Source organism: Geodermatophilus sp. CPCC 205506 (assembly GCF_051383635.1).
In the GTDB taxonomy this organism is placed as follows: Bacteria; Actinomycetota; Actinomycetes; order Mycobacteriales; family Geodermatophilaceae; genus Geodermatophilus.
Map to the genome: position 1 here is coordinate 115,344 of NZ_JALPKP010000002.1, position 57,671 is coordinate 173,014.

Annotated in this window: 50 protein-coding genes (1 of these 50 only partly in view); 12 read left to right on the plus strand and 38 right to left on the minus strand. The window is 73.5% G+C overall.

What is annotated here, in order from left to right; all coding sequences use genetic code 11:
- Positions 1 to 1,085 carry the 3' portion of an FtsW/RodA/SpoVE family cell cycle protein gene (locus MY520_RS01940; RefSeq protein WP_436689536.1) on the plus strand. Its footprint begins 1,867 nt before the window's first position, so 1,085 of the gene's 2,952 nt are visible here — the last part of the coding sequence; its start codon lies beyond the left edge, outside the window; the stop codon is at positions 1,083 to 1,085.
- A 6-nt stretch (positions 1,086 to 1,091) separates the two neighbouring features.
- Here the strand turns inward: MY520_RS01940 and MY520_RS01945 are convergent, their stop codons facing one another.
- Entirely contained in the window at positions 1,092 to 2,084 is a 993-nt protein-coding gene (locus MY520_RS01945) for a rod shape-determining protein (protein ID WP_436689538.1), read from the minus strand.
- Positions 2,085 to 2,350: 266 nt separating this feature from the next.
- On the opposite strand from MY520_RS01945, the gene MY520_RS01950 reads away from it, so the two are divergent.
- Genes MY520_RS01950 through amrB form a run of 3 tightly spaced genes read left to right on the plus strand, consistent with a single transcriptional unit; the run spans position 2,351 to position 4,836 of the window.
- Positions 2,351 to 2,845 carry a hypothetical protein gene (locus MY520_RS01950; protein WP_436689540.1) on the plus strand — a complete coding sequence of 165 codons (495 nt, stop codon included), beginning with the start codon at positions 2,351 to 2,353 and terminating at the stop codon, positions 2,843 to 2,845.
- Positions 2,846 to 2,880: 35 nt separating this feature from the next.
- Positions 2,881 to 3,981 carry an AmmeMemoRadiSam system radical SAM enzyme gene (amrS, locus tag MY520_RS01955; RefSeq protein ID WP_436689542.1) on the plus strand — a complete coding sequence of 367 codons (1,101 nt, stop codon included), beginning with the start codon at positions 2,881 to 2,883 and terminating at the stop codon, positions 3,979 to 3,981.
- 3 nt (positions 3,982 to 3,984) lie between these two features.
- Positions 3,985 to 4,836: an AmmeMemoRadiSam system protein B gene (gene amrB, locus MY520_RS01960; RefSeq protein ID WP_436689544.1), complete on the plus strand. Its 852-nt coding sequence runs from the start codon at positions 3,985 to 3,987 to the stop codon at positions 4,834 to 4,836.
- Here amrB and MY520_RS01965 read toward each other — a convergent pair.
- The 8 genes from MY520_RS01965 to MY520_RS02000 all read right to left on the minus strand — a co-directional run bounded on the left by MY520_RS01965 (position 4,814) and on the right by MY520_RS02000 (position 14,738).
- Complete coding sequence (locus MY520_RS01965; protein WP_436689546.1) at positions 4,814 to 5,959, minus strand: RNA polymerase sigma factor; 1,146 nt, start codon at positions 5,957 to 5,959, stop codon at positions 4,814 to 4,816. The genes amrB and MY520_RS01965 overlap by 23 nt on opposite strands.
- A 7-nt stretch (positions 5,960 to 5,966) precedes the next feature.
- Positions 5,967 to 6,374, minus strand: coding sequence for a YciI family protein (locus tag MY520_RS01970; protein ID WP_436689548.1), 408 nt, complete (start codon positions 6,372 to 6,374; stop codon positions 5,967 to 5,969).
- A gap of 128 nt (positions 6,375 to 6,502) precedes the next feature.
- Positions 6,503 to 7,267 carry an alpha/beta hydrolase gene (locus MY520_RS01975; RefSeq protein ID WP_436689550.1) on the minus strand — a complete coding sequence of 255 codons (765 nt, stop codon included), beginning with the start codon at positions 7,265 to 7,267 and terminating at the stop codon, positions 6,503 to 6,505.
- Between the two features lie 56 nt (positions 7,268 to 7,323).
- Positions 7,324 to 8,313, minus strand: coding sequence for an NAD-dependent epimerase/dehydratase family protein (locus tag MY520_RS01980; RefSeq protein WP_436689552.1), 990 nt, complete (start codon positions 8,311 to 8,313; stop codon positions 7,324 to 7,326).
- Complete coding sequence (locus MY520_RS01985) at positions 8,310 to 10,853, minus strand: alpha/beta fold hydrolase (RefSeq protein WP_436689554.1); 2,544 nt, start codon at positions 10,851 to 10,853, stop codon at positions 8,310 to 8,312. The genes MY520_RS01980 and MY520_RS01985 overlap by 4 nt, the downstream gene beginning before the upstream one ends.
- Before the next feature lie 62 nt (positions 10,854 to 10,915).
- Positions 10,916 to 11,941 carry a 3-oxoacyl-ACP synthase III gene (locus MY520_RS01990; RefSeq protein WP_436689555.1) on the minus strand — a complete coding sequence of 342 codons (1,026 nt, stop codon included), beginning with the start codon at positions 11,939 to 11,941 and terminating at the stop codon, positions 10,916 to 10,918.
- A gap of 152 nt (positions 11,942 to 12,093) precedes the next feature.
- Positions 12,094 to 13,764, minus strand: a complete 1,671-nt coding sequence (locus MY520_RS01995; RefSeq protein ID WP_436689557.1) for an AMP-binding protein — start codon at positions 13,762 to 13,764, stop codon at positions 12,094 to 12,096.
- A gap of 8 nt (positions 13,765 to 13,772) precedes the next feature.
- Positions 13,773 to 14,738: a cyclase family protein gene (locus MY520_RS02000; RefSeq protein WP_436689559.1), complete on the minus strand. Its 966-nt coding sequence runs from the start codon at positions 14,736 to 14,738 to the stop codon at positions 13,773 to 13,775.
- Between the two features lie 137 nt (positions 14,739 to 14,875).
- On the opposite strand from MY520_RS02000, the gene MY520_RS02005 reads away from it, so the two are divergent.
- Positions 14,876 to 16,165 (plus strand): hydroxyacid-oxoacid transhydrogenase, encoded by a 1,290-nt coding sequence (locus MY520_RS02005; protein ID WP_436689561.1) that lies wholly within the window; start codon positions 14,876 to 14,878, stop codon positions 16,163 to 16,165.
- A gap of 38 nt (positions 16,166 to 16,203) precedes the next feature.
- Here the strand turns inward: MY520_RS02005 and MY520_RS02010 are convergent, their stop codons facing one another.
- Positions 16,204 to 16,692: a single-stranded DNA-binding protein gene (locus MY520_RS02010; protein ID WP_436689563.1), complete on the minus strand. Its 489-nt coding sequence runs from the start codon at positions 16,690 to 16,692 to the stop codon at positions 16,204 to 16,206.
- Positions 16,693 to 16,874: 182 nt separating this feature from the next.
- Here MY520_RS02010 and recD2 point away from each other — a divergent pair, with 182 nt between their 5' ends.
- Positions 16,875 to 19,124 (plus strand): SF1B family DNA helicase RecD2, encoded by a 2,250-nt coding sequence (gene recD2 / locus MY520_RS02015; protein ID WP_436689565.1) that lies wholly within the window; start codon positions 16,875 to 16,877, stop codon positions 19,122 to 19,124.
- Between the two features lie 573 nt (positions 19,125 to 19,697).
- Here recD2 and MY520_RS02020 read toward each other — a convergent pair.
- Entirely contained in the window at positions 19,698 to 19,889 is a 192-nt protein-coding gene (locus MY520_RS02020; protein WP_436689567.1) for a (2Fe-2S)-binding protein, read from the minus strand.
- A 270-nt stretch (positions 19,890 to 20,159) separates the two neighbouring features.
- A complete protein-coding gene (locus MY520_RS02025) occupies positions 20,160 to 21,005 on the minus strand; it encodes a DUF222 domain-containing protein (protein WP_436689569.1) in 846 nt (281 codons plus the stop codon).
- Positions 21,006 to 21,249: 244 nt separating this feature from the next.
- Between MY520_RS02025 and MY520_RS02030 the strand changes: the two genes are divergently transcribed.
- Genes MY520_RS02030 through MY520_RS02040 form a run of 3 tightly spaced genes read left to right on the plus strand, consistent with a single transcriptional unit; the run spans position 21,250 to position 24,022 of the window.
- Positions 21,250 to 22,698, plus strand: a complete 1,449-nt coding sequence (locus tag MY520_RS02030) for a hypothetical protein (protein ID WP_436689571.1) — start codon at positions 21,250 to 21,252, stop codon at positions 22,696 to 22,698.
- A complete protein-coding gene (locus tag MY520_RS02035; protein ID WP_436689573.1) occupies positions 22,695 to 23,741 on the plus strand; it encodes a PD-(D/E)XK nuclease family protein in 1,047 nt (348 codons plus the stop codon). The genes MY520_RS02030 and MY520_RS02035 overlap by 4 nt, the downstream gene beginning before the upstream one ends.
- Before the next feature lie 2 nt (positions 23,742 to 23,743).
- Entirely contained in the window at positions 23,744 to 24,022 is a 279-nt protein-coding gene (locus tag MY520_RS02040; protein ID WP_436689575.1) for a hypothetical protein, read from the plus strand.
- A gap of 14 nt (positions 24,023 to 24,036) precedes the next feature.
- On the opposite strand, the gene MY520_RS02045 is transcribed toward MY520_RS02040, so the two are convergent.
- From MY520_RS02045 to MY520_RS02055, 3 genes are all read right to left on the minus strand, one after another.
- The gene (locus MY520_RS02045; protein ID WP_436689577.1) at positions 24,037 to 24,582 is read right to left on the minus strand and encodes a hypothetical protein; all 546 of its coding nucleotides are present in this window, start codon (positions 24,580 to 24,582) and stop codon (positions 24,037 to 24,039) included.
- A gap of 93 nt (positions 24,583 to 24,675) precedes the next feature.
- Positions 24,676 to 25,968 (minus strand): MFS transporter, encoded by a 1,293-nt coding sequence (locus MY520_RS02050; RefSeq protein ID WP_436689578.1) that lies wholly within the window; start codon positions 25,966 to 25,968, stop codon positions 24,676 to 24,678.
- 140 nt (positions 25,969 to 26,108) lie between these two features.
- A complete protein-coding gene (locus MY520_RS02055) occupies positions 26,109 to 26,594 on the minus strand; it encodes a DUF6653 family protein (protein ID WP_436689580.1) in 486 nt (161 codons plus the stop codon).
- A 169-nt stretch (positions 26,595 to 26,763) separates the two neighbouring features.
- Between MY520_RS02055 and MY520_RS02060 the strand changes: the two genes are divergently transcribed.
- Positions 26,764 to 27,213, plus strand: coding sequence for a hypothetical protein (locus MY520_RS02060; protein WP_436689582.1), 450 nt, complete (start codon positions 26,764 to 26,766; stop codon positions 27,211 to 27,213).
- Between the two features lie 18 nt (positions 27,214 to 27,231).
- On the opposite strand, the gene MY520_RS02065 is transcribed toward MY520_RS02060, so the two are convergent.
- Positions 27,232 to 27,825 (minus strand): hypothetical protein, encoded by a 594-nt coding sequence (locus tag MY520_RS02065; protein WP_436689584.1) that lies wholly within the window; start codon positions 27,823 to 27,825, stop codon positions 27,232 to 27,234.
- 375 nt (positions 27,826 to 28,200) lie between these two features.
- Between MY520_RS02065 and MY520_RS02070 the strand changes: the two genes are divergently transcribed.
- On the plus strand, positions 28,201 to 30,342 hold the full coding sequence (locus tag MY520_RS02070) for a DEAD/DEAH box helicase (protein ID WP_436689586.1): 2,142 nt from the start codon (positions 28,201 to 28,203) through the stop codon (positions 30,340 to 30,342).
- A gap of 62 nt (positions 30,343 to 30,404) precedes the next feature.
- Here MY520_RS02070 and MY520_RS02075 read toward each other — a convergent pair whose 3' ends face one another.
- The 21 genes from MY520_RS02075 to MY520_RS02175 all read right to left on the minus strand — a co-directional run bounded on the left by MY520_RS02075 (position 30,405) and on the right by MY520_RS02175 (position 55,496).
- On the minus strand, positions 30,405 to 30,863 hold the full coding sequence (locus MY520_RS02075; protein ID WP_436689588.1) for a hypothetical protein: 459 nt from the start codon (positions 30,861 to 30,863) through the stop codon (positions 30,405 to 30,407).
- Entirely contained in the window at positions 30,860 to 31,384 is a 525-nt protein-coding gene (locus tag MY520_RS02080; protein WP_436689590.1) for a hypothetical protein, read from the minus strand. Before MY520_RS02080 ends, MY520_RS02075 begins: the two co-directional genes overlap by 4 nt.
- Positions 31,381 to 36,345 carry a hypothetical protein gene (locus tag MY520_RS02085; RefSeq protein WP_436689592.1) on the minus strand — a complete coding sequence of 1,655 codons (4,965 nt, stop codon included), beginning with the start codon at positions 36,343 to 36,345 and terminating at the stop codon, positions 31,381 to 31,383. Before MY520_RS02085 ends, MY520_RS02080 begins: the two co-directional genes overlap by 4 nt.
- A complete protein-coding gene (locus MY520_RS02090) occupies positions 36,342 to 37,670 on the minus strand; it encodes an ATP-binding protein (protein WP_436689594.1) in 1,329 nt (442 codons plus the stop codon). The genes MY520_RS02085 and MY520_RS02090 overlap by 4 nt, the downstream gene beginning before the upstream one ends.
- Positions 37,667 to 38,959, minus strand: a complete 1,293-nt coding sequence (locus MY520_RS02095; RefSeq protein ID WP_436689596.1) for a contractile injection system tape measure protein — start codon at positions 38,957 to 38,959, stop codon at positions 37,667 to 37,669. Before MY520_RS02095 ends, MY520_RS02090 begins: the two co-directional genes overlap by 4 nt.
- On the minus strand, positions 38,956 to 41,010 hold the full coding sequence (locus MY520_RS02100) for a hypothetical protein (protein ID WP_436689598.1): 2,055 nt from the start codon (positions 41,008 to 41,010) through the stop codon (positions 38,956 to 38,958). The genes MY520_RS02095 and MY520_RS02100 overlap by 4 nt, the downstream gene beginning before the upstream one ends.
- A 12-nt stretch (positions 41,011 to 41,022) precedes the next feature.
- Positions 41,023 to 41,853, minus strand: a complete 831-nt coding sequence (locus MY520_RS02105; RefSeq protein WP_436689600.1) for a hypothetical protein — start codon at positions 41,851 to 41,853, stop codon at positions 41,023 to 41,025.
- Entirely contained in the window at positions 41,846 to 43,486 is a 1,641-nt protein-coding gene (locus MY520_RS02110; RefSeq protein WP_436689602.1) for a hypothetical protein, read from the minus strand. The genes MY520_RS02105 and MY520_RS02110 overlap by 8 nt, the downstream gene beginning before the upstream one ends.
- The gene (locus MY520_RS02115; RefSeq protein WP_436689604.1) at positions 43,483 to 46,185 is read right to left on the minus strand and encodes a baseplate J/gp47 family protein; all 2,703 of its coding nucleotides are present in this window, start codon (positions 46,183 to 46,185) and stop codon (positions 43,483 to 43,485) included. Before MY520_RS02115 ends, MY520_RS02110 begins: the two co-directional genes overlap by 4 nt.
- The gene (locus tag MY520_RS02120; RefSeq protein ID WP_436689606.1) at positions 46,182 to 46,601 is read right to left on the minus strand and encodes a GPW/gp25 family protein; all 420 of its coding nucleotides are present in this window, start codon (positions 46,599 to 46,601) and stop codon (positions 46,182 to 46,184) included. The genes MY520_RS02115 and MY520_RS02120 overlap by 4 nt, the downstream gene beginning before the upstream one ends.
- Positions 46,598 to 46,873: a PAAR domain-containing protein gene (locus tag MY520_RS02125; protein ID WP_436689608.1), complete on the minus strand. Its 276-nt coding sequence runs from the start codon at positions 46,871 to 46,873 to the stop codon at positions 46,598 to 46,600. The genes MY520_RS02120 and MY520_RS02125 overlap by 4 nt, the downstream gene beginning before the upstream one ends.
- 26 nt (positions 46,874 to 46,899) lie before the next feature.
- Positions 46,900 to 48,630, minus strand: a complete 1,731-nt coding sequence (locus MY520_RS02130) for a phage baseplate assembly protein V (protein ID WP_436689609.1) — start codon at positions 48,628 to 48,630, stop codon at positions 46,900 to 46,902.
- Positions 48,627 to 49,340 carry a CIS tube protein gene (locus tag MY520_RS02135; RefSeq protein WP_436689611.1) on the minus strand — a complete coding sequence of 238 codons (714 nt, stop codon included), beginning with the start codon at positions 49,338 to 49,340 and terminating at the stop codon, positions 48,627 to 48,629. Before MY520_RS02135 ends, MY520_RS02130 begins: the two co-directional genes overlap by 4 nt.
- On the minus strand, positions 49,328 to 49,525 hold the full coding sequence (locus MY520_RS02140) for a hypothetical protein (RefSeq protein WP_436689613.1): 198 nt from the start codon (positions 49,523 to 49,525) through the stop codon (positions 49,328 to 49,330). The genes MY520_RS02135 and MY520_RS02140 overlap by 13 nt, the downstream gene beginning before the upstream one ends.
- The gene (locus MY520_RS02145; RefSeq protein ID WP_436689615.1) at positions 49,522 to 49,989 is read right to left on the minus strand and encodes a phage tail protein; all 468 of its coding nucleotides are present in this window, start codon (positions 49,987 to 49,989) and stop codon (positions 49,522 to 49,524) included. The genes MY520_RS02140 and MY520_RS02145 overlap by 4 nt, the downstream gene beginning before the upstream one ends.
- Complete coding sequence (locus MY520_RS02150) at positions 49,986 to 50,432, minus strand: phage tail protein (protein ID WP_436689617.1); 447 nt, start codon at positions 50,430 to 50,432, stop codon at positions 49,986 to 49,988. Before MY520_RS02150 ends, MY520_RS02145 begins: the two co-directional genes overlap by 4 nt.
- A gap of 16 nt (positions 50,433 to 50,448) precedes the next feature.
- Complete coding sequence (locus tag MY520_RS02155) at positions 50,449 to 53,007, minus strand: phage tail sheath subtilisin-like domain-containing protein (protein ID WP_436689619.1); 2,559 nt, start codon at positions 53,005 to 53,007, stop codon at positions 50,449 to 50,451.
- 21 nt (positions 53,008 to 53,028) lie between these two features.
- Complete coding sequence (locus MY520_RS02160) at positions 53,029 to 53,592, minus strand: hypothetical protein (RefSeq protein WP_436689621.1); 564 nt, start codon at positions 53,590 to 53,592, stop codon at positions 53,029 to 53,031.
- Positions 53,589 to 54,128: a Pvc16 family protein gene (locus MY520_RS02165; RefSeq protein WP_436689623.1), complete on the minus strand. Its 540-nt coding sequence runs from the start codon at positions 54,126 to 54,128 to the stop codon at positions 53,589 to 53,591. The genes MY520_RS02160 and MY520_RS02165 overlap by 4 nt, the downstream gene beginning before the upstream one ends.
- 139 nt (positions 54,129 to 54,267) lie before the next feature.
- Complete coding sequence (locus MY520_RS02170) at positions 54,268 to 54,462, minus strand: hypothetical protein (protein WP_436689625.1); 195 nt, start codon at positions 54,460 to 54,462, stop codon at positions 54,268 to 54,270.
- A 176-nt stretch (positions 54,463 to 54,638) separates the two neighbouring features.
- On the minus strand, positions 54,639 to 55,496 hold the full coding sequence (locus MY520_RS02175; protein WP_436689626.1) for an AfsR/SARP family transcriptional regulator: 858 nt from the start codon (positions 55,494 to 55,496) through the stop codon (positions 54,639 to 54,641).
- Between the two features lie 417 nt (positions 55,497 to 55,913).
- Here MY520_RS02175 and MY520_RS02180 point away from each other — a divergent pair, with 417 nt between their 5' ends.
- A complete protein-coding gene (locus tag MY520_RS02180) occupies positions 55,914 to 56,693 on the plus strand; it encodes an alpha/beta fold hydrolase (protein ID WP_436689628.1) in 780 nt (259 codons plus the stop codon).
- 113 nt (positions 56,694 to 56,806) lie between these two features.
- Here MY520_RS02180 and MY520_RS02185 read toward each other — a convergent pair whose 3' ends face one another.
- On the minus strand, positions 56,807 to 57,526 hold the full coding sequence (locus tag MY520_RS02185; RefSeq protein ID WP_436689630.1) for a hypothetical protein: 720 nt from the start codon (positions 57,524 to 57,526) through the stop codon (positions 56,807 to 56,809).
- Positions 57,527 to 57,671: the final 145 nt, after the last annotated feature.

The window sequence follows — 57,671 nt, forward strand, 5'->3', positions numbered from 1 at the left end:
TGGGCCTCCAGCAGCGGCTGGACGCCGGCCTCGCCGCGGCCGTGCGCGCGCAGCCGCGGCCCCGGAACAGGATCGGCGCCGCCGTCGCGATGGACCCGAGATCGGGGCAGGTCCTCGCCATCGCGAGCACGCCGTCGTTCGACAACAACGTCTACGGACCCCCGATCGACACCGGGGCGCTACAGGCGCTGGCCGAGGCGCCGGGGTCGCCGCTGCTCGAGCACGTGACCCAGGCGGTCGCGCCGCCCGGGTCGACGTTCAAGCTGGTCGTGGCCGCGGCGAACCAGGCCCATCCGGTCTTCGCGCCGCACCGGGCCATCCCCACCGGGGCCAGCTTCACCTACGGTGGCCACACCTTCGGCAACTGGAAGCCGATGGGGCCGATGGACCTGGTGGAGTCGATCGCCATCTCCAACGACGTCTACTTCTACAAGCTCGCCGTCGCGCTCGGGGCCGAGGCGATCATCGACACCGCCCGGGCGCTCGGGGTGGGCGCGCCGACCGGGCTCGACCTGCCCGGCGAGTCCGCCGGCCACCTCGGCACACCGGAGTCCGCCGAGGCGGAGGGGGGCACGTGGTACGGCGGGTCCACCGTCATCCTCGGCATCGGCCAGGGCGACCTGCAGGTCACTCCGCTGCAGAACGCCCGCTGGACCGCCGCCGTCGCCACCGGGAGCACGGTCACCCCCCGGCTCGGCATGGCGATCGGGACGGAGGGAGCCACGTACACCGCGCTGCCGGCGCCGGCCGCGACGCCGGTGCCGTTCGCCGCCGAGCTGGGGCCGGTCCGCGAGGGGATGCGCAGGGCCGTGACGGCCGGTACCGCGACCCGGCTGGCGGACCTGCCCGTGCCCGTCGGTGCGAAGACCGGCACGGCTCAGGACGGCGGCCTCCCCGAGGGGGAGTACGACAACTGGATCTCCGCCGTGGCCCCCATGGACGCTCCCGAGATCGTGCTGACCGCCATGGTGCAGGGCCCGGGAACGGGCGGGAACAGCGCGCGGAACGTGGTGGCCGACGGCCTGCGTCACTACCTCGACCACCGGCCGGAGGTCCTCGGCACGGGGCCGGTGCAGGCGCCCTGACGGTCGTCAGCCGCGGCCGTAGGCCGCCAGCAGCGGACGGTTCCGCAGCGCCCGGGCGGCGCCCTCGGCCACACACGTCGTGGGGTTCTCGGCGAGCTTCACCGGGAGGCCGAGACCCCGTTCCAGCTCCCTGGGGAGGCCGTCGACCCGGGCGGACCCGCCGAACACCAGGACGCCCTCCGCCAGCACGTCGGCGATGGCCTGCGGTGGGAGGTCGTCCAGGCACGCGGTGAGGGTCCGGACGATCTCGTCGGTGATCGGCCGCACGGCGTCGGCCACCTCGGGGGACTGCACGGTGGCCAGCCGCGGCCGCCCGGTGGCGGCGTCGCGGCCCTGCACGACGAGCGGTCCGTTCTCCTCCGCCGACGAGCGGATCTTGAGGTCCTCCGCCTCGAGCTCGCCGACGTGGAGGTGGTGCTGCTCGCGGAGGTAGCGGGACACGGCCAGCGTCATCTCGTCCCCGGCCAGCTTGCTGGTCCGGTGGGCGAGCACCCCGCCGAAACAGAACGCCACCGCCTCGGCGGTCCCACCCCCGACGTCGACGACCATGTGCACCCGCCGCTCCAGCGGGTCGATGCCGCAGCCGACGGCACCGGCGATCGACCCGTCGAGTGCCGTGACCGGGCGGAGGCCCGCCTCGTCCGCGGCTTCGAGGAGCGCACGACGCTCCAGTGCGGTGGAACCGACGGACACACCGATCACCGCGCGGATCGGGAACTCCCAGACCCGCCGTCCCGCCTTGTGCAGGACCGAGCGCAGGTACAACCGGGTGGTCTCCAGGTCCGTGACCACCCCGTCCTCCAGCGGCCGGACCGCGCTGAAACTGGCCGAGGGGGCGCGACCGACCAGATCGGCCGCGTCCTGGCCGACGGCGAGCACCCGTTCCCGGCGGCTCCCGCCCCGGCGCAGCAGCATGACGGACGGTTCGTCGAAGACGATGCCCCGTCGCGCGTCGCTCACGACCGTGGTGGCGGTGCCGAGATCGATGCCGAGTCCCACCGAGTGCCCTCCTGACCGCCGGGCTGCCGCACCAGTCTGGGGGCGGCAGCGGTGCTCGGTCCAGAGCCGCCGTCGCCGTCCGGAGCGAACTGCGCGCGGTCCGCCCCCCTCCGGTCGGGCGCGGAGGCGAGGTCCGGGCACGGGGGCTGACGCTCGGTGCCCTCCCCGGTGAGGAGAGTGATGCCCAGCCGTCCGGTCCGGGCCCGTTCGGCGACACGCACGGGTCGGCACGAGCCCTGCCGTCGGGCCGTGGATCCTCGGTCGCCATGACGGGCAGGCGTGGACTCCTCGACCTCGGGATCCCCATCGTCACCGCGGTGACCCGGCTGGACTTCCTGAGCCGGCGGGACAGCGTGGCGGCGGTCCAGCGGCCCGCCGTCCGGCCCGTGCACTCCTGGACCGACCACCTGCGCGGGCAGGTCGAACCGCTGGAGCTCGAGGAGTCCCTGGAACTGCTCGACCTCGGCGTCGTCGTCGCCCGCCAGGCCTACGACGCGCAGCACCGGGGCATCCGTGCCGCCCTGCGCGCCGGGGCCTCGTGGGAGCGGATCGCCGCGGTGCTCGGGACCACGCCGCTGACCGCGTGGAACGGCCACCAGCGGTGGATCGAGGAGCAGGTCGAGCTCTTCGAGCTCACCGGCCGGGACGGGCTCGACGACATCGGCGCGGTGGAGGCGCTGGAGCTGGCCGGCGCGCGCCCGGTCGGCCTCGGCCACGCCGCGCGAGCCACCGGTCGTGATCGGGCGCCCGGCCCCGGCTGACGTCCGGCACGCCTATCGTGGGTGGGGGAGGCGCCATGGTGGCCGACATCAGTCTCTCCGACCGGTTCACGGTGCCGGGCCGGTACTGGCACCGGCTCGACGACGGTCGCGTGCAGTGCGACGTCTGCCCTCGGGAGTGCCGGCTCCACGAGGGCCAGCGCGGCCTGTGCTTCGTGCGCGGCCGCGTCGACGACCAGGTCGTGCTGACCTCCTACGGCCGGTCGAGCGGCTTCTGCGTGGACCCCGTCGAGAAGAAGCCGCTCAACCACTTCCTGCCGGGCAGCGCGGTGCTGTCGTTCGGGACCGCGGGGTGCGACCTGTCCTGCCGGTTCTGCCAGAACTGGGACATCTCCAAGTCCCGGGAGATCGAGCGGCTCTCCGACGCCGCCGGCCCGGAGGACATCGCCACGGCCGCGGAGCGGCTGGGCTGCCGCAGCGTCGCCATGACGTACAACGACCCGACGATCTTCCTCGAGTACGCAGTGGACGTCGCCGACGCCTGCCGGGCGCGGGGGATCAGGGCCGTCCTGGTCACCGCCGGCTACGTGAACGACGACGCGCGGCGGGAGCTGTACGCGCACGTCGACGCCGCGAACGTCGACCTCAAGGCGTTCACCGACGACTTCTACCGGCGGGTGTCGGCCGCGCGGCTGCAGCCGGTGCTCGACACCCTCGTGTACCTGCGGCACGAGACCGACGTGTGGTTCGAGATCACCACGCTGCTCATCCCGGGGCACAACGACTCCGACGCGGAGATCGGCGCCGAGTGCGCGTGGATCGCCGAGAACCTGGGCCTCGACGTCCCGCTGCACTTCACCGCCTTCCACCCGGACTTCAAGATGCGCGACGTCCCGCCCACCCCGCCGGCCACGCTGTCCCGCGCGCGGGGGATCGCGCAGCAGCACGGGCTGCGCTTCGTTTCCACGGGCAACGTGCACGACGCCGACGGGGGCCGCACCACCTGCCCGGCCTGCGGGGAGGCCGTCGTGGAGCGGGACTGGTACGTCATCGGGCGCTACCGGCTCACGGACGAGGGTCGCTGCGCCTCGTGCGGCGCCGCCGTCCCGGGCCGCTACGACGGGCCGGTCGGCCGGTGGGGAGCGCGGCGGCTGCCGGTGTTCCTGGCCGGGAGCTGACCGGTGCGCGTGCGCCCCGCCGCGGTCGCCGGCCGGTTCTACCCCGCTGATCCGGGGGAGCTGCGCGAGCTGGTGGACCGGCTGCTCGGCGAGGCCCCCGGCCCGACGGGGGCGGTGCGACCCGCTGCCGTGGTCGCGCCGCACGCCGGGTACACGTACTCGGGTGCGGTGGCCGCGACCGCCCACGCGCAGGTCGCCGGCGCAGCGGACGCCGTCACCCGGATCGTGCTGCTGGGGCCGGCGCACGTCTTCCCGCTCGACGGGATGGCGGTGCCGGCCGTCGACGCCTTCGCCACGCCGCTGGGCGCCGCGGCGGTCGACGACGACGCCCGGACGGCGGCCACAGCGCTGCCCGGCGTGGTGGTGGACGACCGGCCGCACGGCGGCGAGCACTCCCTGGAGACGCAGCTGCCGTTCCTCCAGCGGGTCCTCGGTGCCGAGGTGCCGGTGCTGCCGGTGCTGGTCGGCCGGGCGCTGCCGGAGTCCGTGGCGGCGGTCCTGACCGCTCTGCTCGCGGTCGACGGCGCCCTCGCCGTCGTCTCCACCGACCTCAGCCACTTCCTCGACGAGCGCTCGGCCCGCGAGCGGGACCGGCGCACCGCCGGGGCGGTCCTGGCCCGGGACGCCGCAGCCCTGCGACCGGAGGACGCCTGCGGCTACCACCCCCTGCGCGGGCTGCTGCACCACGCCGCGGCGCGCTGCCTGACCGTCGAGCTGCTCCGCCTGGCCACGTCCGCGGACAGCGGAGCGGACCGCGCCCGCGTCGTCGGGTACGGCGCGTTCCTCGTGCACGGGCGGCCGGAGGACGAGGCGCCGGCGGGCCGCCCGTCACTCAACCGCGCAGTTCCGCGTTGAGCCGTGCGGCCTGGCGCGTGAGGTGGTCGCGCTCGGGCAGGTCGGTCGCCTTCCGGGCGGCCTCGGCGTAGAGCCGTGCCGCGGTGACCGGGTCGCCGTTCCGCTCGTGCAGGTAGGCCGCGACGGCGGCGTGGCGGGGCAGCGCGGGGTCGAGCTCCGCCAGGGCGGCCAGGCCGACCCGCGGACCGTCGGCCTCACCGATCGCGACAGCCCGGTTGAGGCGGGCCACCGGACTGTCGGTGAGCCGCACCAGTTCGTCGTACCACTCGACGATCTGCACCCAGTCGGTCTCCTCGGCCGTCCGGGCGTCGGCGTGCAGGGCGGCGATGGCGGCCTGGGCCTGGAACTCGCCCAGCCGGTCGCGGGCCAGTGCTGCCTGGAGCACCTCGACGCCCTCGGCGATCAGCCGGGTGTCCCACAGGCTGCGGTCCTGCTCGGCGAGGGGCACGAGGCTGCCGTCGGGGCGGGTCCGTGCGGGGCGCCGCGCGGAGTGGAGCAGCATGAGGGCGAGCAGACCCGCCACCTCCTCGTGGTCGATCCCGGCCGCGAGCTGGCGGGTCAGCCGGATCGCCTCGGCGGCGAGGTCGACGTCGCCGGAGTAGCCCTCGTTGAAGACCAGGTAGAGCACGCGCAGCACCGTGGCGACGTTCCCGGGCCGGTCGAGACGGACGCCCGAGACGGTCCGCTTGGCGCGGCTGATGCGCTGGGCCATGGTCGCCTCCGGCACGAGGTAGGCCTGCGCGATCTGCCGCGTGGTCAGGCCGCCGACCGCGCGCAGGGTGAGCGCGACGGCCGAGGCCGGGGTCAGGGACGGGTGGGCGCACAGGAAGTACAGCCGGAGCGTGTCGTCCACGTCCTCGGCCGGCCCGGGCTCCGGCTCGACCTCGACCAGCACCTCGCGCCGCCGTCGGGAGGTGTCGGCGCGGGCGGCGTCGAGGAACCTGCGCCACGCGACCGCGACCAGCCAGCCCTTGGGGTCCCGCGGCGGGTCGTCCGGCCACACCCGCACCGCTTCGACGAGGGCGTCCTGGACGGCGTCCTCGGCCGCCGCGAAGTCGGCTCCGCGGCGGCCGAGGATCCCGATGACGGTGGGGGTGAGGGTCCTCAGCAGGGCCTCGTCCACCGGGCCGTCACTCCGTGATGGTCGGCGGCGCGTGCAGGAACGGGCGCAGCTCGAGCCACTCGTGGATCGGCTTCCCGCCCGCGCCGGGAGCCGCGGACAGTTCGCCGGCCAGCTCCACCGCCCGCTCCTGGGTCTCCACGTCGATGACCATCCAGCCGGCGATCAGGTCCTTGGTCTCCGCGAACGGGCCGTCGGTGACCGGTGGCCGCCCCTCGCCGTCGGAGCGGACCCACATGCCGTCCATGGAGACCGCCTGACCGTCGACGAACTCGCCGGTGCCCTCGAGCCGGGCCGCGAAGTCCTGCATGTACTGGATGTGGGCGGTGACCTCCTCCGGCGTCCACTGGTCCATCGGCACGTTGTTGACCGGCGCCGGCGCGCCGCGGTAGTGCTTGAGCAGCAGGTACTTGGCCATCGTGTTCTCCTCGGTGCGGTTCGGCCCAGTGTGGCCGTGGCACTGCGGGGACGGAGCCGCGCCCGGGTTCTCGACATCCTCGGCGGAGTTCTCTCGGCGGACTCCGAGAACTGCGCGCGCTGCCGGTGTCATCGACCGCGGGGGAAGAACGGGCGGAGTGCGAACGGGGGGCGGAACGGCGTCCAGGTGCCCTCGGCCATCCCCAGCCGGTCGGCCAGCAGCCACAGGACCGCCGGGTTGCAGGCGAGGCCGAGATGGCTGCCGCGCACCTCGACGTTCTCCCGCCGAGCGCGGACCTCGTACCGGCACGACGACCAGGGCACGATGCCGTCGGCCCGCGTGTAGACCGACGTCGCGGGCACGCGCAGTGAGCCGCGCTCGGCCCACGGCCGGGGCATCGCCGCCCCACCGGCGAGGAGGCCGGTGGCGCCGTCGACGATCCCCGAGGCCGTGCGGACCCAGGGAGCCCAGCGCACCACCGGCGTGCCGAGGGTGACCAGTCCGCGGACGCTGCCGGGCGCGGCTCGGGCCAGTTCCTGCGCGTAGAGCCCGCCCAGACTCCAGCCGACCAGGCTGACCCGCCGTCCCGAGGTCCGGTGCAGCCGCTCGAGGTGGGCGCGCAACGTGGAGACGACGCGGCCCGTCGGGCCCCGGTTGAGGCCCAGGCTCCACCCGGACACGTTGTGGCCGAGGCCGCGGAGCGCGGTCCGGAGCACCAGGGTGGCGGGGTCGCCGGTCATCAGGCCGGGCAGCACCAGGACCGGGTGGCCGTCACCGCGGCGGGCGGCCGCGAGCACCGGCCAGGTGGCGACGAGGGCGGCGAGGTCCAGTCCCGCGCGCGGCGGCTCGGTGAGCAGCGCGGCCCGTGAGGGGAGGCGCTTGGCGGCAGGCACCCGGACAGCATCCCCGGCGGCGCCCGGCCGCCGCCGGCTGGCCCCCTGAGCAGACCTCAGCCTCCGCCGGGCGGGGCAGGCGAGGCGCGGTACCAGGCGCCGAGGCGGGCGAACCCCTCGTCGAGGGACACGGCCGGCCGCCAGCGCAACGCGGTTCGGGTCCGTCGCTGGTCGAACCAGTGCGCGGTCGCCAGCTGCTCGGCCAGGAAGCGGGTGAGCGGAGGAGTCGTGCGTCGCCGGGTCGCCGCCCAGACTCCCTCGACAGCGGCACCGACGCCGTAGGCCGCCCGGAACGGCACCCGCCCGCGCGGCCCGCGGACCCCGGCCGCGACGCAGAGCCGGGAGAGGACCTCGGCGACCGGGCGCGGCTGCCCGTTCGAGACGACCAGGGCCTCGCCGTGCACCGGTCCGCACGCGTCCACCGCGGCGATCAGGGCCGCTGCGGCGTTGTCGACGTACGTGGTGTCGATGAGGGCCGCGCCCGAGCCGATCACCGGCAGCCGCCCGGCGCGGGCCCGCTCGACGATGCGTGCGACGAGCTGGGTGTCCCCGGGCCCCCACACCAGATGGGGCCGGACGACGAGGACGGCCAGGGCGGGGGAGTCCGCCGCCAGCGCATCCGCCTCGGCCACCGCCTTCGAGCGGGAGTAGCGCCCGCGGGCACGTCCGGCGTCGGCCGGCCCGGCGCCGACCCCGGCCAGCGCCGCCCCGGCGTGCGCCACCGACGGGGACGACACGTGCACCAGCCGGCCGGCGCCCGCAGTCCGGCAGGCGTCGACGACGGTGCGGGTGCCCTCGATGTTGGCGTGCGCGTACTCCGCCCACGCCCCGGTGACGTCGACCTTCGCGGCCAGGTGGAGCACGGCGTCCTGGCCCCGGGCGGCCCACCGCACGACGGCCGGATCGGCGACGTCCCCCAGCACCTCGCGACACGGCAGGCCGGACGGGCGACGCTGCAGCACCGTCACCTCGTCGCCGCGCTCGAGCAGCCCGGTGGCGGTGGCCCGCCCGAGCATCCCGCTGGCGCCGGTGACCAGGACCCTCACGGTCGGCGGAGGCGCCGGGGCGCCCCGGCCAGGACCCGCGCGGCCCGGCGGGCGAGCTCGCCCCGGTCCACCTTCGACTGGTGGCGCACGTCCACCGGCAGCCGCGGCGCGAGCAGCACCGCAGCGACGTCGACGCCGGCGACCGCCCGGACCGCGTCGGCCGTGTCCGTGCCGGCGAGGCGCAGGCGGGTGCCCCGGCCACGGGACCGGACGGGGCTGCCCGGGGTCCCGGACGGGACGACGACGAGGACGACGACCTGCGCCCCGGCCGGCCCGACGGCGACGGCCGCGGCCGCCGAGATGCCGGGCAGCGCCTCCACCCGCTGCTCGATCCCGACGGGGGTCACCGATCCGGCAGCGGTGGAGATGACGTGCGCGAGGCGCCCCTCGATCCAGAGCCGGCCGTCCGCGTCCAGGTGCCCGACGTCGCCGGTCCGGTGCCAGCCGGGGTCCCGGGACGTCGCCCGCTCGAGTGCCCACAGCGCGTCGTAGCGGTCCTTCACGTGCGCGGCCTGCACGCAGACCTCGCCGGGAACGCCCGGCCGGTCGGTGAGCGGGCCTTCGGCGAGCCCCTCGGCCGACAGCGGGCTGATCCGCACGGCGACGCCGGGCAGCGGCCGGCCCACGCAGACGCCCTCGCCGCCGCCGGCCGCCTCGATGCCGGACAGGGAGACGTCGGTGACCGGCAGGACCTCGGTCATCCCGTACGGCGTGTGCGGGTCGGCGGCGGGGAGGACCGCCCGCAGCGACCGCAGCAGGGACGCCGGGACGGGTGCGCCCGCCGACATCAGCAGCCGGATACCGCCCAGCGCCTCGCGCTGCCGCGCCGAGAGGTCCCCGGCCGTCGCCGCGACCCGCCGCAGCGCCGCGGGGGAGGCGAAGACGACGGTCGCGTCGACGGCGGCCGCGGCCGCGGCGAGCGCCGCCGCGGTCAGCGAGCCCGGCTCGGTCACGTCGACGTCCGGGACCGCCGACCCGATCCCCAGTGCCGGGCCGAGGATCGCGAAGGGGGCGAACGCCGCGACCAGCCGGTCCCCGGCGGTGAGGCCGTAGGTGGTCCGGACGAGGTCGAGCTGGGCGGCGGCCTGGCGGTGCGTGTAGACGACGCCCTTGGCCGGGCCGGTGGCCCCGGAGGTGAAGAGGACGGCGCAGTCGGCGTCCACCGGGCACTCGGCGGGTGCGGGTGCGGACCGGCCGAGGGCCGCCAGCTCATCGAGCGTGTGCGCGGCTCCCAGGGCGGCCGGCGTGGCCCGGCCGGTCACCCCGGTCCGGCCGGTCCGCCCGGCGAGGATGCGGGACCCCGGCAGGCCCATCAGGCGTGCCGCCGCCAGGCCCGCACGGCTGCCGACGACGTGGTCGACCGCCGCGCTGCGCAGGGCCCGGCGCATCCCGGCGATCCCCAGCCCCTTGTCCGCGACGACGACGACGGCACCGGCGCGCCACACGGCGTACACGGCGGCGGTGAGGTCGGCCGACGGCTCGACGAGCATCGCGACGCGCTGCCCCGGGCGGATCCCGGACGCGGCGAGCCCGGCGGCCAGGTCCGACACCCGGTCGGCCAACCGGGACCAGGTCACGGTCGCGCCACCGACCTCGACGATCGCCGGTGCGTCGTCGTCGGACCGTTCCTGCAGGGCCGACCAGAGCCGGCGTCCGGCGCCGTCGGTGGTCGCCGTCGCCCGCCGGCCGGCGGGGGCGGCGTCGAGGTCTGCCACCCACTGCACCACGGCGTCGGCGTACTGCGGAGCGTCCTCGGGCAGCAGGTGCGAGGCGCCCTCGTAGCGGTGCAACCGGGCCCGGGGCAGCCGGCTGCGCAGGTCGGTGAGGTACCGCTCGCCGAAGACGGGGTCGCGGGGCCCCCACAGCAGCAGGGCCGGGACGTCCAGCGTGCGGATGCCCTCGGCGACCGCCTCCTGGACCGGGCGGGACGGGTGGTCGGGCGCGAAGGGGATGTCGGCGACGAAGTCACCGACCGACCGGCGGCGCGCCCGCGACCGGTAGGGGGCGGCGAAGGCGCCCCGGACGTCGGCCGGGAGGGCCGGCCGGGACAGGGCCGTCGTCGCCCGGACGAACACCGGGGTGCCGACGGTGACCGCCGCGCGCACGCCGGGTGCGGAGGCCAGCCGGATGAGGGCCGGCCCCAGGTCGCCGTCGGGCATGGCGACGGCGGTGTTGGCCAGCACGACGCCGCGCAGGCTCTTGCGGTGCTGCAGGGCCCAGCCCAGGGAGATGACGCCGCCCCAGTCGTGCCCGACCGTGACCACCGGGCCGGTGACGCCGAGCGCGGCCGTGAGGTCGTCGAGGTCGGCGAGGCGCTGCTGCAGCGACCGCGGCCCGCGCAGCCGGTCGGACCAGCCCATGCCCAGCTGGTCGGGGGCGACGACCCGCCAGCCGGGCGGTGGAGCGGCCAGCAGCCGGCGCCACAGGTAGGACCAGGTGGGGTTGCCGTGGACGCACAGCAGGGTGCCGGTGGGGTCGGGGACGCCGTTGTCGAGGACGTGCCAGGTGTGCTCGACGCCGGTGGAGTCGGCGACGGTCACGAGACGGGACCACGCGGGGTCCAGGCCCGGGAGCGCCGGCGGGAGGCGCGCCGGCCCCGCCGTCACCAGGCGATCTCGAGGCACGAGGCGTTGAGGCCCGAGCCGATGCCCATGAGCAGCACCCGGTCGCCGTCGACCAGCGAGTCCTGCTCGACGGCCAGCGTGAACGGGACCGACGCGGGGCCGAGGTTGCCCCGCGTCGGGAAGGTGGTCGGAACCAGCGACGGGTCGATCGAGAACCGGTCGCACATCGCCTTGGTGTGCACCTTCGACACCTGGTGGACGATGTAGCGGCTCATGCCCCCGGCCCAGTCGAACTCCGACCCGGCGTCGGCCCAGAGGTCGGTGGACAGCGCCAACCCGGCGTCGAGCAGGCCCTTGAGGTCGGTCTGCATCATGTCGTTGTCGCCGACGCACAGCTCGTGGTGCTCGGTCCCGGCCCGGCTCACCGACGCGACCAGCCGGTGTCCCTCCGGGTGCCGGTCGGCGCGGCCCAGCACCATGGCGACGGCGCCGGAGCCGAGGGTCAGGGTCGCGAACTGTGCCAGCACGTCCCCGGACGTGGTCTCCGGTCGGTTCAGCCGGTCGATGGTGCGCTCCTGGACCGGCCGGGAGTCCTCGCCGTTGACGATCAGGGCGTGGTCGACCTGCCCGGACTCGATCATGGCGGCGGCCAGTTCCATCCCGTTCACGAACCCGAGGCAGGCGTTCGTCACGTCGAAGTTCCGGCACGAGCGCGGGAGGCCCAGCGCGTGGTGCACCGCGACCGCGGTCGAGGGTTCGAGGTACTTGCGGCTGACCGAGGTGTTGATCATCACGCCGATCCCGGCCGGGTCGACCCCGCTCTCGCTGATGGCCTTCGCGCCGGCCATGGCGGCGCCGTCGACGAACGTGACGCCCTCGGCCCACCACCGGCGCTGCTGGATGCCGGCGAGGCGCTCGAGCAGTCCCGGCCTCAGCCCCACCCGCCGGTAGGTGTCGACGAGCACGTCGTCGAAGGAGTCGGAGCTGACCACCCTCGTCGCGTCCGCGATCTGCACGGTCAGGACAGCCGTGTTGGTGAACCGGTGGTTGGCGCTGCCGCTCATGTGGAGTCCGTCCTCGAAAGGGCTGACTCCCGCGCCGCCCTGGTCCACCAGGCGTTACCCGACCTGGACACTGCTATTCCACCCGCGTTCGTCTGCTGCCGGCGCGGGCGGTCGGCCGTCATGGTCCCGCGGTGCGTGCGGCTGCCCGTGCGTCACGGCGCCGTCCGGGTGGGCGGTTGCCCGCGGAGCTCACGGCGGAGGATCTTGCCGGTCACCGTCTTGGGCAGCTCGTCGAGCAGCTCGACGCTGCGCGGGTACTTGTAGGCGGCCATGCGCTCCTTGCAGTGCGCGATCAGCTCCTCGGGCGTGGCGCTCGCCCCGGCCTTGAGGCTGACGTACGCCTTCACCGTCTCGCCACGCTTCTCATCGGGGACGCCGACGACGGCGGACTCCCGGACGGCCGGGTGCTCAGCGAGGACGTCCTCGACCTCGCGTGGCCACACCTTGTAGCCCGAGGCGTTGATCATGTCCTTCTTGCGGTCGACGATGAACACCCAGCCCTCGGGGCTCATGAAGCCGACGTCGCCGCTCTTGAGTGCCCCACCGGGGAGGTTGGCTGCCGTCTCCTCCGGCTTGCCCCAGTAGCCGGCGACGACCTGGGGACCCTCCGCGACGATCTCCCCGATCTCGCCCAGCGGCAGGTCCTGGCCGTCGTCGCCCTGGATGCGGACGATCGTGTTCGGGGCCGGTGCGCCCACCGACAGCGCCCCCGACGTCGGGTCGACCGGGGACGGCGAGCCGAACGGCGTCAGCGTCATCGGGGACGTCGTCTCGGTCAGGCCGTAGGCGTTGTGCACCTGCTTGCCGGTCGCCGCCAGGAAGCCCTGTTCGGCGGTCGGGGAGATCGCCGCGCCGCCGGAGTAGAGCGACGTGAACGAGGCGAAGTGGTCCTTGGTGAAGGCCGGTGCGTTCAGCAGCGCGCTGAACGCGGTGATCGCGCCGATCGTGAACGCCGGACGGTGCTCGAGGAAGGCGTCGAGCACCACGTTCGGGTCGAACCGGTAGGCCAGCACCAGCGGCGCGGGCACCAGCATGCTGACCGCGATGTGCCCGATCAGCCCGGTGATGTGGAACAGCGGCGCGATGCCGAAGATCGCGCCGTCGCGTCCGGCGTGCACCCGATCCCGGTAGACCTGCGCCGTGAAGGTCACGTTCCGGTGGGTGTTCATCGCACCCTTGGGCACGCCCGTCGTCCCCGACGTGTAGGTCAGGAAGGCGACGTCGTCGGGCGCGAACCGGGCCGGTGGCGGTGTCTGGCCGCGGTGCTCGGCGATGAACTCGAGCAGGTCCGTGGTGCCCTCGTGCCGCTGCCGGGACATCCCGGCGAACAGCCGCTCGTCGTCGCGGGTCTGGAACTCCAGTTCGCTGGTGGTCAGGACCAGGCGCACGCCGGTGTCGGGCACGACCTGCCGGGCCACCTCGGCGTAGAGCGCCTCCAGCGAGACGAGCACCGTCGCCCCGGAGTCCTCCAGCAGGTACGCCAGCTCCCGCTGCCGGCTCATCGGGTTGATCGACACCATGATCCCGCCGGCCTTCCAGGCGGCGACCATCGCGATCACGAACTGCGGCACGTTCTGGAGGTAGACGGCGAGCCGGTCACCGGCCGTGAACCCGTTCGCGAGCAGGCCGGCGGCCAGCCCGTCGCTGAGCTCGTCGAGCTCCCGCCGGGTCAGGCTGCCGTCGAAGTAGGCGAGTGCGACGCCGTCGGGGTCCCGCTCGACCCCGGCACGGAACATCGCGAGCGCGTCCTCGAACTCGATGTCGATGTCGGCCGGCTGGTCGCCGTAGAGGGCGGTCCAGGGCCGTTCGTCGTAGACGCTCATGCCGCCCACTACTTGAGAACGACGGGGTTGACCGGCGACCCGCTGCCCTTGGCGACCTTGAGCGGCGCGGCGACGTAGAGACCCTCGTACTGGCGGTCCTCGGCGCAGTCGGCGGCCAGGCGCTCGAGGTCGGCGATCTCGGTGAGGGTGACCCCGAGGTTGCGCATCAGCGCGTTGTGCAGGACCAGCGCCACGCCGTTGTTCGGGTCGAAGGTGACCTCGTTGGCGATGGTGTCGGTGACCAGGTTGGGGATCTCCATGTCCTGGAACCACTGCACCAGCTCCGGGCTGTAGACCAGGCCGGGCTCGTTGAAGCCCTCGTAGAACGCCTCGCCCTGCTCGAAGAACAACTGGAGGAAGTTCGTCCGGACCATCAGGACGTCGCGCTTGCGGATCTCCGTGCCCTGGGCCTCGGCGCAGGCGATCAGGTCCTCGTGGGTGAAGGTCTCGCCCTTGTCGAGGTTCGACTTCCCGCGGAAGCGGGCCATGTCCAGCAGCACCCCGCGGCCGACGACGCCGCGCTGGGCGATCGGCTCCACGCTGGCCTTGTCGAGGCCGCCGACGGTGGTGCGAGCGTCGTACCCGTTCCAGATCTTGCCGCCGTACCAGACGTGTCCGAGCCCGTCGTACTGGGTCGAGCCCTGCAGGAACGCGTTGATCTTGTCGTCGGCGTAGTGCAGGCCGCCGGGGTACTGCGGCGCGTCCGCCGAGTCCCAGGTGGACTCGTCGAGGATCTGCGTCCGCTCCGCCGGGGTGCGGCCCGGCCAGACCGGGTCGCCCTTCGGGTCACCGATCAGCCGTTGCAGCGTGAAGACCTTGCCCTGCCGGACCAGTCCGACGGCGGCCAGCACCTGCTCCGGCCCGAGGTAGTTCAGCGAGCCGACCTCGTCGTCGTCCCCCCACTTCCCCCAGTTCGACGGCGAGTCCTTCAGCAGGTCGTCGAGGGAGGGGACGTCGGTGGGGGGAGTGGTCACGGGTGCCTCCAGGGCTGGGAGATGGCTGGCGTGCCGGGTCCCGACGACTATCGCGGCTCTGTGGTGCAGACCACAACCACGTGCGACATTCGGGGCGACCCGCGCGCGTCGCACCGCCCGCCACCGAGAGGGACGCCATGAGCAGCACGTCACCCGCCCCGGCCGAGTCCGTGTTCACCTACGGAGCGCCGCAGCTGAAGTTCGGCAGCGGAGCCTCGGAGGAGATCGGGTTCGACCTGAGCCGGTTGGGTGTGCGCCGCGTGCTCGTGGTCACCGACGCCGGGGTGGCGGCGACCGGCCTGCCGCAGCGGGTGGCCGACCAGATGACGCGGTTCGACATCGAGGCGCGGGTCTACGACGGGGTGCACGTCGAGCCCACCGACGTCAGCCTCGACGCGGCGGTCGAGGAGGCCCGGTCCTCGGGGCCGTGGGACGCCTTCGTCGCCGTGGGGGGCGGCTCGAGCATCGACACCGCCAAGGCGATCAACCTGCTCACCACCAACCCCGGCGAGCTGATGGACTACCTCAACGTGCCGGTCGGCCAGGGGAGGGAGCCGAGCGAGCCGCTCAAGCCGCTGGTCGCCGTCCCGACGACGACCGGCACCGGCGCGGAGAGCACCACGATCTGCGTGCTCGACGTGCTCGCGCTGCGGGTCAAGACGGGCATCAGCTCCCCGCGGCTGCGCCCCACCATGGCGGTCGTCGACCCGGACCTGACGCTCACCCAGCCGCCCGGTGTCACCGCGGCCGCCGGCATGGACATCCTCTGCCACGCCCTCGAGAGCTACACCGCCCGCTGGTACACCACCTACGACCGCAAGAGCCCGGAGCAGCGGGTGCCCTACTGCGGGGCCAACCCGATCTCGGACATGTGGTCGGAGAAGGCCATGACCCTGCTGGCCGGCTCGTTCCGGCGGGCGGTCCGGCACGGCGACGACACCCGTGCGCGGGGCGAGATGGCGATGGCGGCCACGTTCGCCGGGATGGGCTTCGGCAACGCCGGTGTGCACATCCCGCACGCCAACGCCTATCCGATCGCCGGTCAGGTGAAGGACTTCCACCCGAAGGACTACCCGGCCGACGAGCCGATGGTGCCGCACGGGATGTCGGTGGCGCTGACCGCGCCGGAGGCCTTCCGGTTCACCTTCGAGGCGTCTCCCGAGCGGCACGTGCGTGCCGCCCAGCTCCTCGCCCCGAACGCGGGCCGGCCGACCGGCGATGCCGAGTTCCTGCCGATGGTGCTGACCGACCTGATGCGCGACATCGACATGCCCAACGGCATCGCCGCCGTCGGCTTCGCCGAGGGCGACATCCCCGACCTCGTCGAGGGGACGATGAAGCAGCAGCGGCTCCTGGCCACCTGCCCGCGCGAGGTCACCGAGGACGACGTCGCCGGCATCTTCGCCCGGTCGATGACGCTGTGGTGACCCGCGGCCGGTGTGGGCGGCCCGCGTCCGGGTGAGGCTCAGAAGGGCGGCTCCTCGCCGGCGCCCCCGACCGGCGCCGCCCAGGGATCGGGGGAGCTGCTCCGCCCGGCCCCGGTGGGACCGTCGTCGGCCCCGGACCCGCCGCCGGAGCTCCCGCCGGATCGGGCGGTCTTGGTGACCGTCGTCGTCGCGTAGCGGAGCGACGGCCCGATCTCGTCGACCTCCAGCTCGATGACGCTGCGCTTCTCGCCCTCCTTGGTCTCGAAGGAGCGCTGCTTGAGGCGTCCCTGGGCCATCACCCGGGAGCCGCGGGTCAGCGACTCGGCGACGTTCTCCGCCGCCTGCCGCCACACGCTGCACCGCAGGAAGAGCGCGTCGCCGTCCTTCCACTCCTGGGTCTGGCGGTCCAGCGTCCGCGGGGTGGACGCGATGGTGAAGCTGGCGACCGCGGCGCCCGAGGGCGTCCAGCGGAGCTCGGGGTCGCTCGTCAGGTTCCCGATGACGGTGATGACAGTATCGCCGGCCATGATCCGGTCCTCCGTGTTGTCGGTGCTTCGCTCGGGTGAGCACCTGGAGGCTAGGGAGAGCCACTGACGTTTTCCGGCTCGTCCGGGCCGCGGGCGGCCTCCCGGGCGCCGAGGACCGCGGAGTGTCCCCGGGTGGTGTGAGGATCGTTCGTCGGACGGTGCGTCGGCGAGGGGACGGCAGGGTGGGGGAGGCGCGGACCGGGGCGGTTCTGGAGGCCACGCTCGAGCGGATCACGTTCGCCAACGCCCAGACCGGCTACACCGTGGCCCGGGTGGACACCGGCCGGGGCGGTGACCTGGTCACCGTGGTGGGCGCACTGCTGGGTGCCCAGCCGGGGGAGACGCTGCGGCTGCGGGGCCGGTGGGGAGCGCACCCCCAGTACGGCCGGCAGTTCCACGTCGAGGACTACACGACCGTGCTGCCGGCCACCGTGCAGGGCATCCGCCGCTACCTGGGTTCGGGGCTGGTCAAGGGGATCGGCCCGCGGCTGGCCGCGCGGATCGTGGACCACTTCGGCGCCGACGCGCTCCAGGTCATCGAGGAGCGGCCGGAGCGGCTGGCCGAGGTGCCGAACCTGGGCCCCAAGCGCACCAGGCTGATCACCGCGGCCTGGGAGGAGCAGAAGGCCATCAAGGAGGTGATGGTCTTCCTGCAGGGAGTGGGCGTCTCCACCTCGCTGGCCGTGCGGATCTTCCGGCAGTACGGCGGCGCCTCGATCGGCGTGGTCCGCGCCGAGCCCTACCGCCTGGCCGGAGAGGTGTGGGGCATCGGGTTCAAGACGGCCGACACGATCGCCGCCGCCGTGGGGATCCCGCACGACAGCCTGGAGCGGGTCGAGGCGGGGGTGCAGTTCGTGCTCTCCGAGGCGACCGGGCAGGGGCACTGCTTCCTGCCCGAGAGCGACCTGGTGGCCCGGGCGGTCGAGATGCTGCAGGTACCGGGGGCCCTGGTCGGGCACGGTCTCGCCCTGCTGGTCGCCGAACAGGGCGTGATCCGCGAGGAGCTCCCCGGCGCGGACGGGGAGCCCCCGACGGTCGCGTACTACCTCGTCCCCTTCCACCGGGCGGAGGTCTCCCTGGCCGCGGGACTGCGGAGGCTGGCGGCCGCCGACGCCGACCGGCTGCCGGCCTTCGCGAGCGTGGACTGGGACGCCGCGCTGAGCTGGCTGCTCCGGCGCACCGGCGTGGAGCTGGCGGCCGGCCAACAGGAGGCGGTGCGCCTGGCCCTGACCGAGAAGGTCGCCGTCCTCACCGGTGGTCCCGGCTGCGGCAAGAGCTTCACGGTCCGCTCGATCGTCGCCCTCGCGGCGGCCAAGGGCGCCCGCATCGTGCTCGCGGCGCCGACCGGCCGGGCCGCGAAGCGGCTCACCGAGCTGTCCGGGGTCGAGGCGGTGACCGTGCACCGGCTGCTGGAGCTCCGTCCCGGCGGGGACGCCGCCTTCGACCGGGAGCGGCCGCTGCAGGCCGACCTCGTCGTCGTCGACGAGTCCTCGATGCTGGACCTGCTGCTGGCCAACAAGCTGGTGCGGGCCGTTCCGCCCGGTGCGCACCTCCTCCTGGTCGGCGACGTCGACCAGCTGCCCTCGGTCGGCGCCGGCGAGGTGCTGCGCGATCTGCTCGCCGAGGGCACCCCGATCGCGCACGTGCGCCTCACGCAGGTCTTCCGCCAGGCCAGCCGGTCGGGGGTGGTGACCAACGCGCACCGGATCAACGCCGGCAGCCGGCCCCAGGTCCGCGGCCTCGACGACTTCTTCCTGTTCAGCACCGACGACGCCGAGGAGGCCGCCCGCCTCACCGTGGACGTCGTCGTGCGCCGGATCCCGGCCCGCTTCGGCCTCGACCCGCGCCGCGACGTCCAGGTGCTCACTCCCGTGCACCGCGGACCGGCCGGCGCCGCCGCGCTCAACGAGCTGCTCCAGGAGGCGCTGACCCCCGCTCGGCCGGACCGCGCCGAGAAGCGGTTCGGCGGCCGGGTGTTCCGCGTCGGGGACAAGGTCAGCCAGATCCGCAACGACTACGACAAGGGCGCGAACGGGGTCTTCAACGGCACCCAGGGCGTCGTCACCGCCGTCGACGGCGTCGAGCAGACCCTCACCGTCGTCACCGACGAGGGGGAGAGCATCGCCTACGACTCCGGTGAGCTCGACGAGCTGGTGCACGCCTACGCCGTCACCGTGCACCGTTCCCAGGGCAGCGAGTACCCCTGCGTCGTCATCCCGCTGACCACGAGCGCCTGGATGATGCTGCAGCGCAACCTGCTGTACACCGCCGTCACCCGCGCCAAGCAGCTCGTGGTCCTCGTCGGCTCGACCCGGGCCCTCGGCCAGGCCGTGCGCGCCACCGGCTCGGGACGCCGGCACACCGCCCTCGCCTCCCGCCTCCGCGGCCGGCCGAGCGACGACGACCCCGCACCGTTCTCACTCGCCGTCTGACCGGGCGGAACCCAGCTGGCCGGGGCCCGTTCTGCGGATCCGCTGCGCCGACCGTTCACGGCGCCTTGAGTGGCCCGCCAGGGACACCGCAGGCGTACGCCTGGGGCCGTCGTCACTCGGTACGCCCAGGGTCAGCAGTCCCTCTACGCCCAGGGTCAGCAGTCCCTCTGGATCGACGGCCTCGACGAGCTCATCCACCCGGCGGCGCAGGCCCTCCCACCACTCGTGGAGGAGCCCGTCCCGGCTGGGCACCAAGCCGGGTTGTCGGAGAAGGGCCACCGGGTGTCCCTGAGGTCGCACTCTGTCCCTCGGCGGCCCGTTCAGGGACACCACGCCGGCTCCCACCGGAGGTGAGGCGGTGAGGTGGCCACCCCATCGTCGACGGGCTCCCCTTGTCGATGCGACGGTCTCCGCAAGGGTCGAGTCCCCGCAGAAGCTGGCCTGTTCCGGGGACCGAAGGCGATGTGGCAGAGGTTGGCTCCCAAGCACCGGCGCTGGACGCCGGCGGGGCTCGCCACGACTTGGACCACTGAAGCCCTCCTCTCTGTTGAGGGACCCGCGAGGCCGTCTGCGTCAGGCGGCGGCGATCGCCAGCCCGTGCAGCGGCTCGGCGACGCGCAGCCGGTCGCAGATCTGATCCAGGCAGCTGCCGCACCCGGTGCCCGCACCGCAGGCGTCGCCGACCTCCTCCTCCGTGCGTGCCCCGGCGTCGATGGTCTGGGCCAGTTCGGACTCGCTGACGGCGAAGCAGATACAGACGTACACGGCGTGCTCTCCCGGGGTGAGGCCTCCGGCCACTGGGATCCGGCGGGGGACTCTCCACAGCATCCGGCGTGAGCATGCGCCCCGCTGTACCGATCCGGACGCCGTCCGTGACGAATGAGGACGCGCGCCGGCCGGGTCGGACCGCCCGCAGGGCAGGGCTTGATCGCGCGGTGCCGTCGGTCGGCGCGTCCGCCCAGATCGCTTCCGGATCGTGGCAGGAGGGGAGTGCTGCTCAGCCTTCCTGGCTCCGGACCGCCGTGCTCTCGCGTGTCACCGCCGGCACGGGTCTCGGCTCGGCGGCGTGCTGGCGTCCCACGGCCGCCGGATCAGATCGGCCAGCACTGCCGCCCGCAGTTCGCCGATCGGGCGGGGGTCACCGTCGGCCTCGAGCATCGCCGCCAGCCGGTCGACGGCGTCCAGGCACTCCGCCGACACCGGCGTGGGCAGATCCGCGGCCGGCGTGCTCATCCCCTCCAGGTGCGAGGGGTGGGAGCGCACGTCGGCCTGCCGCTGGGCGTCCTCCCGGCGCGCATCCACGGCGTCGGTGTCGAGTTCCAGGAGCAGCGCCAGCGCCCGGCGGCGCAACCGCCCGGTCGGCGGCCGAGTGGCCTCGGGCAGCAGCCGGGCCTCGATCTGCCGGGCGATCTCGGATGAGGCGTGCGCGAGGACGTCGGCGAGCACCTTCGCCCGCGGCTCGTCGAGGACACCGTCGGCCATCGCCGCCCGGGTGGCCGGCAGGTTGGTCCGGAGCACCCACGCCCGGTGGGCCAGGTGGGAGGCGGTGCATCGGCCGCAGTTGAGCACGACGGCCAGTTCGGCGCAGAAGAACTCCGACACCCCGGGGAGCTCGGTGTCCGGGGCCCAGGAACCCCTTCGCGCGCCGGGGTGGCCGGGCGGCGGGTCGAGGGTGTCCGGGGTGTCGTCGGCGAGGGCCATGAGGAGTTCGGCCTCGTAGGCGGCGTCCATCGCCCGCCGGGCCTGCACCCGCTGCAACTCCGCCGCCTTCTGCTCGCTGCTCAGCAGGCCGACGGGCAGCGCGCGGTCGGGCAGTGGCTGGGCCACGGACCAGTCGAACAGGAGCCCCTCGACCGACTCCTGGCCCCCGATCCGCGTCATGAGGCGAACACACGGAGGGGGTCCGACAGTTCCGGGCGCTGAGCAGGGGATTCGCCCGAGGACCGGTGGTGGGTCGATGTCGGCCGGATTACGCCGCGAGCGAACGACGACACGCCGCTCTCCCGGCTGACCTGGGATCTCGTCTCTGACGCCGCGATGTGCTTGCCCAAGACGGCGCAGATGTGTCAGCACCCCCTCATAGCTTTCGGGTCGACATCTTCCCCGTGTCGACAAGGAGCTCACGATGGCCCTCAACGGCCTGAAGACCCGCAAGCCCACCGGCCGCGTCCCGTGGCCGTGCATCCTCCTCGAGGGCGAGGAGAAGGCCGGCAAGTCCTACGCGCTGGCGCAGTTCTCTGCCAGCACCAAGATCGGCGCCCTGTACTGGATCGACCTCAACGAGGGTGCCGCCGACGAGTACGGCGCGATCCCGGGCACCAAGTACCAGGTGGTCGAGCACGACGGCTCCTACGCCCAGGTGCTGGCCGCCGTCCAGGCGGTGAAGGCCGAGGCGCGCCGCGCGGCCGACGCCGGCGAGCCGCCGGTGGTGCTCGGCATCGACACCGGATCGGCGGTCTGGGACGGACTGAAGGACTGGGCCAGCGCCCGCGCGGCCAAGTCCACCCGCAACCGCGAGCTGCTCAAGCGCGACCCCAACGCCGAGATCGTCATCAGCCAGAACCTGTGGAACGACGCGGGTGCCCGCTGGCGCAAGCTGCAGACGGAGCTGCTCACCTTCCCCGGCATCGTGGTGGTGACCGCCCGGGGCAAGGAGGTCACCGAGGTCGACGCCAACGGCCGCCCGATCGAGGGGCAGAAGACCTGGTCGGTGCAGACCCACCGGGAGTTCCCCTACGCGGCCAGTGTCTGGGTGCGCCTGCGTCGCGGGCGCCGCCCGCTGATCGTCGGCGCGCGCAGCGTGCACGTGGGCATCAAGCCGAACGACGACCCCGCCAAGGAGGTCACCGACCCCAGGACGAACGGCCGGCTGCTGGAGTGGCTGGTCTTCGACGCCCTCAGGTGCGACCCGGGCACCGCGCACGTCCGGGACCTCGTCCCCTTCCACGGCGGCGGTCTGCTCGAGCACGAGCGCACCGAGGAGGCCAGGACCGGCCGGACGAGCCAGCGGAGCGAGCCGGACGTCGCCGACCTGGTCGCCCGGATCCGGGACGCCGGGGACGACGACGACCTGCGCGAGGTGTGGGCCGAGGCCAACCGCAGCGCACTGCTGCAGGTCGACGTCCCGACCGCTGACGGTTCGTACACCGTCGGGGAGCTGATCCAGGCCCGGCACGAGGAGTTCCTCGAGGCGTCGGTGCAGGCCCACCCCGCTGGTCGCCGCAGGGGCGAGGCGTCCTCGACGCCGCCCGCGCCGACGACCCCGGCCGCGGTCGTGGCGGCCGCCCGGGCCGCCGCCTCGGCCGCGGCCGCCACCAGTGGGGAGGACGCGCCGGCGAACCCGCTGCTGGAGGCCTCGCCGACGCCGGACGACCCGCGGGATCGCCGGCTCACCGCGGCCCGCCGGGGCGTGCTCGCCAGCCTGGAGTCCCTCGGCATGACCGACGAGCAGATCGGCGAGCGGTTCGGCCGGCCCGTCGAGCACGTGGCCACCAAGCGGCTGACCGCCCTCGTCCGCGAGGTGATCGCCACCCAGCGGGCGGGTCTGGCCGGGCAGCAGGAGATCTCCGCGTGACCGCGGTCCTGCCCGCCCGCCCCAGCGCCGCCGAGCGGCGGGCCGCCCCGAGCCTGGCCGCGGCGGTCCGTGACCTCGACCGCCGCCGGGCCCGCTCCCGGCAGCGGATGATCGGCGCCTCCGAGCTCGGCGAGTGCCGGCGCCGGGCGGCCTACCGGGTCGCCCGGCGCCGGCCCACCAACACCCGCACCGGGCTGCAGGCCTTCCTCGGCACCGAGCTGCACCGCGGGGTGCTGCGCGCGCTGCGCCGCCAGTACGGCGGGCTGACCGAGGTCGCGCTCCAAGGCGAGCAGGTCAAGGGCCGCTGCGACTGGTGGCACGCCCCGGTCGTCGAGGACCTCAAGACCACGTCCCGGTTCGGGTTCGAGCGGATCCTCACCCGTGGGGTGCCCGCCAAGCACTGGTTCCAGGTGGCGGTCTACGCCTGGCTCCTCCGCACCGGGCAGATCCACGACCGGCGGCTCCCGGCCGGCGACGGGCAGGACGTCGAGGGGCTGCGCATCCGCTACCTCTCCCGCGACTCGGGCGAGGACGTCGTCTTCGAGGCCGACCACGACCCGGCGCTGACCGCCGAGGCCCTCCTGTGGCTCACCGAGGTGTACGCCACCGTCGAGGACGAGGGGGAGCAGGCCGCTCCCCGCGACGGGTTCGGGCCCGGAGTCGACACCATGTGCGACTGGTGCCCGTTCCTGGACCTGTGCTGGGGCCCGCCCGTGGACCCGGAGACCGAGGGCGACGGCTCCCGCCAGTCCCGCCTGACGGTCACCGACGAGGACTACGCCGACGCCGTCCACGACTACGACGCCTGGCGCGCCGCGGAGAACGAGGCCAGGCGGCACAAGGAATTCGCGCGGGAGCGGCTGCGGGGCCGGTCCGGGCCGGCGGACGACCTGTACTGCGAGTGGTCCGGGGGCGGCCTGCGCACGCAGGTCGACAAGGACGCCGCGGTCGAGCGGCTGACCGAGCTGGGGGAGGACGTGCCCACCCGGAGGATCCGCACCCCGCAGACGATCCGGGTCACCCGGAACGGCACCGAGAGGTAGTCATGACCACCGTCTCCACGAGCCACCTGGCCGCCGGGGAGCCGGTCCTGACCAGCGACGTCGTCGGCACGGACTTCGGCCTGCCGCTGGTCCGGCCGACCAGGAGCAGACAGGGCAGCCGGGTGCGGGTCGTGCGCTCGCGCTGCCGGGCCCACGGGGGAGTGGTCGTGTGGTTCACCGACGGGACCAAGACCCCGCCGCTGCACGGGCGCACCAGCTGGATCGTGGCCGGGCCCGGGCCGGGCGCACCCGCACCCGCTCCCGCGCGCGTCGTGGTGTGACGCGGAGGCGCCGGTCAGGACGACTCCCGGTGCACCTGCCGCTCGTCGTCGACGGCGGCGCGGAGCCTGTCCACCGTCGCCTGGGCCTCCATCTCGAGCCCGCCGAAGGTCTCCTCGACGAGCTGCAGCCGCTCCCACCAGGCCTGCAGCGCGGCCGGGTCGGCGAGGTCGGAAGGCTCCAGGGCCAGCAGCCCCCGGATCGACGCGTCGGCCGCCTCGAGCACACCGGAGTCGTCGTCCGGAGACCGTGCGCGAGCCGTCCAGAACACCTCCGCCCACAACGCGGCGACGCCGTGGCCACCGGCCGGCGGCACGCTCTGCGGAAAGGCCCGCCGCCGGTCCCCGGCGACCGCCACGAGCCGCAGCGCCAGCAGCTGACGCACCCGCCGCAGGAACTCCGGTGCCACGGCGACCCGCGCCGGCGCCGACCGGGCGCCCGCCATCCGTCCGTACGCGGCGGCCACCCGCTGCCCGCACCGCTGGGTGCGGTCCCACAGCTCGTAGGCCGTCAGCTCCGCGAGGGCGCCGGGTTCGTCGTCCGCGTCGAAGCCGTCGGTCACGCCGCGGACGCTAGAGCCCCCTGCTGACTCTCTCCGGCCGACGCGCCCGGCCGCGTCGGGGGTCGAGTGGCACGCGAGGTCGATGGCCGCCGGTCACCGGTCGTCCCGCCCCGTCCTGACGGCCGGGTCGGCGTGCAGGTCGATCCGCGACGTCTCCGGCGCCAGGAGGACGCAGACCGTGGTGAGGACCAGCACCGCGACCACGTACAGGGACACGGCCAGGGAGGTGTCGTAGCGGTCGAGCAGGGCCACCGAGATGATGGGGGCCAGGGCTCCGCCGAGGATCCCCGCCAGCTGGTAGCCCATCGAGGCGCCGGTGTACCGGACCCTGGTCGGGAACATCTCGGCGATGAACGAGGCCTGCGGGCCGTACATCGCGGCGTGGAAGACGAGCGCGATCACCGTCGCGAGGGCGATCAGCGCGAAGCGGCCGGTGTCCAGCAGGGCGAAGAACACGAAGACCCAGATCGCGGCGCCGACCGCGCCGAAGAGGTAGACCGGCCGGCGTCCGAACCTGTCCGACAGCCCGCCGAACCACGGGATCAGGAACACCTGCACCGCGGCGGCGATCAGGACCGCGTTGAGCGCGTAGCTGCTCGGCAGCTCCAGGTACGTCGCGACGTACGTGGTGATGAACAGGATGAAGGTGTAGAACGCGACGTCGACACCGATCCGCGCGCCGATCGCGAGCAGCACCCGCGACGGGTACCGGCGCAGCACGTCGACGATCGGCGCCTTCACCTTGGCGTCGTGCTCCTCGACCTCGCGGAACAGCGGACTCTCGGCGATCGTCAGCCGGATCCACAGCCCCACGAGCACGAGGACGCCGCTGAGCAGGAACGGGATCCGCCATCCCCAGTCGACGAAGGCCGACTCGGAGGTGACCGCTCCCATCAGCGACAGCACCCCGTTTGCCAGCAGCAACCCGATCGGCACCCCCACCTGCGGCCAGCTGGCGTTGAGCCCGCGCCGGTGCGCGGAGCCGGACTCGAGCGTCATCAGCACCGCGCCGCCCCACTCCCCGCCGAGCCCCAGACCCTGGAGGAAGCGCAGCGCCACCAGCAGCAGCGGGGCCCACACGCCGATCGACTCGTACGTGGGCAGCACGCCGATCAGGAAGGTGGCGACGCCCATGATCAGCAACGTCACCACGAGCACGTTCTTGCGGCCGAGCTTGTCGCCGTAGTGGCCGAACACGATCCCGCCCAGCGGCCGGGCCACGAAGCCGACCGCGTACGTCGTGAACGCGAGCAGGGTCCCGACGAGCGGGTCGAAGCTGGGGAAGAAGATCTGGTTGAACACCAGCGCGGCGGCCGTGCCGTAGATGAAGAAGTCGTACCACTCCAGGGAGGTGCCCACGAGGCTGGCCACGATGACGCGACGCACGGACGAGGCCTGGGCTGTGCTGGCGGTGGGTGGCATCGGGATCTCCCTTGGAACTCGTCCGCGGTCGGAGCAGCCTCAGCACAGACCCGACCCCGGCTGCGCGCAACAAGGGAGATCCGCGCCGTCCCACCGGGTGGTGCTCAGGACCCCGCAGGCGCGACGTCGTCGTAGAGGATGGCCATGCGGTCGATGAACCAGGTCTTGCCGGCCATCTGGACCGCCAGTCCGAACAGGACCATCCAGCCGTCCCGCACGACGAGGCCCCTCGCGATGAACGGCACGCCCAGGGCACTGATGGCGCCGAGGACGTTCGGCGCGACCCGGTGCCGCGGGGGGACCGGGACCTCCTTCCGGTTCCCCCAGTAGGTCTCGCCCAGCACGCCTCTGGACGCCCAGTGGTCCAGCGAGCGCGGTGGCGGGAACGCCCTGGGGTTGATCACGGTCCACGCGCCGACCAGTCCGACCGGCACGAGTGACCACCAGCCGATCCGGTGGCGGCTCCAGATCGCCGCGGCCATCAGTGGCGGGATGGGCATGCGCGTGTAGACGCTCCACGGATTGGCATGGCGCTGCCAGCTGTCCCCCTCGAGCCCGAATGCCTTGGCCATCCTCGTGTCCAGGGACATGTCGATCTCCCCTTGCGTGCACGCCGTCGAGGTCGTGGTCGTCAGGGTCCTCACCCCGGGTGTGCCGGCACAACACCCTGGTGCGCACCGATGAGGTCGTGCGCGCGAGTCGGTCCTCCTCGTGTGGCCTCGCGGACCGTGCCGGGCCCCGTTCGCGCAGGAGCGCACCATGACCAACGACACGACGACCAACGACACGACCACCCGGGCCACCGGTCCCCGGGCCGAGGCGCTGCGCACCCTCGACCGCCTGGTCGGCACCTGGACCGTCTCGGGCCCCGACGGCCTGACCGGCGAGGTCCGCTACGAGTGGATGGACGGCGGGGGCTTCCTGGTCCAGCACGTGGACCTGCACTCGGCCGGCGAGCACACCCGCGGCGTGGAGTACATCGGGTACGACGAGGCCGGCGGCGAGCTGCGGTCCCACTTCTTCGGCGCGGGCGGGGAGATCCTCGAGTACACCTACCGGCTCGAGGGTGACGTCCTCCGCATCTGGTTCGGCGGGACGGACTCCCCGGCCCGCTTCGAGGGGCGGTTCAGCGCCGACGGCACGACCAACTCCGGAGCCTGGCAGTGGCCGGGCGGGGGCTACGCGTCGACGATGACCCGCGCCGCCTGAGCCCTGCGCCCTCGACGGTCACGGCGAGCCGTCCGGGCAGCCCTTCGCGGCGACCACCGTCGCGGCGACGGCGGTCCGGTGGTCTCGCGTCCACGGTGGGCCCCACCTGGCGCGCGGGCCGTCGAGGACTCGGCCGGCGTCGGCCCCGAGGCGCGCGGTGGCCAGGTCGAGGACCTGCTTCGGGTCGTAGAGGTGGACCCGCCAGCCCCTCGCCTCGGCGACCTCGGCGAGGACGTGCCGGTACATGACGGCGTCGGCGCGCGATTCGTACGGTGGGCGGCGCAGTGCGGCGATGTCGGCCGGGAGGCCGGATCGGGAGGCCCGCAGGGAGATCGACAGGATCGGCCCCGCCAGGTCGGCGGCCAGGCAGTCGAGCGACTCCGCCGTCGCGAGGGCGGCCGACGCCCGCACCTGCGCGACCAGCGACGCCAGGGCCGCGTCATCGAGACGCCGCGACGTGTGCTGGGGCCACGCGCCGCCTTCGTGGTGGATCGGCGCGACCGGGAGGCCGGTCCCGACCAGCTCGATCCGCCGACGATCGAGGACCTCGTGGTCGGCCGACGTCGTCACCGTGACGGCCCATCCCAGGTGATCGGCGACGCCCACGTGCACCGGGGCAGTCTTGCAGGCACGCCCCCGTGACCGGCCCGATCTCGTTCGGGCCGGTGTGGGCGGCGGCACCGCTGGAGCGACCGGCCGGGAATGGCGCGCCCTCGCACACGTTGACACGACCGAGGTGCCGACGCCGAGACCGCAGCCGGTCGTCCGACGTCGGCTACCGTGGTCCCTGTCCACGAGCCCACCGCCGGCGGCTCCGGGTCCGCCCTCGGGAGCCTGTCGAGGCCCGCGGCGTCGATCTCCGGAGATCCGCAGGCCGGCTCGGCGTTCGGAGGACCAGGTCCCTCGCTCCGGGGCGTTCCTCGCCCCGCCCGCGGGACCGTACGGCATGCCGAGGCCACCGTGGCCGGCATTCCAGAGGAGGAGTCTGTGGCTCGACCAGGCCAGCGCCAGGCGGGCGGTCGCCGGACCGCCCCGCGGGACCAGCGACGGGTCCGCCGCGGCGACGTCGTCGCCGTGCTCGCCCGGACCGTCCGTGAGGTCGAGGCGGCGGTCCAGCGCGGCCGCGTGACGCCTGCCGTGCGCACGAAGTTCCAGGCCGTCGCCCTGCTGCTGCGGGACGAGCGGGCCCGCGTCCAGGCCGACGCGGCCGTCAGCGACGGTCATCGGGCCGAGCAGCTCAAGCGCCTGGACGGCATCGCGACGATCCTCGCGACGACCGCGGTGCGCGACGTCGGGCTGCTGGCCCTGCTCGCCGAGGACGCCGTCGCCTCGGACGCGGCCCGGGCGCTCAAGCGGGACATGCTGAAGGCCGTCGGCGTCGAGCCGCCCCCCGAGGAGGTCCCGCCGACGGAGCCCCCGGCTGCTCCCGCCGCTCCCGAGCGCCGCGTCGTGCCGCAGTCGGTGATCTCCCGACAGCTGGCCAACCCCTTCCTCGCACCCGACTTCTCCGCCGCTCGGCAGCCGGCTCCCCGTCCGCGCCGCCTGGCCGACTGGGAGCTGATCGGACCCCTCCTCAGCTCCTTCGAGCGCGCCGGTGGCGGGGACTCGGCGTGCATGCCCCTCCCCGCGCCGTCGTCGCGGAGGGCGCCGCAGGGTCTGGAGCTGATGCCGCACCAGGCCCAGCTCGTCGCCGCGACCGCCGCCGGTCACCGCAGGTTCCTCCTCGCTGACGAGCCGGGTCTGGGCAAGACGGCCCAGGCACTGCTCGCTGCGGACGCGGCGGACGCCTACCCGCTGCTCGTGGTCGTGCCGAACGTCGTCAAGACCAACTGGGCTCGAGAGGCCGGCCGCTGGACCCCCCACCGCGCGGCCACCGTGGTCCAGGGCGACGGTGACACGGTCGACGGCTTCGCCGACATCATCGTCGTCAACTACGAGGTCCTCGACCGCCACGTGGGCTGGCTCGGCGACTTCGGCTTCCGCGGCATGGTCGTCGACGAGGCGCACTTCATCAAGAACCGGACGTCCCAGCGCTCGCAGCACGTGCTGGAGCTCTCGGACCGCATCCGGTCGCGCACGCCGCGGCCCCTGCTGATGGCCCTCACCGGCACCCCGCTGATCAACGACATCGACGACTTCCGGGCCATCTGGCAGTTCCTCGGCTGGATCGACGGCGCCAAGCCGCTCGGCGAGCTGATGGACGCGCTCGAGGACACCGGTCTGACGCCTGCCGACCCGGGCTTCTACGCCGCCGCCCGCCGGTGCGTCATCGACCTCGGGATCGTCCGCCGGCGCAAGGCGGACGTGGCCGCCGACATCCCTGCCCGCCGCATCGCCGACCTCCCCGTCGAGCTGGACGGGCCGGCCGGCCGGTCGATCCGGGCGGCCGAGCGGGAGCTCGCCCGCCGGATGGTGGCGCGGTACGAGACCGCCGTCGCGAACCAGGCGTCCACCGCCGACGTCGAGGGCATCGACCACGACCTCGTGCGCCGGGTCGCCCGCTGGGAGCTCAAGGACGCGACCACCGCGCAGGCCGGCGAGAACGTGTTCAGCATGATGCGGCGCATCGGCCAGGCGAAGGCCGCCCTCGCCGCGGACTACGCGGCACAGCTGGCCCGCAGCGCCGGCAAGGTGGTCTTCTTCGCCAAGCACGTCGACGTGATGGACGCCGCCGAGGAGACCTTCGCCCGGCAGGGTGTCCGGTTCTCGTCGATCCGTGGCGACCAGACGCCCGCGTCGCGGCAGCGGAACATCGACGCCTTCGTCAACGACCGGGACGTGGCCGTCGCGGTCTGCTCGTTGACCGCGGCCGGCGTGGGCCTGAACCTGCAGGTCGCCTCGAACATCGTGCTCGCCGAGCTGTCCTGGACCGACGCGGAGCAGACCCAGGCCATCGACCGCAGCCACCGGATCGGTCAGACCGAACCGGTCACCGCGTGGCGCATCATCGCCGCGCAGACGATCGACGCCCGGATCGCCGAGCTGATCGACAGCAAGGCGGGGCTCGCCGCCCGGGCGCTCGACGGGTCGGACGAGGAGGTCTCGTCGTCGGCCGACGTGCAGCTCGAGGCCCTGGTCACGCTGTTGACCGACGCACTGGCGGCGGTGCCGCAGTCGGGCGCGGCCTGACCGACGGGCCTCAACCGCAGACGGCGCCCTGCGGGCGGAGCCGTAGCCCGGGCCGGTACTGGTCAGGCTCGACGTCGCGCACTCGACGGTGCGCGGGCGTCCGTCGCCGTGGTCCGCGCCGACGCGGCGCGGCTGTCGTTCGCCGGCACCTCGTTCGACGGTGAGGAGGCGTCGCGGTTTCGGCCGCCGTGGTCGTCGTCCGTGTCCGGGCGACCGTTAGCGTCGGCACTCGCCGTGCGGACCCGGGCGGTGGCGTCCCGCAGCGCACCGAGGACCGTGGTCCGGAATCGCTCGCCCGGGGTCAGGGCGGCGTCGAAGCTCCGGCGCAGCCGCTCAGCCTCCCGCTCGGCGTCCGCGTGGACAGCGGCGTCGTCGGACCGGATGTCCAGGGCCAGCCTGCACAGCGCGCGGCCGGCGTCGGCCAGTGCGACGGCCAGCCGACGCGGGTCGGCGAGCAGGTCCTCCGGCGTGCAGCCGACGCGGCCCGCCAGCCACGTGATGCCCGGCCCGTGCTCGGTCACTGGCCCAAGCGCTCCCCGAGCCACGCGGCCTGCTCGGGGTTCCGCGGCAGCCGCAGGGTGCTGGACTCCTGGACGGGTGCATCGATCGGCACCGCCCTGCCACCGGAGTCCGCCCATGCGACCCCCTCGACGAACGGGTCCGCGTCGGCGCGACCGGTGACCTTGAGCTCCCCGTCCACGAGCTCGACGAGTAGCGCGGCTCCGAGCGACCTGCCCCGGGTGTCGTACGCGCCGCTGACGAACGCCAACCAGCCATCCGGGGCCGTGATCCGCGCGACGCCGAACAGAGCCGCCCCGGCTCGCTCGCCGGGGTCGGCCGTCGCCTGGGTCGACCTCCCGCCCGGGACTGCGGAGCGGCCGGCCTGCGGACCGAGCGGCAGCCCCTCGCCGGGCGCATAGAAGGACGACGCCCGCCGCACGGCTGCGAGGTACGCGTCGTCGTCGGGCTCCCCGAGCGCCGCACGCAGCACCGCGGTGTCCGCGTCGAGGAACGCCTCGGCGAAGGCCACGACATCCGTCAACCGTCGATCAGCAGCCACAGGTCCGCTCCAATCGGGTACGAGCCACCAGGCCCGGCGGGGTCGGTGAACTCCCACGTGTAGACGACGCCGGTGATGCGCATGAGGTCGGGGTGCACCTGCCCCGCGTTGATCTTGGCGCGGATCTCCGCGTCGAGGTCGCGCCCGGCGTCGGCCGCGGGGAACCAGGTGGCCTGCTTGATCTCGGCGAGCGCCGCGGGGTCGAGGAGGGCGCCGAACGACACGCGCACGGTCATGGTGAACGACACCTTCGTCGCGTCCAGCTGGTGGTCCTCGGCCCAGTCCTCGATCTGGGTTCCGATCAAGCGCTCGGCCACGCGCATCACGTTCTGGTTGTAGTGAGCGCTGGCGGTCACCAGGTTCCCGCCGACCGTCCACCCTGACCCGCTGAACTCGTCGGCGATGATGTGCGACCGGTCGAAGCCGTTGTTCGAGCGGAACGCCGGCGAGTCCTGAGTCACCCCCCGACCACGCTCGGAGCTGAAACGCAGGTTCTCGCCCTTCACGGTGATCGCCAGGCCGGCGTTCGTGTCGCGGGTGACGGTGAACCGCTGGCCGGCCTCGGTGTCGTAGGACATGGTGCGCACACCGTTCACGTCCTGGTATGTGATCTTCCTGGGCTTGAACCGATCGTGGTCCGGCACGCGGCCGGTCGGCCAGGCGATGCTCCCGCCACCGGGCGCGCTCCAGCGGAAGGTGATCTCGTTCACCTTGGTGCGCCAACGCTCCTGAACTGTCGCCCCGACGATCGTGGCGGCCGCGATCCGGCTCAGGGCTTCCGTCTTGAGGTTGCTGACCGCGGCCTGGCCGTACGCCTGCCGGAAGTTGCGCTGGACCGAGTGCGGGGGGCTCGTCTGGGTGAAGACGTAGGACAGGAACGGCTCCGACGCCACCGTCCGCTGCCCAGGGGCAGACTGGAAGTAGGGGAGCAGGAGCCGGTGCTGGCCGGGGTCGGCCACCACAGCCTGTGCGCCGGCCTCTGTCCCGTCCAGCACCGTGTCGGTCCACAGGCGGGTGTCAGTCGGCTGGTTACCGATGGTGAACTCCGGGAGACGGCTCCGCCAGCCCGCTACCACGTCGCCGGCACGGCTCGTCCCCTCGGGCGGCAGTTGAGCGGCCATGTCCGCAAGCCACTGCTCGGTGGCTACCTCGCCCTCGAAGATCTCGAACAGCTCGTCCAGCATCGTCGCGATCGAGCGCTGCTGACCCTCGAGGTCGGCGTCCGACGGCGGCTCCACGTCGTCGCTGGGGTTCGTCGAGGCCGCGGCGAACTCGGGGGCCAGCGTGTCGGCGGTGGTGTCAGCCGCGCTCACCGCGCCGGCGAGCGCGTCCAGCTTCGTCGTCGTGGAGCCCTGGATGCCCTCGGGGAGCTCTCCGATCCGCCCTCGCCACTCCGCGATCTTGTTCTCGATCGGTAGCGGCGCGGAGGCGACCATGAGCGTCGCCGTCGCGCCCTCCGTCTGCACGAAGACGCGGTGCGACTCGCCGCCTGCGGTGAACCGGACCGTCGTCCCGAGCTCCTCGTCGTCGCTCCCGTTCCCCTCGTCTTCGTCGCCGCCCAGTCCGAGCGCGCGCAGCAGCGCTCGGCCGCGCTCGGCGAGGAAGCCGATCACGATGTCCATCCCCTGGTAGACGCGGGCCTGAAGCGCGACGATCACGTCGGCGACCTGGTTCGGCAGACCGCTGAGGCTGAGCAGCCCGGCGAAGAAGTCGATGACCGGCGGGATGAGCATGGCCAGCGATCGCTCGACCGCGTTGGCGAGGCCGGCGATGTTGCCGGCGATGACATCGGCCATGCCGTTGACCACCGCTTCGACGAACCGGAAGATGCGCGCGGCGTTCCGGAAGATCCACGCGCACACGTCGTAGATCGCCTTGATGGCCTGAGCGACCGCGCCGGCGGGGTTGAGCAGTCCGATCACCCTGATGACGACCTGTGTGATCAGGGTGTCGACCAGGTACTCGATCGCCGCCTCGAGGATCGTCTGCACGATCATCTCCGGGGTCAGCTGCTCCTTGATCATGTCGACGATGCCCTGCGGGCCCTGCTGGATGAGGAGCGAGATCAGCTGCCAGGCGGCCTCGATGATCGCCACGTTCTGCTCGCCGATGTGCCGGACGAGGATCTCCCGCACCCGCGCCCAGGTGATCCCCATGAGCTGCAGGGCGAAGGAGAACAGAGACGTGGGGGAGAAGTCCGTCGGCATCGGGATGGGCGCCTCGAGGCCGGAGAACAGCCAGTTCCAGAAGCCGCGGAGCATGTGCAGGGCGAAGTTGTCGAAGAACTGCTGGAAGCCCTGCCTCACCCCGGCCATGAAGTTGTTCGCGAAGCGCATCGGGTCATCGGCGATGTCCGCGGCCACGTGCTGGATGCGCGCCACCAGGGCCCAGAACGCCCCCGGCGGGATGTTCACCAGCGTCAGGAGTCCGTTGATGATGGCCTTGACCGGGTCGTCGATGAACGCCTGGATGGCCGCCGCGATCCGGCCGAGGACGCCGCGCGCCGCCTGTCGCCGCTCCTCGACCGCTGCCTGCACCTCGGCGACGGCGGTCAGGGCGGCCCGTGAGACGTCCTGGACGAAGCTGGTCTGCGCCGCGGTGACCTGCTGGCTGAGCCCGTCGAGCATGCCGGAGAACCGGGTGCGCTCCTGGGCGGCCCACTCCGGGAACTGCTCCTCCATCGCGGAGAAGGCGGCGTCGATGTCCTCCCGGGCCTGCGCGATGATCGCTTGGGCGGCGGCCACGACACCGTTGACGTCGGTGGAGATCTCCAGCAGGAGCTCGCAGATGCCGTCGCCGAACTGCTTCTCGGCGCGGTCGTACTCCTCCTCCACCCAGGCCGGCAGGCCGAAGACCGCGTCGCCGACTCCGACGATGAAGCCCTCGACGCCGGAGTGCCGCTCGTCGATCCACGCCTGGACGCGGTCGAGGGAGTCGTGGAACTCCTGCGACAGCCGGGTCAGGCCGGCGGTCCAGCGCGCCATGGCCGTCCGGCTCAGCGGCTCGAGGAGGGCCGTGACCTGCTGTTGGGCGGTCGTGAAGATCGTCTGCGCACGCTGGGAGACCGAGTCGCGGGTCTGCTCCTCGCTCCGCACGGCCTGGGTCTGGCCGCCCGCGACGTCCCCCACCGTTCCGGCCCGGGCGGCCACCAGGGCCTCCGTCGCCTGCGCCTGGAGCGTGGCCATGTCGGCCTGTGCGGTCTCGATCGCGGCGTTCTGCTCGGCCGCCAGCTGCTCCGGGGTCTGCGCGGCCATCTCGCCGAGCTCCCCGCGTGAGTCCCGGACCGTCGCGAACGGGGCGTCGGGGATCTCCTGCGTCACGGGTGTGTCGATCCCGGAACCGGCGATCCGCTGGTCGGTCGCGGCGACGTCGGCGTCCAGGGACAGGTTCTCCGGCGGGATGGGGTCCGGGGCGGCGCTCGCGGCATCGACGCCCATGCCCGGACCGGACGGTTCCGGGTGCTCGACCGGCATCGGGGTCAGCGCCGGCGTTCCGCTCGGGGGGTCGTTCATGTCGGCGTAGCCGGCCTGGACCTGGCCGACCTGTCCTTCGACCGAGCCGGAGACGGTGGCCCCCGCCGTCTGCGCCGCCTGAGTGGGGTCGGCACCGAGCAGGTCGTCCTCGTCGACCGGGCGCTGTTCGGCGATCGCGACGCGGATCCGCTCGCACAGCTCGACGATCTCCGGACTCGGGGCGGGGCGATCACCGAGCGCAGCGGCGAGGCCCTCCCGGGCCCGCGCGGCGGTCTCGGCGGCGGGCTCGGTCACTGCGCCCCGGGCCTCGGCGACGTTCTCCTCCGCGGACGGCAGGTCAGCGGCGGCGCGCGCAGCCCCGCCGGCGGCGGCGGCCACCTCACCGGCCCGCGCGGTGGCGGCGGGCCCGGGCTCGGCGGGAGCAGGGGGCATGAGGAGCTCGACCGTGATCGCGGGCGCAGGTGGTGCTCCTCCGGCCCCGCCTCCGCCGAGCCCGCCCCGGCCGGCCGCGGCCTCGGGCGCCGGGCCGGCACCGGCTGGACCCGCCGCGGCTGCCCCGCCGGCCACCTCATGCCCGGCCACGGGCTCCACGGGCGGCACAGGCACCACGGTCGCCGGCACCGCGTCGCTGTCGGCAGTCGGACGGGAACCGGCGTCGGGTGCCGGCTCCGCCGGTGGCGCCGGTGGCGTCGGTGTCACCGGCCCGACGGCGCCGGCGACCGCCGCCCGGACCGCGGCGTCCAGCAGGGCCGCGGTCTCCGGGCTGTCCGGGCCGTACCGCCCCGGCGCGAAGAAGAGATCTGTGTTCGAGACGAACGCCGGTGCCCCCTCGACCGGGGAGTCGGGGTGCGCACGCAGGCCGGTGACGTCCCAACCGCGCAGCCCGCGGAAGAGCTCGACGACCCTCGGCTCCAGGGGCAGCCCGGGTGGCAGGGCGCCGTCGGGCAGGGCGACGGTCGCCCCGGTGCCGGTGCGGGTCACCGTCAGCCCCTGCGCCGGACTGAGCGCCACCTCGGTGCCGACCGGGGTGAGGTCGATCGCGAGTGTCGTCCCGCGCAGGCTGACCGCCGGGGCGGCCAGGGGTGCGCCCTCCCAACCGGCCACGGACCACGTCGTCTCCGCGATCCGGAGTCCGAGGAGGCGGACGACGCCGCGCATCGTCACCGTGCCGTCCAGGGTCCCGTCGGAGCGGAACCCGGCTCGGCCGGTCAGGTCGACGAACGGCGCGGCGCCGGTGAGCAGCACCTCCCCGCCACCCACCCCCCACTCGGCGTACCGCGCGGTCAGCCCGCCCGCCGGGACACCGAGGTCGACGACGCTCTCGTCGGGCGCGGGCCGGGGGACCGTCCGCAGCGGCTCCGGCTCGGGGGACGCCGGCCCGACGGCCCCGGCGCCGGCTCGGACCGTCGTCCGGGTCGCCGCACCGTGCTCCGACTTGGGGACGGCGGCGACGGGGGCCGGTGCGCTCACCGGACGGTCCGTCCCGCCTTCTCGAACTGCCGATGGATGCCGCTGACCAGGTAGTCCTGGGTCACCACCCACGCGTCGGCCGCCGCGAGGTAGGCCGCGTCCAGGCTCGCGTCCCGGATCTGTGCCCCGGACAGCGGGTACCGCTGTGCGAGCGCATCGAGGTCGACCTCGTCGGCTACCGGCAGCTCGGGTGGCAGCACCGCCCGCCAGAGCCGGACGCGCTCGGCAGGCCCCGGCTCGGGGAACTCGACCATCACGTGGATGCGCCGCTGGAAGGCCTCGTCGATGTTGGCGAGGAGGTTCGTCGTCAGGATGACGACGCCGGGGTGCGCCTCGATGCGGGACAGCAGGTAGGAGACCTCCTGGTTGGCGTAGCGGTCGTGGGAGTCGCTGACCTCGGTGCGCCTCCCGAACACCGCGTCGGCCTCGTCAAACACGAGCAGGCAACGCTCGCGGACCGCCCGGTCGAACACCCTGGCCAGTGCCTTCTCGGTCTCGCCGATGTACTTGGACACCAGCGCGGACAGGTCGACGAGGTACGCGGTCAGCCCCGTCGACCGGGAGAGCGCCGCCGCCGTCATCGTCTTGCCCGTGCCCGGTGGGCCGTGGAACAGGGCGAGCAGGCCGGCGGTGTTGTCGTGGTGCCGGCCGAACCCCCAGGTCTCGACCACCAGGTCACGGTGGGAGATGCGGTTCGCGAGATCGGTGATCCGCCGGCGTGCCGGGCCGGGGAGGACGACGTCGTCCAGGCCGTGCACGGTGGTCAGCGGGCGGGCCGGGAAGTCGGTGGACACGGTGACCGGCTCGGGCGGCAGTCCGAGCACCCACCGCACCAACGCCGGGTCGGCGCGGAGCCGGCCCGACAGGTCCCCTGCCGGGTCCAGGGACAGCAGGCCGGACGCGAGCAGGGGCGCGCCGCTGCTGAGCTGGACGGCGGCCTCGAGCCGGCCGCCGAACGTGCGCGCAGCCAGGGTGCGGGCGACCTCTCCGGTGAGCCCGACCGCACCCGGCCGGTCGGTCAGCTCGGCGTACAACCGGTCGAACTTCTCGTCGACGTGCGGGGCGATCGCGGCGACCAGCACGAGGGCCTCCGGCGCCGTCAGGCCGGCGTCCGCGACGACCCGGGCGAGCGGCGCCCTGCCGCGGTAGCGGGAGAGCGGAGGAATGCCCTCGTCGGGCCCGTCGAGGCCGAGCATCCGGCTGGACGGGCTCCCTCGGCGCTCCTCGATGCGGATCGCGACGACCGCCTCGAGCATCTCCAGGGCTGACCTGAGCTCTGCGGCGTACTCGGCCGGCTGCGTGCCGGTCGACGCGGGCGCGGTCACGGCCGGAACCGCACGGTCAGGACGGGCGTCCACGGCAGGCGGAGGAGGCCTACCGGGTAGGGGAGCAGCGGCAGCACGACGTCGAGCGGAGCGGTCTGTGCGAGGAGGGTCGCGGGATCGTGTCCTAGGTCGAGGATGCCCGCCCGTATCAGCCAGCTGTCGCGGACGAACCGCGCCGAGGACCGCTGGAATCCAGGCAGGAGCGCGACGAACCGGCGCAGGACGTCCTCGGCAGCGACTCGGATCCGGTCGAGGGCATCGAGCGGCGCGAGACCCGCGGAGGGCGCTGCGTCCTCCGGTGCCCCGGCGAGGAAGCGGACGAGCGGGTCGTCGACGAGGCCCGGATCTGCCGGGTCCGCGAGAGCGGCGAGGGCGACGCGGCGGGGGTAGCTCGGCTCAGCGCTCGCGTGCAGATCCACGGCCTCGCGGCACAGGTCGGCCAACCACGGATAGGCCAGCACGACGCCGGCCGCCCGGGTCGCCGCGGCCGGGTCGACGCTCACCGGTACGGACGGTTCGAGCAACGGTCTGACCGTCCGGGCTGCTTCGGCCAGCCGGTCCGCCAGTGCCGGTGGGGTGGTCCCGCTCGACGGCGAACTCCCGCTCGAGCCGGGCACGACGCCGGCGTGCCGCTCGTGCGGCGGGTGGGCGAGTGGGGCCGCGGATCCCCGCGCGCGCGTGACCGGAGGCTCTCGGGGCGTCCGGAGCGATCCCGCGGCGACGATCAGCGCCTGAACGAGCGTCTCGGCCCGCTCGCCGCCGATCCGGTGCAGCACGGCCGCAGCGATCCGGGGGTCGGACAGTGCGGTGACCGCCTTCGGCACCGGTACCGCACCGGAGTCGACTCGTGCGAGCCATCCCGACACCGCCTTCGCGACCTCGACGACGTCCGTCACCGCGCCGGCTCCAGCGACCTCGCCGCCGCCCGACGTCCCGGCGGCGCCGGCCGTCGCGTTGGCGCCGGGCGTCGTGCGGGCGCCTGCCGTCGTGGGCGTGCCCGAAGCTTCGGGCACCAGCCTCCCTGCGGCGACACCGGCACCCCTCGCCCGCGGCCGGGCGCCCGCGGCCAGGGCCGCTTGCCGGATCCCGTCCGCCCACAGCACCGCGAGCGTCGCGTCGTCGTGGTCGGCCGGGTCGGTGAGCCGCACCGTCAGCCGGTCGAGGTCGACGTCCGCGAGGTCGGCCAGCGCGCGCTCGAGTGCATGGGGCAACGCCCTGGCCGCGACCGTGGCCAGCCGGCGCGCGTCCGTTCCGCGGATGCGCAGCCGGTCCACCACGACGTCGGTCATCCGAGCAGGTCCCTCACCGCGTTGAGCTGGGCGTCCAGCTGGTTGCCGAGGGACGGATCGATCCCTGCGGACTTGACCGCGGTGCGCAACGTACTGAGCAGCCGGATGGTGGCGTTGCCGATCGCCTGCGGCTCCCCGCCGGCGGCCGCCTCCTCGAGCGTCGCCGTCGCACGTGTCGCGGCGCCGATGTGCCGCCCGAGCGCGGCCTTGTCCTTCGGCGTGACGAGGGAGGCGAGCCCGTTGGTGAGGCTCCCGGCGAACTCGACCAGGCCACGCGCGACGCCAGTGTCGAGCTGCCTCGGGCCCCGGATGCCGACACCCCTGACGATCACGTCGAGCTGGCCCTCGGCCGTCGACAACCGCTGCTGCATGTCCTCGAGCGGTACACCGCTGAGCTCGAGGTCGACGCGGCCCTTCACCTCCGCCTCGATCGCCCGGCCGACGCCCTGGATCGCCTGGTCCACCTCGGTGCGCCATTGCACGGTCGCCTGCTCGAAACCCTTGAACCCCTGGACGTCGACGGTGAGGCCGCCCACCTGCTTGGTGACCTTGTCCAGCCCGACCTGGTGGACCTCGGTCGCCGCGAGCGCCTCGGTCGCCTTGGCCGTCGCGGCCGGGAGGGCGGTTCCGAGCTCGCGTGCGCTGTGCGCCGCGGGGACCCGGCCCATGGCGGTGACCTTGTTGTTCGTCCCCACCGTGAACACCACCGTGTCGGCGACGTTGAAGGTCGCTCCGGGCTGGTACCCGGGGAGGGCCGTGACCTCGCCGGCGGACAGGACCTGGACGTTGGGCGTTCCGCCGAGGCCCTCGACCTGCGCCTCGAGCGACGTCTTCGCGATCCCGGCGTCCCGGCCCAGGGCCGGCAGCCCGTCGATCACTCCCTTGCCGAAGTAGTCCCACCGGTCGGTGGCGTAGATCTCCTCGATGACGTCGTCGATGTGGGCGTAGACGTCCGGCGGGTTCCAGATGGGCCCGAGAGGGTCGATGTCCCAGTGCTTGTACCAGCCCTCGGGGATCTCGCGGGGCGGGAAGTAGAACGGCACGCACTCCCCGCCGCTCAGCACCCTGCCATGAGCGCAGTAGGGGAAGACCACGATCGGATCGTCGTCGTCGTCCTCGATCGGTGGCGGTTCCGGCGGGGCGTACCCGGAGATCAGTCCCTCGAGCAGGTCGACCCAGACGCCACACGGGGAGGTGCAGCCACCACCGGTGAAGGCCAGGCTGAGTCCGCTGGGCGGTTCCCACGCATGGCGGTACGCGCAGTCCCAGACCCACGTCGAACCCACCAGGCGCACCCAGCCGAGCACGACGCCGGGCCGGGTGCTGCTGTGGTCGCTCGTCGTGGCCATCAGGGCACGGCAACGCAGCAGGTCGAGGGTCGCGAAGAGCACCTGGTTGAGGAAGCCCGCCTTGTATCCCTTGACCCCGGGCAGGTCCGACGCGGCGATCGAGGTGGCCTGGAGCGCGGTGATCAGGGCAGGGTCGATCAGCGGACCCCCGCTGTTGCGGAGTCGGGTGACGAGTGCGTCCCGCAGCGTGACGTAGGACCCCTGCGGCGCGGAGGTGAGCGAGAGCCGCAGCGGCTCGACGCTCAGCAGCGTCTCACCGGCGAAGTCGAAGCGGGGTCCGGTGATCCGGCCGGCGACGACCCGCAGCGCGACCGCGCGCGTGTGCAGCTCGGCGTGACCCTCGCAGTCCGTCTCGCCGCAGTCCGGCGCCGGCTCGGCGACGTCGGTCGCCTCCAGGACGACGGAGAACCCGCCGGGTCCGGCGGCCACGAAGTCGAAGGAGCCGGTGGACGTCGTCGGCGGCAGGGCGACGGTCTGCGACGCGGGGAGGATCAGCGGCTCGCCCACCTGGTCGATCGCCAGGCCGGGACCGATGGTGAGCGTCGTGCCGCTCACCGTGCCGCCGAGCCCGCCGTTGACGCCGAAGCCGGTGAGTCGGCCGAGCAGGCGGTCGCGGAAGTGGCTGAAGGCGTGCAGCTGGTTGAGCTCCGCGGCGGTGAGGGTCTGTCCGCCTTCGAAGACCGGGTACTGGTTGCCGGGCATGGTGTCGCTCCTTCAGTCCTCGCTGGGCAGGTGCCCGACGTCGAGCCGGTCGATGGTGCGGCCTTCGTCGATGCACTCCCAGATCCGGATGCCGTTCGCGTGGTCGATGAACGACGTGATGGAGCAGAGCAGGGTGCGAAGGTCCTCGCGGTACGCGTCGACGGCCTGCTCGAAGGCCGTGACCTGCTCGGGTGTCGGGTCCGGGGGCAGCTGGGGCGGGTCCGGCACGGCGAAGTCCGGGCGGGTCCAGCAGACCCGCAGGCGCACGTGCGCCGGCGCGTACCAGTCCGTGAACTCCATCGCCTCGTGCCGTCTGCGGTAGTCCTCGAACTGCATCGTCGACGGGACGAAGAGGGTGCCGGTGAGCTCCGGGTCCGGGATCCGGGGACCGGCCACCTTGAAGTGCTCGAGCAGGTAGGGGCGAGCGCCGGCGGCTATCCCGAACGCCAGGCAGAACCAGTCCAGGAACCCTCGTGGCGTGCCACGTCGCCGCCAGATCCGGGCCGCCTTCGCCAGGAACGTGCGGCGCTGCACGACTCCCCCCTCGTCCGATCTCCACGAGGCGGGGAAGGCGAAGGCCGCCCAGGTCGCCACCTCGTCGTACACGGTGAGATACGCCTCGACGAGAGCGTCCCCGCCGGCGTCGTACGGCAGGTCGGTGGGCCAGCGCAGGGCCGCGTCAGGGCCGAGCACGAGGGAGAGGTCGTCGAGCCGCTCGAGGTAGGCGTGGTTGAGCTCGTCGGCCAGACCGAGGAAGGCGTCCAGCTGCGCGAAGGACGCCGCGTCGTCCTGGTACACGGCGGGGAGGTGCCGTGCCAGGCGGGTGTAGTCGGCGCTAGGCATCGGAGCACTCCCCGGTCAGGACGAACCGAACCCGCAGGCACTGGATGTCCGCCAGCTCGGGGACGCAGACGGGGGGAAGCGGTACGGACCCGTCGGCGGACTCGACGAACGGCCCGGTCCCCACCTTGATCGCCAGCTTCTCGACGCCCAGGATCGCCGGGTCGGCGGAGATGGCCGTGACGACCTCGGTGAACCGGATGGCCTCGCCCGGGGTCCAGCCCTCCTCCGGTTGGTCGACGCGGGGCCACGGGCCGTCGATCACGGGGCCGGTAGCCGGGGTCGGCCGGCTCTCCGGGCGGCCGGCGGCGAAGTGCGCGGCCACCCGGGCCAGCGCGCCGCCGACGGTGGCCTCGCGGTCCGCACCGACCCGGGTGACGAGCCGGCCCTGAAGGACCACCGGGCACACGTCGAGCAGCGTCGCGCCGACCTCGTCGCAGATCATCCGGCGAGGGTCGAGTGGGTCGAGGGTGTCCTGCCAGGTCGGGTGCGGCTGGTCGACCTCGGTGCCGATCGCCGTGCGCAGGACCTCGGTCAGGAACACCGGCGCGGAGGCCCGGACCGACGCGGACACCTCGGGCGCGGCCGCGCGCTCGACGACGAGTGTCACCGTGCCCTTGGCGGGAACGGCCGTCGTCACCGGCCGGCCGTCCCACCCGATGCCGGCCAGGCGTCCGGGGACCGCCCAGGCCCGGAGCACCTCAGGGTGCTGCCGCGCCCGGCGGGCGTAGTCGACGTCGGTCACCGGCTCGCAGGTGAGCGCCTGCAGCGGGTGCGGCGGCCACACCCGGGACGCACCGTCGGTCTCCTCGAGGCACTCGGGCAGGGTGTGGAGCGGAACGGGGGCGGCCGCCATCGCCACCTCCACCTCGTCCGAGGACAGGCCGGCGGCCCCGAGATCGGCGCGCACCGCGCTCACCGCCTGCAGGGTGGTCGCGGCGAGGATCGCGTCCAGGTGCTCCAGCATCGCGGTGGACGACCGGCGTCGGCGCTCGCGGCGCACGACGGCGGCCAGCTCGTCCGGCCACAACGGGAGTGCCGTGGCCAGCGCCTCGGCGGCGCGTGCATCCTGCGCGGCGACGGTCCCTCCGACGGTCCGCGCGGCGTCGACGGCCGACGCGACGAGGTCCGTGAGCTCGTGCGCCAGGCCGCGCACCAGCCCGGCCCGGAGGAGCGTGACGGCCACCGGGGTCTGCCGGGTCGTGAAGGTGCCGCCCCAGGGTGCCTCCGCGAGGAGGGCCAGTGCGTCGCCTGGCGCGGCGCAGGCCCGGACCAGGGGCTCCAGCACCTGGGCGACGGACCTCTCGGCCGCGCCCGGCGCCTTCCGGGCGAGCACGTCGGCGACGGCTGCGATCTCCCCGGGGGGCAGCGTCGCGTGCCAGTGTCGGTCGGTCGCCGGCTCCCACGCCGCGACGTCCAGGGGCCAGGCCGACGGCCGGGTGGCGGTCCGGTAGTGCAGGTCGGCGAGCCCGAACGCGGCGGCCTCGGCGAGCGTCACACCCGGTTCGATCGCGTTGCGGTCGTTCCAGGTCGTGGCCGAGGTCGCGGCCAGCGCGGCCATCAGCCGCACACGGACGCCCTCCCAGTCGGCATCCGGCGCGACGGGCGTGAACGAGGAGACGGGCTCGGCGCTCACAGCTGCTCCTTCACGGCGATGGTGTGTGCGGCGGACGAGCAGAACAGGCCACGGCACGGATCCACCTCGACCAGCTCGGTGACCACCCCGTCGGGTCCGCGCATCGTCACCGTGTGGACGGTGTCCACCTCTGGCCGGCCGTCGAGGAACGCCGCCAGCGCGGAGCGGAACAGGCTGCGGCCCCACCGGGTCGGCGTCGTGCCCCCGGGGTGCAGCCAGGTCTCGAGCGCGGCGGCGACGGCGTCCCGGCCGGTCAGCGCGGTGATCCCGCGGCGCAGCAGGATGTCGGCGGTCACGGTGACCGGGGCGAACAGCGGGCACAGCACGGTCGGGTGGGCGTGCAGTCCGGTCATCGGCGCGAGCACGTCGGTGATCCGGCCGGCCAGGCTGACCGACGGGCGCGGCTGCGGGTCCATCGGTCGGTCCGGCAGGACGACCAGGCCGACGCTGCCCGCGAGACGCACCCCGTCGGGACCGGTGTGCGGCAGGCACCGCACGGCCGCCACCTCGGGGAAGGCGACCGCGACGATCTCCTCGTAGTCCCAGGAGGTCACCGCCCGGCCGCGGTGCCGGGCCAGCGCGGACGCCCGGCGCCGGTAGGAAGCATCGTCCTCCGGCCCCCGGCCTCGCACGCCGCCGAGGTTGGTGACCTTCTTGACCCCGCTGACGGGGGAGAGCGTGCCCTTGATGGTGCCCGCGGGCAGGGCGGTCGCCGGGCTCGGGTCCCTGGCCGGGTCGAGCGCCTGGCTGGCGTAGGTCGCCACGACGGCGTCCGGTGTCACCGAGGTGACGACCCCGATGCGCTCGGGGGCGTCGGTGACCATCCGCACCCAGCGCCCGGCGTCGGCCGACACCGCGTCGCACCCGACGGCCCAGCCCTCCGGCGCGATGAACCGCAGGAGGCCGGATTCGCGCAGCAGCCGGGACCCGTCGGCGACCGGCAGCGGCTGCCATGCCGCGCCGTCCCACCACTCCCATCGGGCACCCTCGGGGTCGGTGCTCGAGCCGCACGGCGACGCGGAGTCCACCCCGAGGTACACCGACACGCTCGAGCCGATCGCGGCCGCGGGCAGGTCGAGGCCCAGAGCCACCATCCCGGTGTCGCCGGCCGGGGAGATGGACCTCGTGAACGGCTGGAAGGCCCCCGAGCCGACCTGCCGCGTCCTGACCCAGCCGTTGACCGCTTCCACCTTCGTGGCCGCCACCGAAGCGGTCGTGTAGGAGAGCGTGATCCGGGAGACGATCGGGGGCACCGGCGGGGTCGGCATGGTCGGCGTGTCACCGGCCACGGCTCCCGTCGCGAACGCCGCGATCTCCCGCTGGTAGTCGGTCCAGCCGAAGTCGCCCTCGGAGAGGAAGGCGCGCACCAGGTGGCCGGCCTCGCCTCCGACCACCGCCGGCTCGGAGCACGGCGCGCCGCTGACCGGCGCGCCGGTGAAGCCGGTGAGCTGTGCGCCGACGTCCTCGAACGTCTGCCATTCGCCGTCCACCCGGCGCTGCCACTCAACGTGCGGTGGCGTCCGGGTGCTCACCAGTCCGGTGATGCGGTCGATGACGTTCTGGACGCCGGCGGTGATCGAGCCGACCAGGCTGGTTCGCAGATAGCTCATCGACTCGGAGATCTCGGCGGCCAGGTGTACCGGGATGCCGCTGCCTCCGCTCGCGGACGCGAGCGGCGCACCGCCCGCCTGCATCACCTGGATGCTGACCGTGACGGTCGCGAGCTGCTTGCCGAATGCCTCGTCGCTGCGCAGGTAGAGGGCGTCCCCGCGCCTGGCGGCGGGTCCGAACGGCTGCAGCTCCTTGGTCACGTCCAGAGCGCCGTCGTTCAGGTACGCCGCCTGCGGGACGATCGGTGTCCGGCCGGTGACCTGCAGCCTCGCCTCGGTGAACGCGATGGACGTCGGCAGAGCGTGATCCGGCGGGATGTCCGCCTCCAGCCACGGGTCGCCCGTGGCGCCTTCGACGAGGCCGCAGCCGCCGGTCAGCACGACCGTCACCTGGTTGCCGGTCACGTCGCCCGTGGCCTGTCCGCGGGCCCCGTCCGCGCGCGGGTAGCGCCACACCGCCGGGCCGAGGCCCGCCGCCGACGTCGCCCCGGTGAGCGTGACGCGGACCGTCAGGTTCCCCCCGTCGAACGCCAGCACCGGGCTGTACAGGCGCAGCCGGTGGGGTGCGGCCGCGCCGGTCGTCGGGCTCAGTGGATAGGGGTCAGCCTCCGCGACGAGGCCCGCCAGGCCGGTCGGGTGGCCGCCGGGCACCTGGCTCCGGACCGCAGTGACGGTCGCGCCGTGCGCCATGAGCGCGTCGTTCGTGCGATACCGGCGCTCGACACCGAACGCGTCCTTTCCGCCCCGCAGCACCGTGCCCTTCTCGACGACGGCCGGGGCCAGCCCGGGATCGACGGTCGCGTGGGCGACCACCGTGTCCGGGCGAACCGGCAGCCGCGGGATCGCGAGGATCCGTCCGAGCCAGTCCAGGTGCGCGCGCTCGGGGAGGGTGTCCGCGTGCGCGTCGAGCTCGGGGTACTCCTGGGTCAGCGCGGTGAGCAGCGCCCGGTCCGGGTCGCCCGGCCGGGACAGGTCGGTCTCGTCCGGCCCGGTGAACAGGACGTCGCGCCAGGTGTGGGCGGCGTCGTAGGCGACCAGGCCGGCGGCCCTGGCCAGCGCCGCGCGGACGTCCTCGGGCCGGCGGCTCACGGCGGCTCCTGGACGAAGAACGGGATGACCAGGTTGTCCGGCCGGGAGTGCCGGTCGAGGCGGTACTCGATGCGCACGTCGATCCGCTCGTCGGACTCCTCCGCCGGGGCCGCCTCGACCGCGTCGACGATCACCCGCGGCTCCCACAGGAGGAGGGCCCGCTCGACGTCGTGCGCGAGCCGGTAGCAGACGTCGGTCGTCCGGGGCTCGAACACGTACCGGTCGACGCCGGCGCCGAGCGTCGGCCGCATCACGCGGGCACCCACCCCGGTGCGCAGGAGCACCCGCATCGCCTCCTGGACGTGCGCGACGCCGGCGGACGTGGCGAGCACGGCCGCCGCTGCCCCGTCTGCCAGGTCCCACCGCGGCGGAAACGCCCAGCCGCACCCCAGGTGCGGATCGTCGCCGTAGGTCATGCGATCACCACCGTCGCGCAGCCGACGGCGACGCTCGCCCCGCACACACAGGCGTCCGAGGCGCGCAGCGCCGGCCGGCCGCCGATCATCACCGTCGTCGATCCCGCGACGAACGGCGACGACGGGATGTGCGAGGGCGGTGGGATGGGGCATGCGTGCACGTCGCCCAGGACGGCCGCCGGCAGGCCGCCGATCATCACCGTCGCCACCCCGGGACCGACGACGGTCCCGCCGTGGACGGTCGGGTCCCCGACCCGTGCGGCGCCCGGCATAGTGCTCTCCTCGGCTGTGTGGTCCGCTAGTTGATGGTGACGAGCGCGCCCTTGAGGCCGAGCGTCGCGGAGGCCTTGACGTCGAGAGTGCCCGAGCTCTCTAGCGTGGCGGGGCCGGAGGACCTACCCCGGATGCCGCCGGCGTCGAGCTCGACCGTTCCCGAGCTGGCCTTGAGAACGATGTCGCCCCTGGCCGCGGTCAGCTCGATGCCGTCGGCGGAGAGCCGGATCGCGTTGCCCGACTCCCCGTGCGTCAGAGTGACCTCGGAGTCCGCCTCCGCGAGGCGGAGCACGTTGCCGGCCGGGGTCTCGATGGTCACCGCGCTGGCGTCGCCGTCCTCCAGGGTGATGCGGTGCCCCTCGGGGCTCACGACGGCGCGGACGAGGTTGTCGTCGTTGCTCATCGCCACCGGGGCGGCCTGAGTCCCGTTGAACAGGGAGCCGAGGACGACGAGGGCCGCGTCCTCCCCGTCCAACGGCGCGACGAGCACCTCCTGCCCGACACCGGGCACGAACACCGTGCCGAAGCCGTCGCCGGCGTCCAGGGTCGCGAGTCGGGCCCACACGCCGTCGCCGGTCTCCCCGCGCCAGGGCAGCCGGACCCGCACGCGGTTCAAGCCGTCCGGGTCCTCCAGCGACGCGACGACCCCGATGGTGAGCGGCGCCGGCCGGCCGGGCAGGGGCGGCCGGAGGGCCGGCGGACTCCCCACCTGGAACTCGGTCCGGTAGCCGCGCGCGGAGAGCCGGTGCCGTGCTGCAGTCGTGTAGTGCGGCCCGGACATCCGCTCGCCGACGCCGGTGATGCGGAGCCATCCGTCGCAGCGCAGCGCAGGGTTCCCGACCACCTCGCCGTAGCCGTGGTAGTGGAGGAGCGCTGTGGCGCGCTGGCGACCGAGGGCAATGGCGTCGACCTGGTCGGTCGCCGGGAGCGACGCCCGCGCCACGCGTTCCTCCCGGAGCGGCCATCCGGCGTCGGACACGGCCGCGCCGTGATCGACGCGGTCCCCGAGGTCGAGCCCGGTCTGGATCGCGCCGACCTGGGACTCGAGCGCCTCGAGCACGTCGGCGTCCCAGCCGGCACCGACCACCGAGTCCACCGCGCGGGTCAGGTCCTGGGTCAGGTGCAGCTCGGTCACGTTGCGCCCGTACTCGAGCTCGATCGGTCCCACCGGGTCGGCGGGCGGCCGGAAGACCAGCGTGGTGCCCCGGACGTAGGTGACCCAGCCGAGCTCGGCAGCGCGCGTGGTGAGCAGATCCCAGTCGCTGCGCCGGTCACTGACCACCGCCGCCCGCGTGACGCCCGCGCCGGCATCGGCGGTCAGGGAGTAGTCGGCGGCGACGGCGGACACGACGTCGGCGTCGCTGACGGCCTCGAGTTGGCGCGACCGGGGCGGGTGCTCGAGCAGGATGGACCGGGACCGCGCCTCGACCCGGAGGACCGGCTGGCCGCTTGCCGGGAAGTGCGTGGTCACCGCGGCGACCACTCCGGCGAACACCGACGTCAGTTGCGCGTGGTAGCCCAACAGCACCTCCACGTCAGCGCCGGGTGCGAACGGGCCGTCGTCGCTGTGCCGCACGGCGCGGGTGTCGGGATCCCAGTTCTGCAGCAGCAGGGCGAGGCGCCCGTGCCGGCCGACCTCCTCCGCCACATCGATCTCCACGACGTCGCCGTGCACCAGCGGCGTCACGGGCGTCCCGGCCACGCGCACCTCGAACTCCGGCCGGTCGGGTGTGGCCGCCGTGCCGTAGCGGCTCACCGCAGGACCCCGGCGGTCGGCAGGCGGCCCCCACCCTTGTCCTTCGGAGGCAGGCGGAGGACCTGGCCGGCGGCGATGCCGCCGGGGTTGCGCAGTCCGTTCACCGTCGCGAGCGGCCGCCAGAAGGCCGGGTCGCCGTACACGCGGTAGGCGATCGCGTCCAGCCGCTCACCCTCGGACACCAACCACGTCTGGTACAGGTCGGGAGACTCGCGGCGCTCCTCGGCGGCGAGCTCCTCCGGGGCGACGACCTCCTTCAGGGTGAGTTTGACCGTCGCGCGCAAGGGCTCACCGTTCCGGTCGAACAGCTTGTACGTGACGTCGACCTGGGTGAGCACGCCGTGGAAGTCGAACCGGCCCCAGTAGGCGTGCACGTAGTACGGCTGGTGCGTGTCGGCCTGGAACTCGGTGAAGGCCAGCAGCTGGTCGAGCTTCTCGCCGACCGACACCCCCGTCTCGATCACGCCGGAGCCGTCCATCAACAGGTCGATCTGGACCTGGTCCGGCTCCCCGCCGCCGTAGGACTGCTGTGGCGCCGACGACCCGGCCGACGGTGTCGCCTGGTAGGTGTTCTTGCGGGAGAACGCCAGCTCGGTCGGGTTGAGCAAGGTGCGCCACGGAGGCCCGGCGACCTCGGTGAACTCCTGGTCCCGATACGGCTCGATGGTCAGTTTGGTGAGCTGGGTGACGTCGAGCATCAGCAGTCCCACTCCCGGCGCAGCACCTCGAGCACGCGCTCGGTGGCGCGCCGCACGACGACGTCCATCACGTCCTCGGGAAGGCCGCCCGCGGCCGCGTCTCCGCCGGTTCCGCCCGCCGCCGTGCCGCCGCCGGGGCCCCCGGGCCGGGTGAGCACCACCTCGGTGAGGATCTCGGAGATGACGACGGCCATCACGCACCGACCGTCGTCAGGTGCAACCCGTGGTGGGCGATCTCGACCGACTCCACCGCGACCGCCCCGGACTGCGCGTCCAGGTCGGGGCCGGTCAGCTTGACCGGCCAGCCCTTGCGGAACGCCCAGACCCGTACCGGGGCCAGCACCCCCTCCACCGTTGACATGAGCGAGACCTGACCGTTGCGTGGCGCCACCCGGCCGGTCACGAGGTACTCGAAGAACCAGCCCCAGAGCTCGGTCGAGGGGCCCGCGCCCTGGGTGAGCACGAGGTTGGGGAAGGACCCGCGCACCGGCAGCCGGTGGGCGAACCGGTTCTCGCCGCCCTCCGCGTACTCCTCGACGCCCACGTCGCCGGCCAGCCCCGAGCACTTGGAGAAGCTCACCGACGTGATGCCGTCGACGGCCAGGACGAAGTGGGCGCCGATGTAGGGGAGCGGGGACGGCGCCGACACGGGAGATGTCATGGCACCTCGATCGCGATGCTCTCGCAGGCGAACTCGACGGTCTCCACCGCGACGTCGGTGCCGGTCGACTTCAGCCCTGGGCCCTCGAGCTTGACCGGCCACGCGCCCTGGATCTTCCAGGTCATCACCAGCGTGCGCTCCTCGTTGAGGAGGCTGACGGTCACGTCACGCCGGGCCACGCTCCCCGGGACGACGGTGTTGTACCACTCGAACAACCCGTTGCCGGCCTCGGCGGGCATGATGCCGCGCTTGAGCGTGACGTTGCTGAACTTCTTCAGCCCGGGCACCTTGCGCGTGGAGAGAGCCAGGTCCGCTCCACCGCGGTACTCCACGACCTCGGCCTCCATCGTCAGGCCGGTGACCTCGGAGAAGCTCGAGGTGTTCTGCGAGTCCCCCCAGCTGACCTCGAAGTGCAGGGTCGTCAGGGGGTATGACGCGGTCATCGGGTGCTCCTCTCACTCACTCGGACAGCCGCTTGTGGCTGAAGCGGAAGATCACGAACTCCGCCGGTTTGGTGGGGGCGATCGCGACCTCGGTGATGACCAGGCCGAGGTCGATGTCCGTCTCGTTCATCGTCTCGGGGTAGCCGACCCGCACCCGGTACGCCTGCTCGGGGGAGGTGCCGGCCAGAGCGCCCGCGCGCCACAACTGGTCGAGGAAGTTCTCCACCGAGACCTTGATCCTCATCCAGGTGGCCGAGGTGTTCGGCTCGAACACCACCCACTGGGTGCCGGTCTCGATGCTGTTCTCGACGAAGTTGAAGAGCCGCCGCACGTTGACGTAGCGCCAGGTCGTGTCGTCGGTCGCATTTCGTGCCCCCCAGATCCGCGTTCCTCGTCCCGGGAAGGCCCGGATCAGGTTGACCGAGCCCGGGTTGAGGAGGTCCTGGCGGCGTTGGGTGTAGGTCTGGGACAGCCCCACGATGCCCGCCACCCGCTCGTTGCCCGGCGCCTTGTGGACGCCGCGCTCCCGGTCGGTCCGGGCGAGGACGCCGGCGACGAACCCTGACGGCGGCACGGTGCGGAACCGGTCGGAGGAGTCGGGGTCGAGGTTCACCACCATCAGGTAGGGCGCGTACAGCGCCGCGTACGTGCTGGACAGCGTGGTGTTGCGCCAGTCCAGCAGGTCGTCGTCGGTGGAGTAGTCCGGAGCGTCGATGATCGCGAAGCGCCGGTACTGCTCGCAGTGGGTCACCACCGCGCCGACGAGGTCCGCCTGCAGGAGAGGGTCGGTGAACGTGACGGTGTCCGGGCAGACCACCATGGCCGGTTCCTGTTCGGCCTCGAGCGCGAGCAGACCGGCCTTGTAGTCGGCGCTGGTCGCCGGGTTGTCGATCCCGGCCTGGGTGGACACCGCGAAGGCGGGGGTGCTGGCCTCGGAGATCGCCGGAGCGCTGGCCGCCCTCCGTGCGACGGTGATGTAGGCGGAGATGCCGTTCACGACGCCGTCCCGCGCGTAGTACTGCGGGTGGGCCGGGTCGAGAGCGAGACCGCTGAAGGTCTCGATCGCCGTCCCGTTCTCTGCCACCGTGAGCGAGAACCGCAGTGGGAAGAACGCCGTCGAGGTGTAGGCCACGAGCGGGAAGCGGCCGGGGTCGGCGGTGCTGTTCGCGGCCGAGATGTCCGTCGTGGCCGTGAAGCGCAGCACGTAGACCGTGCCGGTCGGGTTGTCGACGGCGGTGATCCGCAGCCGGTCCGTGCCGAAGTCGACGAACTCCCCGACGGCCGGAGGCACCGCGCACTGCACGACGACGCCGTTGGACGCGTTGGCCGGGAGGACGAAGGTCGCTGTCGTGAACGTCTGGGGGAGCGCGTCCCCCGTCGTCGTGGCGGTGGTGGCACCGGTGCGGGTGACCGTCGTCGTCTGCGTGCCGTTGGTCAGACGGATCGCGGTGCCGACCGGGAGGAAGCTGAACCGGGAGAGCACGTCGGAGACGGTCGTGGCCACCAGGTTGATCGCCTCGGTGTAGACCGCCACACGCACCTGCGCGTCGACGTCCACGGCGCCCGCCGGGGAGTTCTGTCCGCCCGGCATGGCGAAGCCCGAGCTGGTGAAGGTCGCGACCGCACCGGTCGACACGGTCGCCCGCGCGTTCGCCATCTGGCTGTCCGCGTCGACCGGGGCGAGGGAAGGGTGGACCGACCAGGTGATCTGGCCGAGCGAGAACGTGGGGGCGCCGCCGGGGATGGTCCCGCGGAACCGGGCGATCCGCCGGGCGAGGCCGGCGGCGGACAGCGCTGCTCCGAGCGGTGCGGTGAGAGTGACCACCATGCGTGGCCCGGTGCGGGCGACGCCGGCGACCACGGCGGTCACCCGCGAGCCGTCCGCGCGTTGGGCGACCAGCAGGTCTCCGGGCTTGATACCGGAGCCGGCGGCCAACGGGATGGTGGTGAGCACCCTGGTGCGAGCGGCGACGACGTCCCCGGCGGCGAGCGCTATCGCGGCGGCGGCGGTGGCGTTGACCATGGTCTCGCTGACGGTGTTGATGGTGGCGTCGACGCTGGCCCCGGCGGAGTTGAGCAGCACGACGGCGTCGCCCGCGGTCAGGCCACCGGAGCTCGTCACGGGGATGTCGATGGTGCCGACGGGGACCGCAACCGTGCCGGACACCTCGGCACGCGCCATCGTGCCCGCGCCACCCTTGGTGTCCGGGGCGACGGTGAGCACGAGACCGTTCGTCCAGCTGCCCGCGGACGTCGCCGTCGCGGTGAACGACAGCGTCGGCGTCGAGTCCTTGACGTCCCAGGCGCCGGGGATGGACGGGTCCACCCGCACCACCCAGGCGGCGGGGCCGCCGTTCTCGAAGAAGCCGTACACCGCCTCGGCCGAGAACCCACCGGCGTGGGCGGGCCCGAAGCTGCGCACGAAGTCGGACCAGCCGGTGACCCGGGTCGGCGTGAGCAGTGGGCCCTTGCGCAGGTCGCCGATCACGGCGACGACGGACGTGGACGCGGCGGCGATCGGCTGCGGTCCCGAGGGGACCTCCTCGATGTAGACGCCGGGTGATTGGTACGTCACGAGCCCTCCCTGGGTCGCGGGTCAGGTGGTGCCGACGAGTCGGATCCGCGTGGTGGCGCGGGTGTGGTCCACGACGAGCCGACGGAGCAGCTCGCCCGCGACCAGCAGGTCGAGCGGCGTGAAGGCGGCGGTCCAGACGACGGGGCCGGAGCTGTAGAGGCCCGGCTCGGACTCCGTGAGCGGAACGGTGGGCAGCGGCGTCGGGCCCGAGCTGGCGCGGGCGGTCACCACGAGGCCCGTGAGCGGGAGGCCGGTGGTCGGCGCGGACAGCGCGACGTCGAGGGTGATCGGCTCCGGGTCGACGTCCACCGTGATGTCGACAGTGTCGAGCGTGACGTCGACGGTCGGCGTCCGCACGAGCGCGGCGAGTCGCCGGTCCGCGATCGCCACCGTGATGACGGGCGCTGCGGGCGGCACCGGAACCCCGTCACGGACGGTCACGACGACGTCGCCTCCGCGCACGCGCATCGCCCAGCCGTAGGGCAGGACACCGCGCGCGCTCAACGGCTCGAGCACCTCACCGGACGCGGTGTGCCGCAGGCGCACCCGGTGGGCGAGCCGAACCGTCGTGGTCGCGGTGGTCACGGCGCCCCCACGTAGTCGATCCGGTGGGCTCGGACCGTGCCTGCGCCGTCCTCGGGGACGAGGTTCACCGGGGCGACGTCGACGTCGTAGAAGAGCGCCAGTCGAGCCGACCTCCCGAGCGCCCCCCAGATCTGGTTGCGCTCGTCCGCCGTTGTCGTGACGAGGCGGACGGTGAGGGTCGCCACCTCCTGCGCCAGCGTCGGGGACATGAGGGCCGAGCCGACGATCGGCGACGTGTGGAAGACGGTGACGACCCGCGCCAGCCGGGACTGGGCCTCGTCGTGGTCACCGGTGTACGTCGCGAGGTAGTGCAGCCGAAGGGCGAGGGGGGCCCGGACGTACCCGGCGGGGGATGACACCAGCGGCCGGTTGACCAGGTGCGGGTGCCCCTCGACCGCGTACAGCGCGAGCGCGAGACGGCGTGCCGTGGGCTCCTTGTCGGCAGCGGACAGCGAGGAGAGCTCGACCCACGACCCGAGGTCGGGCGTTGCCTGCTCGATGACGTCGACGAGAGTCTCGGAGACCTCGCGGATCACGGTGTGGCCGCCGGCTGGAGTTCGCCCAGCGGATGTCTGCTCCCGCGGTGACCGTGGACGGAGCCGAGCGGGCAGGCGCGGGCCGTCGGACACGCGCACCCGTCGACGCCGGCGAGGTCGATCGCGATGGACAGGGCCATCAGGCCTCGTCCCCGGCACAGGGCCCGATCAGGCCGGCATCGCGCAGGAACCGGTCGACGGTCTCGTGGATCGCCTCGAGAGAGCCGGCGCCGGCCACGATGTCGGCCGCCGGGACAGTGACCCGTGCGCGCAGCGCCGGGGCCAGACCCGGGAGTTCCCGGTGTTCCAGCCACGCGTGCACCTGCACCGTCACCTCTCGTCTCGTCACGGCACCACGAGGTGCGACTGCTCTCCGTCCATTCGCCCTTGCTACGCCCGAGCGATCACCGTGCGATCACCGGTGGATCGCGACGGGATCACGGGACCGCGGAACTGCTCAGCACGACCCCGCCGCGCCTGCGGCCCGGCCTGCGGTGCTGCTCGAGCTGGTCAGCGGCGTGTCGAGAGTGACGTGATCGCCGACTCGATCCGCTCCACGGCCAGACGGCACGACGCCAGGGCCCGCTGCATCTCGCGCAGTGCGCACACCGGGTCCGGGTGGTCGACCTCGAGGGGGCGGACGCCCTCCCGGACTGCCATCGCCGCGAGGGTGGTCTCGATGAGCGGTTCGACCCCGAGGTCGTCCCGGAGACGCCGCTCGCACACTTCGAACTGGCGTAGCGCGTCGGTGCGCCGGCCCGCGTCGGAGTACAGGCGGATGAGGCGGCGATGGGTGTCCTCGCGCAGTGGATCCCGTTGCACCAGGCGCTCGGCCCAGAACATCGCTTCCTCGGCGGTCTTGGCCGTGGCCAACAAGGTCTCGATCCCCGCGATCAACGCGAGGTGCAGTTGCTGACGCGCCTGGACGACCCAGTCGTGGTAGCAGCCGACGAGGAACTCCTCGGCGTCGGCAAGGACCGCCTGCTGGAGCCGGGCGAGCGCCTCGGGATCGGCGTGCGCCGCAGCGGACCGGTTCTCGTCGCTCAGCGCCGCCAGGGTCGACGTGACGTCGACCTCGACGCATCCTCGGGCGAGCGTGATGTGTCCAGCGCGCGATGTGTGCACGACCTCGCGTGCCCCACCGAACAGGGCTCGGGCTCGCCACACCACGGTGTTGAGCCGGCGGCGACCCTGGTCCGGAGTCAGCTGAGGCCACAGCGCATCGATCAGGCGCTCGCGGTGGCAGCTCGACGGTCGTTCGACGCCGAGATAGCCGAGGAACGGCTGGAGGCTCGGTGGGATGTCGATTCCGGGAGATCCGTTGCGGTGTACCGCTGCCTTGCCGAGGAGATCCAGTCGGACTTGCACCTTTGCTGTCCCCCGTCCCGTGAGCCCGGCGCGGCGGCGACCCTCAACGGAATTACTGCTTCGTCCACGTTCCTCCAGCGTCGTCACCAGTGCGTCACGCACCTGGTCTCTCACGGTGATCCGGCGGTCCGGTGATCCGGCGGTCCGGCGGTCCGGCGGCCGACCACACGCCAGGTCTGTCTGCGGCCTCCGGTGGGGGAACGGCACACCGGTGCGGTGGCGGAGGCCGTCTCCGAGCGTTCCGTCACGCCACTCGACGGCTGATCCGAGGCGCGGAGTGCCACGAGGGTCTCACGAGGGCCTCCGAGGCCCTGGAACGTGATCCAGAGCAGGTCGTGCCCATCGTGGGGTCGACATGAACCGCCCCCGGTCGAGACGGCGTTGTCGACACGCCCACTGCGCGGTTGGCTGACGGGGATGGACGCTCGAGCGGGCCAGGTGGTCGTCCACTACGTGGAGCACGGGACGGGTCGGCCCGTGCTGGTGCTCCACGGCGCGGGTGTCGACCACCGCGAGGCCGAGGCCTGCTTCGAGCCGGCTCTCGACGGCGTTGCCGGGCTGAGGCGGCTCTACCCCGACCTCCCCGGGATGGGCCGGACGACCGCTCCCGAGACACTGCGCAGCGCCGACGACGTCCTCGACACGCTGCTGGACTTCGCGGACGTGGTCACGGGCGGGAGCGCTCACCTCCTCATCGGTCACTCGGCAGGGGCGTACTTCGCGCGGGCGATGGCCGCGAGGCGCCCGGCGCAGGTCGCTGGTCTGGCGCTGGTCTGTCCGCTGTTGCCCGGGGTGCGCGACGTCCCGGAGCACCGCGTCGTCGTCGGATCGGGGCTGATCGGCGACGACGCCTTCCGGAGCTACTTCGTGGTCCAGACCCCCGAGATGCTCGAACGGTACGAACGCTCCGTCGCCCCGGCCGCCGCAATGGTCGACCACGCGGCACTCGAGCGGATCGGCGAACGGTGGGCGCTCACCCCGGATCACGCGCCGGCCTACGCGGGTCCGACCGTGGTCGTGGCGGGGCGGTTGGACTCGACGGTCGGGTGTGCCGCCGCCACCGACCTCCTCGACCACCACCCGCACGCCTCGCTCGCCGTGCTCGACGACGCGGGACACGCCCTGCCCCACGAGCAGCCGGAGCTGCTGCGCGCGCTCCTCACGGAGTGGCTCGCGCGCGTCGAGCGCTCGAGCTGACCAGGACCGGACCTTGCCAGGCTGGGTACGACTGCCGGACCGGACGTTCTGGGAAGACCAGGGTTCCTCCGCAGACCTCACGGAGGATCTGCTCGTCGAGGCAGGCTCTGTGCCTACCGGATCTCGTCCTGTTGGACCAAGATCCCGATGGCCTCGTTGACGGGTGCCGAGAAGCCCTTGCGGTGGGCTTCCGTGTCCAGCCTGAGATCGGCGAGCCGCGGAAAGACGTCCGGTTTGCACAGTTCGGCCCAGGGGACGGTGCTCACGACAATGCCACCCGGATCCGGGGGTGAGGAGTTCTGTGCGGCATCATCTGCTGCTCTGTCGTTCCACTTGGATGAGGCAAGCTGAATTGCTGCCACCCTTCCATATTGGGCGCCATACTCCTCGATTACGGCTTCCAGATACTCCGAGGCCCTCCGCAGGAAAGCGCTCATGAGCTCGACGGCTTCGTCGCCGCCGCACAATCGCGGTCGGGAACGCGCCGCCCAGTCGACATCCAGCAGCTGCACGCGGGCGGCTATCAGTCCCTGGGCCTGCTGTCCATACGTGCGGACCGACTGGTGCGCATTGATCAGCAGAGCGGCCGTCTTCACCGCGTTGTGGGTCTCGCGGAGTTCAGCGACGAGTTCCAATCTCTGGTCATGATCACTTCTGCGTTGATCGACGGCCCGGTTGTGAGCAGCCAGCAGCGATGCAACGCCGCCGGCGACGATGACCCCGGCCGCCAAGGTCAGCAAGGCCCTCGGGACCTCGCTCCAGAAGTTCTCTGCATCGACCGAGGGGGCCAGCGCTACGACGGCCGCAGCGATCCCGACCAAGAGCATCGCCACAGCAATGGTCCACGCGAGGAACTGCCAATCGGCGGGGCGTCTTCGCACTGGGTCTCCAGCTGAGGTCTCGAGCTCCCGGCTGACTCCGCCGGCCACGGAGGCGAACGAGGCACCCGGACGGTTGCGAGCAGGCGAACGACGGGCC

What these genes read in the sequence shown, in the direction of transcription:
- MY520_RS01950 (WP_436689540.1), top strand. Translation starts at nt 2,351, where the DNA reads ATGACGGGCAGGCGTGGACTCCTCGACCTCGGGATCCCCATCGTCACC.
- amrS (WP_436689542.1), top strand. Translation starts at nt 2,881, where the DNA reads ATGGTGGCCGACATCAGTCTCTCCGACCGGTTCACGGTGCCGGGCCGG.
- MY520_RS01970 (WP_436689548.1), bottom strand. Translation starts at nt 6,374, where the DNA reads ATGGCCAAGTACCTGCTGCTCAAGCACTACCGCGGCGCGCCGGCGCCG.
- MY520_RS01990 (WP_436689555.1), bottom strand. Translation starts at nt 11,941, where the DNA reads ATGAGCGGCAGCGCCAACCACCGGTTCACCAACACGGCTGTCCTGACC.
- MY520_RS01995 (WP_436689557.1), bottom strand. Translation starts at nt 13,764, where the DNA reads ATGAGCGTCTACGACGAACGGCCCTGGACCGCCCTCTACGGCGACCAG.
- MY520_RS02005 (WP_436689561.1), top strand. Translation starts at nt 14,876, where the DNA reads ATGAGCAGCACGTCACCCGCCCCGGCCGAGTCCGTGTTCACCTACGGA.
- MY520_RS02010 (WP_436689563.1), bottom strand. Translation starts at nt 16,692, where the DNA reads ATGGCCGGCGATACTGTCATCACCGTCATCGGGAACCTGACGAGCGAC.
- MY520_RS02025 (WP_436689569.1), bottom strand. Translation starts at nt 21,005, where the DNA reads ATGACGCGGATCGGGGGCCAGGAGTCGGTCGAGGGGCTCCTGTTCGAC.
- MY520_RS02030 (WP_436689571.1), top strand. Translation starts at nt 21,250, where the DNA reads ATGGCCCTCAACGGCCTGAAGACCCGCAAGCCCACCGGCCGCGTCCCG.
- MY520_RS02040 (WP_436689575.1), top strand. Translation starts at nt 23,744, where the DNA reads ATGACCACCGTCTCCACGAGCCACCTGGCCGCCGGGGAGCCGGTCCTG.
- MY520_RS02055 (WP_436689580.1), bottom strand. Translation starts at nt 26,594, where the DNA reads ATGTCCCTGGACACGAGGATGGCCAAGGCATTCGGGCTCGAGGGGGAC.
- MY520_RS02060 (WP_436689582.1), top strand. Translation starts at nt 26,764, where the DNA reads ATGACCAACGACACGACGACCAACGACACGACCACCCGGGCCACCGGT.
- MY520_RS02095 (WP_436689596.1), bottom strand. Translation starts at nt 38,959, where the DNA reads ATGACCGACGTCGTGGTGGACCGGCTGCGCATCCGCGGAACGGACGCG.
- MY520_RS02100 (WP_436689598.1), bottom strand. Translation starts at nt 41,010, where the DNA reads ATGCCCGGCAACCAGTACCCGGTCTTCGAAGGCGGACAGACCCTCACC.
- MY520_RS02105 (WP_436689600.1), bottom strand. Translation starts at nt 41,853, where the DNA reads ATGCCTAGCGCCGACTACACCCGCCTGGCACGGCACCTCCCCGCCGTG.
- MY520_RS02120 (WP_436689606.1), bottom strand. Translation starts at nt 46,601, where the DNA reads ATGACCTACGGCGACGATCCGCACCTGGGGTGCGGCTGGGCGTTTCCG.
- MY520_RS02125 (WP_436689608.1), bottom strand. Translation starts at nt 46,873, where the DNA reads ATGCCGGGCGCCGCACGGGTCGGGGACCCGACCGTCCACGGCGGGACC.
- MY520_RS02145 (WP_436689615.1), bottom strand. Translation starts at nt 49,989, where the DNA reads ATGACATCTCCCGTGTCGGCGCCGTCCCCGCTCCCCTACATCGGCGCC.
- MY520_RS02150 (WP_436689617.1), bottom strand. Translation starts at nt 50,432, where the DNA reads ATGACCGCGTCATACCCCCTGACGACCCTGCACTTCGAGGTCAGCTGG.
- MY520_RS02180 (WP_436689628.1), top strand. Translation starts at nt 55,914, where the DNA reads ATGGACGCTCGAGCGGGCCAGGTGGTCGTCCACTACGTGGAGCACGGG.